Genomic DNA, 57,671 nt, shown 5'->3' on the forward strand with positions numbered 1-57,671 from the left:
TGCGGGCGTTCGGGCTGGCCGACCGGCAGCTGCGGCAGGTGACCGAACGGTCGGTTTCGGCGATTTCGCTCACCCTGCGCGGGATCGGACTGATCACGCGTTTCTTCGCGCGGCTGAACCTCGCCGAGTTCGTCGGGCTGGCCGCGATGCTCGCGATGGGTTTCCTGCTCGTGGAGAACGGCAGCGTGTCGGTGGGCACCGCAACGGCGGCGGCGCTGTACTTCCACAGCCTGTTCACCCCGATCAACAGCGCACTCGCGCTGATCGACGACGCGCAGCAGGCGGCGGCGAGCCTCGCGAGACTGGTCGGGGTGGCCGAACTGCGCCCGCCCGACGAGGGCACCGCGGTTCCGCTGGACGGTTCGATCAAGGTCGCCGGGGTGCATCACGCCTACGTCGCCGGCACCCCGGTGCTGCGGGACGTGGAACTCAGCGTGCAGCCGGGCGAGCGGGTCGCGCTGGTCGGCGCGAGCGGGGCCGGGAAGACCACGCTGGCCAGGCTGATCGCCGGGGTGCACCGGCCGTCGATGGGCGCGATCCTGGTCGGCGGGATGCCGCTGGCGGAGCTGGACCGGCGTTCGGTCGCGCTGGTCAGCCAGGAGGTGCACGTGTTCGCCGGGCGGCTGTCCGACGATCTGCGGCTGGCTCGCCCAGAGGCCACCGACGACGAGCTGCGGGAAGCACTGGCCACGGTGAACGCCTTGACGTGGGCGGAGAAACTGCCGTCCGGCCTGTCCACTGTGGTCGGTGATGGCGGGCACCGGCTGACCGCCGCGCAGTCCCAGCAGCTCGCGCTGGCGCGGCTGGTGCTGGCCGATCCGCCGGTCGCGATCCTGGACGAGGCGACCGCCGAGGCCGGCAGCGCGGGGGCGAAGGCACTGGAGGCCGCCGCCGATGCGGCGCTGGCCGGGCGGACGGCGCTGATCATCGCGCACCGGCTGACCCAGGCCGCGCAGGCCGATCGCGTCGTGGTGCTGGAGGACGGCCGGATCGTCGAGTCCGGCACGCATGCCGAACTTGCTACGAACGGCGGCCGTTACGCGCAGTTGTGGTCCGCGTGGGCGCAGTCACGTGACGAAACGTGACTTGACCAGAAATGTTGGATAGGCAAACCTAACATCAGCGGTCCGGCATACGGCCCGGGTCGAGAGGTCAACGGGCGAACCCCTTGCCGGTCAAGGATTTTTCGCGAGTTCGAAAAGGAAGTGGTCATGAGTCGGAGCAAGTTGGGGCGCGGGATGCTCGTGGCGGTCGCCGCGGGTGCGCTCGCACTCGGTCTGGTGGCGTGCGGGGACGTGCAGGACTCGTCCTCGGGATCCGCCGCGTCGGCGACGCCTGCCGCGGACGCGAACGCGTTCCCGGTGTCCATCACGCACAAGTTCGGCACCACCAAGATCGACAAGGCCCCGTCGCGGGTGGTCGTCATCGGCTCCGCCAGTGACGACCTCGACGCCGCGCTCGCACTCGGCGTCACTCCCGTCGCCTACTTCGACAAGAGCGGCCTCGGCGCGCTGCCCACCTACCTGGACGGCAAGGTCGACACCACCAAGACCAAGTACGTCGACGCGACCAACGGGGTGAACGCCGAGGAGGTCGGCGCGCTGGCCCCGGACCTGATCCTCGCCACCTCCGACTACGGCCTCGACCAGGAGTACGCCAACCTGTCGAAGATCGCGCCGACCATCGGCTACAACGACACCTGGGGCGCCGAGACCTGGCAGGAACACGTCCAGGTCGCGGCGAAGGCACTGGGCAAGACCGCCGAGGCGCAGCGGATCATCGACACCACACAGGCCACGATCGACAAGACGAAGGCCGACTACCCGAAGGCCGCGGGCAAGACCTTCACCGCCTCGGTGGGCAACTCGCCTGGCAAGGTCTTCACCCTGGTGTCGCAGCAGGATTTCGCTGTGCAGCTGATCCAGTCACTGGGCCTGAAGCTGAGCCCGGAAGTGGCCGGCCTCGGCCAGAACGACTCGGGCAGCCCGACCGGTTCGCTGAGCCCGGAGCAGTACGACAAGCTGTCCGCCGACCTGGTGGTCATCGCTTTCACCTCGACCGACCTGCAGCAGGCGTTCGAGAGCAATCAGCTGGTGGCGAAGGTGAAGTCGGGCAACTACCTGGTGGTCGACATGCAGACCATCTCGGCGCTGCGCTACCCGACGGTCTACAGCATCCCGTTCGTGATGGACAAGCTGAAGCCGGCGCTGGCCAAGCTTTCCTGACCTGACAACGAAAAGCAGGCCCCGCCGCCGCTGCGGAGGGGCCTGCTTTTCGTTGCTCAGGACAGTTCGGCCTCCACGTCGGACTCCGACAGCGCGTCGATCTCCAGGTAGATCTCGGCGACCTGCGCGAGCCTGCCCGGTTCGGCCTCGTCGGCCAGCAGGCGTTCGGCCATCGCACCGACCGTGAGCGTGGCGAAGAGCGTGCGCACCGAGACCTCCGTGGTGTCCAGTGCTTCGCGCAGCCGCCCGACGATCATCGTGGCCAGCACGGAATCCCCGCCGAGCGCGAAGAACGGATCGGTCCGGCTGATCCGTTCGACCCCGAGCACCTCCGCCCAGACCTTCGCCAGCACGTTTTCCAGGTGGCCGACCGGCGCGACGTAGGTGTCGGCCTCCGCCGCCCAGCCCGCGGCGACCGTGCGGCGGTCCACCTTTCCGTTGGCTGTCAACGGCATCTCGTCGAGGACCAGTACCCGCGCCGGGACCATATGCGGCGGCAGCATGGTACGCACGAACTCGCGGACCTCGTCCCCGGTCACCGCACCGGCCACCGCGGCGACGAGCTGATTCCCGGCGACACCGGCGATTCCGCGCCGCACCGCGGGGTGCCCGGCCAGCGCGGCTTCGACTTCGCCCAGCTCGATCCGGACCCCGCGCACCTTGACCTGGTGGTCGCGGCGGCCGAGGAACTCCAATGTGCCGTCCGGCCAGTACCGCGCCAGGTCACCGGTCCGGTACCAGCGGCGGCCTTCGTGGGTGACGAACCGGTCGGCGGTGCGTTCGGGGTCGGCTCGATAGCCGTGGGCGACGCCGTCGCCGCCGATCCACAGCTCGCCGCCGACCCAGTCCGGACAGTCGCGGCCACGCGCGTCCACGACCCGGCAGGCCACGTTGCGCAGCGGCGTCCCGTACGGCACGGAACGCCAGGTCGACGGGACGCCGTGCACTTCGCACACCGTCGAATGGATAGCGGTTTCCGTGGTGCCGCCAAGGCCGGCGAAGCGGCAGCGCGGGGCGTGCGCGGCAACGCGGCCCGGCAGGTCGGTGCCTACCCAGTCGCCGCCGAGTAACACCGTGCGCAGGCTCGTGAGTTCACCGGGGCCGGCCGAGACGAGCAGCATGTCCAGCAGCGCCGGAACGCAGTTGATCAGGGTCACGCCGCGGGCCGCGACGAGTTCGGCCCACGCCCGCGCGTCGCGCCGGTCGCCCTCCTCGACGAGTACCACCGCACCGCCCGCGCCCAGGAGGCCGAACATGTCGTAGACGGACAGGTCGAAGTCCAAAGCGGACACTGCCAGGCAACGGTCGGATGGGCCGACGCCGAAGCGTTCGTTGAGGTCGTCAATGGTGTTCATGGCCGCGCGGTGCGGCACCTCGACGCCCTTCGGTTCACCCGTGGAACCCGATGTGAACAGCACGTATGCAACGGCTTCTTCGTCGACGGGCACCGGCTCGGCCAGTGGTTCGGCGTCCGCTTTCGCCTCCGTCAGCACGGTTTTCAGGTCCGCGATGCGCTTGATCCGCTCGGCGCGGGCGGGCGGCTGGTCGACGCCGATCGGCACATACGCGGCGCCGGCGGCGAGCACGCCGAGCACGGCCGCGATCTGGTCCGGGCCCTTCGGCAGGCTCACGCCGACCGTGTCACCGAGGCCGATCTCCTTGGCGCGCAACGAAGCCGCGATCCGCAGCGCACGGTCGGCGAGTTCGCCGTAGGTGGTCTCGCCGCCGGCCCACTGCAGCGCGGGCGCGTCCGGGGTCTCCTTGGCGTGCGCGAAGAACCCGTCGTGCAAGCGCTTTCCGCTTCGCGGCCCGGCGGTGTCATTGACGCGGGCGCGGACCGCGGCCTGCGCGGCGGGCAGCGCACCGCCGACCGGCTGGTCCCAAGCGTCGTCGTCCTGCCCGAGGCGGGTGATCAGGCCATGGAAGGCGGCGAACATCTCGTCGATCATCCCGGCTGGGAAAGCGCTTTCTCGCACGTCCCAGTTGATCAGCAGACCCTCGTTGACCTCGGTGACCTGCGCGTCCAGCAGCACCTGCGGGCCCTGGGAGATGATCCACACCGCCTCGCCGAACACTCGGCGGACGTCGGCGCCGAACAGCTCGCCGAGGTTGAGCGCGCTGGTGAACACGATCGGCGCGAGCACCTGTTCGCCCTGGTGCCGGGACAGGTCCCGCAGCACCTCGACGCCGGAGTAGGCGGCGTGCGCGGCGTCGGCGTGCATCCTGTCCTGTAAGGCTTTCGCATGGTCCACAAAGGACGCCTCGACGGAGAGGTCCACATCCAGCAACACCGAGCCGGTGAAATCGCCGACCAGCTTTTCGACGTCCGGATGGTCGCTCCGCCGGTCGAACATCGGCAGGTTGAGCAGGAACCGCGGGGACGCGCTCCAGGAGGCGAGCGATTCGGCGAACGCGGCCGCGACGACCATCGCCGGGGTCAGCCCGTGCTCGTGCGCGCGCGACGCCAGCCGCTTGCGGTCCTCGGGCACGAGCCAGTGGTGCCGCCTCGTGACGCGAGTGGCGTCGCCGCGCTCGGCCTCCGGCACCAGCGGCAAGTCCGGCGCGGCGGGCAGCTCGGGAATGCGGTGCTGCCACCAATCCCGGGCGCTCGCCAGCTCGGCTTCGCGGCTCGCCTCGCGTTCGGCGAGGTAGCGCGGGTAGCTGTAGCCGATGGGCTCGGACTTGGGGTTTTCGTAGAACCGCGCCAGGTCGGCGAGCAGCACGCGGTAGCTCAGCGCGTCGGCCGCGAGCATGTCGACGTCCACGTGCAGCCTGGTCCTGCCGCCGGGCAGCCGGCTGAGCTGGATCGAGAACACCTCGCCCTCGGCGACATCCAGGCGCGCGTGCGAGGAGGTGTCGCGGATGCGTTCCAGCTCCTGCTCGTCGGTGATGTCATGCACGACCAGCGGCGGCTGGCGGCGCTCGGGCAGGATCTGCTGACGACCGTCGTCGGTGAACTTCGCGCGCAGCATCCCGTGCCTGGCGACCAGTGCGCGCACGGCTTTTTCCAGCCGTTCCGGGTCCACGTCGCGGCCGTCGAACTCGACGTAGAGGTGCGCGGCGACGGCGCCGAGCGTGGTCTCCTCGTCCCGGCCGATCCAGTACGCGTGCTGCATGAGCGCCAGCGGGAACGGTTCGGTTTCGTCGATCTCGACGCTCACCACCGGATCCGGCGCAACGCCGGCCGCTTCGGCCAGCACCTCGCGCCAGCCCGCGAGTGTCGGACTCTTCGCCAGCTGCGCGAAGCTCACCTTGATCCCCCGCCGACGCCATTTGTTGGCCACCTGCATCAGCTGGATCGAGTCCAAGCCCCATTCGATGAGACTGTCCCCTTCGGACAGTTCGGCGGCCTCCGGGCCGAGCAGGCCGGTGACCTCCCGCAGGAGTTCCCCCGCCGTCGGCTGCTCACTCACCACGTGTCTGACTCCTCTTCGAATTCGGCGATGTCCTCGGCACTGACGTCCACAAGGGACAGATCCAGCGCCGGGGATGCCTTGCCAAGGACGGTCTTGAACTGTGTGATCAACCCGCTCACGTCGACCGCGCTGGTCAGTGCGATGCGGAGTTCGGCGCCAACCGCGGCGACGGTGACCTCCAGCGCCCAGTCCGGGGCGCGGCCGTCGCGGGGTGGCACGCGGAGCATCGGCGCCTCGGGTGCGATCGACCACGGGCCTCCGTCGCCCGCCTCGACCCGGCCGAGGTAGTTGACCACGATCGTCGGTTCGGGCAGACCGAGATCGAGCAGGCCGTAGCCGAGCCCGTGGTCCGGCAGGTCGCGGATCTTCCCGCCACGACGCAGGGGGAAGACCGTGGTGAACCAGCCGACGGTCGCGGACAGGTCCACGCCGGGCGCGATCTGTTCCTCACGGCCGTGGCCCTCGACCGCGAACACCGGGTTCTCGGCACCCCGCCAGGCGGCCAGCGCTTCCCCGAAGGCGTCCAGCAGTGCTTGCTGCACTTCACCTTCCGGCAGTGGGACGGTGAACTCGGTGACCGTAACCGAATGGTCGGTCAGTGGCAGCACGCGGTCGGCGCCGTCCAGGATGCCCCGCCACAGGTCACCTTCACCGCTGCGGTCCTGTTGTCCGAGCAGCTCGGCCCAGCGCCGGAAGGACGTGCCGGTGCGGGCGAGTTCGTTGCCCTGCCAGGCCTCGGCGAGGTCGTTCTGGAGGATCCGCCACGAGACCCCGTCCACGACGAGGTGGTCGGCGACCAGCAGCACCCGGTCGGCGAAGCGGACCGCCTGCACCATCCGCTCGTCGGTGATGCGGTCGCGGGCGGCCATCAGCTCGTCGTCGAGGGAACGCGTGGCCCTGGTCAGGATTTCCTTGGCAGGGAACGATTTCTCGGGCACGAACAGTTCGGTGCCGGTCCAGCGGGCGCGGAGCAGGTCGTGCCTGTCGAGCACCGCTTGCAGGGTGCGTGCCAGCTCGTCGTCGGTCAGCCCGTCCGGCGCGACGAGGAGCATCGCCTGGAAGAGGCCCCGGTAGCGGAAGATCGGGGTCGGCGCCACGCTGCCGGTGGGCACGTCGTCGAACACCGTGAACTCGCCCGCGGCGGCCAGTCCCGCCGGGGTGCGATGCTCGAAGATCTGCCGCGGGGTCAGCGTGATCCCGGCCTTCCGGGCGCGGCTGACCAGCTGGACGGAGACGATGCTGTCGCCGCCGAGTTCGAAGAAGCTGTCGTGCACGCCCACCTCGGGCAGCCCGAGCGTCTCCGCGAACAGCTTGCACAGCAGGGATTCGCGCTCGTCTCGCGGCTTGGCCTCGCCGGTGAGCGCGGTGAAGTCGGGGTCGGGAAGCGCTTTCCGGTCCAGCTTCCCGCTCGGCGTCAACGGCAGCTCGGCCAGCGGGACCACGGCCGCGGGCACCATGTGTTCAGGTAGCGACGTGACCAAACTTCGCTTGACCAGATTTGAATCTGCGTCACCGGTCATATATGCGACCAGCCGCTCATCACGCGCGACGACCACAGCCTGGCGGACGCCCGGCACCCGGCCGATCGCGGTCTCGATCTCGCCGAGTTCGATCCGGAACCCGCGGATCTTGACCTGATCGTCGGCTCGGCCCTGGAACTCCAGCGCGCCGTGGTGCCAGCGGACCACATCACCGGTGCGGTACAGCCGCTCGCCCGGCACGAACGGGCTCGCGACGAATCGCGAAGCGGTGAGCCCCGGCCGGTTCGCGTACCCGCGGGCGAGCTGCACACCCCCGAGGTACAGCTCGCCCGCCACACCCGGCGCGACTGGGCGCAGGAACCGATCGAGGACGTGCACCTGTGTGTTCCAGACCGGCACGCCGATGGGTACCGTGCCGGTGCCCATGGTGGCCGGCCAGGAGGTGACGTCGACGGCAGCCTCGGTCGGCCCGTACAGGTTCTGCATCCCCGGGCGGGCGAGCTCCGCGGGCAGCGCCTCGCCGCTGCAGATGACCCGCCGGGGCAGCGGGCGGTCGCCGTAGGCACGCAGCATCGACGGTACGAAGTGGACAGTCGTGATGTCCCGCATGAGCCCGGCAAGGTAGTCCGGATCCTTGTGCCCACCCGGTTTGGCCAGCACGAGAGTGGCCCCGGTGATCAGCGGCCAGAAGAACTCCCACACCGACACGTCGAAACTCGACGGCGTCTTCTGCAGAACGCGATCCTCGGCGGTCAGCCCGTATGCGGCCTGCATCCACAGCAGCCGGTTCACGATCGCCCGGTGTGAGACCACCACGCCCTTCGGGCGGCCCGTCGAACCCGAGGTGTAGATGACGTAGGCCGGGTTGTCCGGATGGGGCTGCGCCGGGCGCGCGGATCCCTCGAGGACAGCGGGAAGCACGACGGTCGGCCTGGCGTCTTCGATCATGAAATCGAGCCGTTCCGCCGGGTACGACGGGTCGAGCGGCAGGTAGGCGCCGCCCGCCTTGAGCACGGCCAGCAGCGCGACGATCAGCTCCAGCGAACGGTCCTGGCGGATTCCGACGACCCGCTCCGGGCCGACACCCGCGGCCGCGAGTTGCCCGGCCAGCGCCTTGGCGCGGGCGTCCAGCTCCGCGTACGTCAGCGCCGTGCCCTCGAAAACCACCGCTGTGGCGTCCGGCGTCCTGGCCACCTGCGCCTCGAACAGCTCGGGCAACGTGGTGTCGGGGATCGGCTCGTAGCGCACCGGCGACTGTCGTTCGGCTTCGGTGACCACCGTGGTCTTCGACAGCGGTCGGTCCGGGTCCGCGAGCAGGTCCCCGACATACCGCGTGAAGCGCCGCACAAGGTCGTCCACTGTGGACCGGTCGAACAGGTCCTTGCTGTACACCAGCCAGCCGTCGATCCCGTCCGGCTGCTCGAAGAGATGGAACGAGAGATCTGTGCGCGCGGCGTAGAACTCGACATGCTCCTCGCGCAGCGACGCCGCGCCGAACGGCACCGGGTCCCCGACGCCCTGCTGGTAGGCGAGCATCACCTGGAACAGCGGATGCCTGCCGAGCGAGCGGGCCGGGTTGAGCGCCTCCACCAGGCGTTCGAAGGGAAGATCCTGGTGCGCGAACGCGTCCAGGTCCGTCGCGCGTGCCCGCTCGACGAGCTGCCGGAACGTCGGGTTCCCGGCGAGATCGGTGCGCAGCACCAGGGTGTTGACGAAACAGCCGACGAGCCCGTCGAGCGCCGTGTCGGTGCGGCCGGCGATCGGGCTGCCCAGCGGGATGTCCTCCCCCGCACCCAACTGATTCAGGAACGCGGCGACCGCGGCCTGCGCGGTCATGAACGCGGTCGCTCCGTTCTGCCGCGCAAACGCTTTCAGCTGCGGAAGCCGGAAGCGCACGGCGTCGCCTTCGAAGGTCGGCGTCGCCGGTCGCCGGCGGTCGGTGGGCAGGGCGAGTTCGTCGGGCAGCTCGGCGAGCTGTCCGCGCCAGTACGCGAGCTGGGTGGCCGACAGGCTGTCCGGGTCGCCGTGGTTCCCGAGCAGATCGCGTTGCCAGAGCGCGTAGTCGGCGTACTGCACGGGCAGCGGGGCCCACTCGGGGCGGCGGCCGTGCAGGCGCGCGGTGTAGGCGGTGGTCAGGTCGGCCAGCAGCCGCTCGGCTGACCAGCCGTCGCCGGCGATGTGGTGCGTGAGCAGGGAAAGCACCTGGCCGTCGAGCAGCCGGGCCTCGAACGGCGGCTCGCTGTCGAGTTCGAAGGAGCGCCGAGCGGCCTGTTCGAGCGTGCCACCGGTGTGCAGGGCCGGGGTCCATTCGAGCACCTGCTGATACGGCTTGCCCTCGAACTCGGGGTAGCTGGTGCGCAGGACCTCATGCCGTCCGACCACATCGGCCAGTGCCGAGCGCAGCGCGTCGACGTCGAGGTCACCGTCCAGCCGGACGGCAAGTGGCACGTTGTACGTCGGGCTGGGGCCTTCGAGTCGGTAGAGAAACCAAAGGCGTTGCTGTGCATAGGAAAGCGGCACGCGACGCGGGCGCGGCATCGGGGTGAGCGCCGGGCGTTTCCGGTCGCCCACCTCAAGCGCGTCGGCCAGCCTGGCGACGGTGGGCGCGTCGAACACCGTGCCGATCGACACCTCCACGCCCAGCTCCGCGCGGATCCGGCCGACGAGCCGCGTGGCCAGCAGCGAATGCCCGCCGAGCGCGAAGAAGTCGTCGTCCACTCCGACCTGGTCGAGCCCGAGCAGATCCGCGAACAGGCGGGCCAGTGCGCGCCCGCGTTCGGTGCTCGGCGCCGTGGCGGTCGTGACCACCTCGGGCTCCGGCAGTGCCTTGCGGTCGAGTTTCCCGCTCGGCGTAAGGGGAATCTCGTCGAGCACCGTGATCACGCTCGGCACCAGGTGCTCGGGCAGTGAAGTGACCAGCTTTCTCTTGACCAGATTTGAATCTGCGTCACCGGTCACGTAAGCGACCAGCCGGTCATCGCGGACGAGGGCAGCCGCATTGCCGATTTCGGGAAGCGCTCGCAGGGCGGCTTCGACTTCGCCCAGCTCGATCCGGAAACCCCGGAGCTTGACCTGATCGTCCGAGCGGCCTTCGTACCGCAGAGCGCCGTCGTGCCAGCGCACGAGGTCGCCGGTGCGGTACAGCCGCTCACCCGGCGCGAACGGGCTCGCCACGAATCGGGAAGCGGTGAGCCCGGCACGGTTGAGGTACCCCCGCGCCAGCTGCACGCCACCGAGATACAGCTCCCCGACGACACCCGGCGGGACCGGTTGCAGGAAGCGATCCAGCACGTGGACCCGCGTGTTCCACACCGGCCGGCCGATCGCCACCGAGTCCTCGACCCGGTGGTACGTCACGTCCACCGCGGCTTCGGTCGGTCCATACAGGTTGTGCATCCCCGGCTTCGCGAGATCCTCCGGCAACGCCTCGCCACTGCAGATCACGCGCTTCGGCAGCGGTCGATCACCATAGGCGCGGAGCATCGACGGGACAAAGTGGACAGTCGTGATGTCCTGGATGACTTCGGCAAGGTAATCGGGATCCTTGTGCCCACCCGGTTTGGCCAGCACGAGAGTGGCCCCGGTGATCAGCGGCCAGAAGAACTCCCACACCGACACGTCGAAACTCGACGGCGTCTTCTGCAGGACACGGTCCTCGGCGGTGAGCCCGTACTCGTCCTGCATCCACAGCAGCCGGTTCACGATCGCCCGGTGTGAGACCACCACGCCCTTCGGGCGGCCCGTCGAACCCGAGGTGTAGATGACGTAGGCCGGATTGTCCGGCGAAGGCGGGGTGACCGGCGCCTTCTCCTCGAACGCGCGAGGCAAAACCACGACGGGCGAAGCGTCCTCGATCATGAAGTCCAGCCGCTCGGCCGGATACGAAGGATCAAGCGGCAGATACGCGCCACCCGCCCGCTGCACCGCCAGCAGAGACACGATCAAGTCCAGCGATCGGTCTTGCCGGATACCGACGATGCTCTCCGGGCCGACACCCGCGGCGGCCAACTGCTCCGCGAGCATCTGCACCCGCGAATCCAGTTCCGCGTAGGTCAACGAAGAGCCTTCGAACTCGACGGCCACCGCCTCCGGCGTCCGCGCCACCTGGGCCGCGAACAACTCCGGCAATGTCGTATCCGGCAGTTCGACAACGGTCCCGGCGGGAAGTGGCGAGTCGTGGAACGACAGTCGCGCGACGGCCGTGTCCGGCGCCGTCAGTCCCGCGTCGAGCAGGGATTCCAGGTGCAGCAGGAATCTCTCCACGGTCGCCGCGGTGAAGAGTTCCGTCGAATAGGTGGCCTCGACCCGCATCCGCCCGCCGGTGAGGAACGCCTCCAGCGCGAGGTCGAACTGGGTGGTGTCGTTGTGCACCGTCTCCCAGCTCGCGTCCACGCCGGGCAGGTCGAGCCCCTGCAAACCCTGCGTCAGGAACAGCAGCATCACGTCGAACAGGACCGACCGGCCGGCGGTGCGCGGCGGGCGCAGCCGCTCCACCAGCAGGTCGAACGGGAGATCCTGGTGCGCGTAACCGTCCGTGCACACCTGCTGGACGCGGCGGACCAGCTCGGCGAACGAGGGCTCGCCGGACAGATCCGCCCGCAGCACGAGGGTGTTGCCGAAGTTGCCGATCAGCCGTTCGACCTCACCGGCGTCGCGGTTCATCGAAGCCGAGCCGACCGGCACGTCGGTCACGCCGGTGTACCGGTGCAGCAACGCCGCGTACCCGGCGAACACGACCATGAACGGCGTGACCCCGGCGGCCTGCGCGTACCCCGTGATCCGCGCGGTCAGCTCCGAGCCGAGTGTCCTAACGCGACGGTTGCCACGGCTGCTCCGGCCGGCGCCGCGTGGGAAGTCGGTGGGCAGCGGCAGGTTCTCCGGCATCGGGTTCAGCGCCTCACGCCAGTAACCGAGGTCCTTTGCCAGTCGCTCATCGGTGAGCGTTTTCCGTTGCCACAGCGCGAAGTCCGCGTACTGCACCGGCAGCGGCTCCAGACCCGAAGGCGCGCCGGTGGTGTCCTCGCGATACAACGCCGACAGGTCACGGGAGAGCGCGTTGAAGGTGAAGCCATCCCACGCGATGTGGTGCACCGTGAGCACCAGCACCCAGTGATCGTCGGTGCGGCGGAGCAGCTTGAGCCGCATCGAATGCTCGTGCGCGAGGTCGAAAGCATGGCTCGACTCTTGCCGGGAAAGCGCTTTCACAGTCCGTTCCCGCTCGGCCTCCGGCAGCCCTCGCAGGTCGGTTTCGGCCATCTTGACCACGGCGTGCTCGTCCACGAGCTGGCGCGGTTGTCCATCCTCGCCCGGCACGTACCTGGTGCGCAGGATCTCGTGCCGCCCAACGAGCCGCTGGAAGGAACGGTGCAGCGCGGCCGCGTCCAGCTTGCCGGTCAGGGTGATCGCGAGGCACACGTTGTACGCGGGGCTGTCCGGTTCGAGCTGTTGCAGGAACCACATCCGCGACTGCGCGAAGGACAACGGCAGATCGTCTTCGCGGTCCCGCTTGGGGATCTGGTCGGTGTTGCTCAGCCCGGCCTGCGCGAGCCGGCGGCGCAGCAGTTCCCGCTTGCGGGCGGCCAGGTCACTCACCGGCGATCTCCTTCAACGCGCCGAACCATTCGCGGGACAGCTCCTCGATCCGCTCCTCGGTGAAGATCGCCGACGGCCACTGCCAGTCGGCCTCCAGCGAGGAACCGTGCACCAGCACATTGACCACCAGGCAGTACGGCGCGGGCATGTCGTCATCCACGCCACCACCCATCGCGCCGACCTCCGGCGCGCCGGACCACGGCTCGCCCCCGGTCTCGCCGACGGTCAGCCTGCCGAGGTAGTTGAACTCGATCTGCGGTTCGGGCAGTTTTGCCAGCTCCGGCGCTGTTTCCGGGTCGAGATAGCGAAGCAGGCCATGGCCGATACCCCTGTCCGGCAGCGCCAGCTGCTCCGCGACCCGCGCAAGTCCTTTGTGGACATCCCCGGCACCGGGATCGATGCGAACCGGGTACACGCTGGTGAACCAGCCGACGGTCCCGGACAAGTCGGCGCCCGGGACGATCTGCTCCTCACGGCCGTGGCCCTCCAGCGCGAGCAGGAGTGACGTGTCGTCGTCGCCGCGCCAGCGCGAAACCGCCTTCGCCAGCGCCGTGAGCAGCACATCGTTGATCGTCACGCCGTGTTTCTCGGGCACCGTCGTGAGCAGCGCGGCGGTCACATCCGCGTCGAGCATCGTGCGGCTCTGGCGCATCGTCGCGCGCGTGTCCACCGCCGGGTCGAGCCGCCGAGAGCCCAGCACCGGGTCGGGCCCGGACAGGATGTCGCGCCACAGGTCCCGCTCACCGGCCTTGGCGCGGGCGACCTCGGGAAGCGCTTTCGCCCATTCCCGGAACGAGGTCCCGACCGGCGGCAGCTCGCGGCCGCGCCACAGATCGGCGAGCTCAGGCACCAGCACCCCCCAAGACGCGCCGTCGACGACCAGGTGGTGCAACAGGATCAGCAGCCGGTTCGTGCGCTCGAACCAGACGAACCGCGCCATCTCGCCGCGCGCCGGATCCAGCTCGCGGAGGTTGTCCTCCATGACGTCCATCAGCTCGCCGTCCGCGCGCCGGACGACACTGGAAGCGCTTACCGACCCACGCGGCCGGACCGTGAACGCACCGTCGAAAGTGGACCGGAGCACGTCGTGCCGGTCCAGCAGGGTCTGCACGAGCCGGTGCAGCCCTGCGAGATCCAGTTCCGGTGGGGTGCACAACAACCGCGCCTGACTGAGCCGGTTGTAGGGCTTGTTGTGGGTGAGCCAGGTCAGCATCGGAGTGAGCGGCACGTCGCCGACGCCCGCGTCCGGGTCGGCCGCGCGCGCCTTGCCTCCGACGAGCGCGAGTTCGGCGACCGTGCGGCGCTCGAACACGTCGCGCGGACTGAAGCCGAACCCGAGCGCCCTGGCCTTGCTGACCAAGCGCATGGACACGATGCTGTCGCCGCCGAGCGCGAAGAAACTGTCGTCGACGCCGACCTGCCGTACCCCGAGCACCTCGGCGAACAGCTCGGCCAGGCGCGCCTCTTCCTCGGTGCGCGGAAGTGTCGACGAACCCGTGTAGTGCGGTGCCGGCAGCGCCTTGACGTCGAGTTTGTCGTTGCGGGTCAAGGGAAACGCATCCACCGCGACGAGGGCCGCCGGGACCATGTACTCCGGAAGACTCGCGGCGACACGCTCGCGCAGGCCTGTCACGTCGCCGTCGCGGAGCACGACGTAGGCGATTAGCCGACGCACGCCAGGGGTGTCCTCGCGCGGGATGACCACCGCACGCTCCACCCGGTCTTCCCGCAGAAGCACGGCCTCGATCTCACCGGGTTCGATGCGGAACCCGCGGATCTTCACCTGGTCGTCGACCCGGCCGAGACATTCCAGCATCCCGTCGCTGTTCCAGCGGGCGATGTCGCCGGTGCGGTACATCCGGCCGCTGTGGAACGGATCCGCGACGAACCGCTCCGCCGTCGTGCCCGGCCGGCCGAGGTAGCCTCGCGCGAGTCCCGCGCCCGCGAGGTACAGCTCGCCCTCGACGCCGATCGGGCAGGGCCGCAGCCTCCGGTCGAGCACATAGGCACGGGCATTGGCGACCGGCGAGCCGATCGACGGAGTCTCGCTGATGGCGAGATCACCGGCCGCGGAGTCCACAGTGCACTCGGTCGGGCCGTAAAGATTATAGACGGCAAGGTCTTTCTCGGCTCGCAGCAAGCGCCACAGCTCACCGGGGACAGCCTCCCCGCCTACCCCGAGCACTTTCAGTTCGCCGCGCCATGGCTGTGTCGCGACGGCCGCGAGCAGCGACGGGGACAGCTCGACGAACTCGATCCGGTGACCGGCGAGAAAATCCCGCAGCAGATCGGGGTCCCGTCGGACGTCCGGGGGCACGAGGTGCAGTTCGTGGCCCGCGAACATCCACAGCATCGGCTGCCAGGACGCGTCGAAGGCCATCGGCCACGCGTGCGCGACCCGGACCGGCCTGCCCGTCCTGGCCCGCGCGGGATCGAACAGCTGTGCGCGGTGACTGGCCAGGAGGTTCGTGATCGACGCGTGGCTGATCACCACGGCCTTCGGGGTGCCGGTGGAGCCCGAGGTGTAGATGACGTAGGCGGGATTTCCCGGCAGCGCCAAGGGGGCCAGGTTCCCGTCCGAATGGTCGGTCACCGGCAGGGCGTCGAGCACGACCACGGGCCGGGCGTCGGCGAGCATCTGCTCGATCCGCTCGGCGGGCCACTCCGAGTCGAGTGGCAGGTAGGCGGCGGCGGCCTTGAAGGTGGCCAACAGGGCGATGATCATGTCCGGGCCCGCCGGGAGCTTCAGCGCGACCACGCGTTCCGGTCCGGCGCCCCGGTCGACGAGCGCGCGGGCGACCTGGTTCGCGCGGGCGTTCAGCTCCCCGAAGGTCAGCCGCTGTTCGCCCGAGACAACAGCGGTCGCGTCGGGCGTGGCGCGGACCTGCGCCTCGAACAGCTCGGACATGGTGCGCGCAGGCACATCCAGACGGGGGCCGGTACCGAACTCCCGTAGCCGTTGGTGCTCCTCCGGCGAGAGCGGATCGAACTCGCGGCCCTCCGCGAACGCCTCGACCGCACGGCGGAAGTGCCCGGTGAGCGCTTCGATCCACTCGCGCGAGAACGCGTCCGGCCGGTACTCGAAGGTGACCGACAGGTCTGCCTCCGCCGCGACGGCGAGCGTAAGCGGATAGTGCGTCGCGTCGTCGACCTCGACCTGGCTGATCCGGATCCCGGCGGCGGTCTCCCCACGCCCGACCGATTCGCCGTCGATCGGGTAGTTCTCGAAGACGATCAAGGTGTCGAACAGATCGCCCGCGCCCGCGGCGCGCTGGATCTCGGTGAGCCCGAGGTACTGGTGCTCGATGAGCCCGGACTGGGCGGACTGCACTTCGCGCACCGTTTCCAGCAGCTGCTCGCGCACCAGGACCCGCACCGGCACGGTATTGATGAACAGGCCGATCATCGAGTCCACCTCGGACAGATCCGCGGGCCTGCCGGACACGGTCGCGCCGAACACCACGTCCTCGCGCCCGGTGAGCCGCCCGAGCACCGTGCCCCACAGGCCCTGGACCACGGAGTTCACGGTCAGTCCGTGCTCGCGGGCCCTGGCGTAGAGCCGTTCCGCCGGCAGGTCGATCCGGATCTTGCCCGGCCTGGTCGGCACGCGAGAGGCGGCGGGCGCGAGCAGCGTCGGCTCGGCGCCGTCCAGCTCGTCCAGCCACGCCGCCGCCGACGCCTGCCTGTCTCGCCCGGCGAGCCAGGTCAGGTAGTCGCGGTACGGGCGCGGTTTCGGCGGGGTGTTGCCGCCGTAGATCTCCAGCAACTCGCTGACCAGCAACGGAAGCGACCAGCCGTCGAGGAGGATGTGATGGTTGGTGAGCACCAGCCGGTAGCCGGTCTCGGCTACCCGCACCAGGCTCATCCGCAGTAGCGGCGGCTCGCCGAGGTCGAACCGGGTCGCGCGGTCCCTCGCCAGCACCGCGTCGAGGTCGCCTTCGCTTACCGCCCAAGGCAGTTCGACCTCGTCGAGCACGACCTGTACCGGCTCGTCCAGGTCCTCGTGCACGAAGCAGGAGCGCAGGTTCGCGTGCCTGGCCAGCACCGTCCGTGCCGCGTCGTGCAGCCGGTCCGCGTCGATCTCGCCTTCCAGGCCGAGCACGAACTGCACCGTGTAGACGTCCTCGGCGTCCTGGTCGAACTGCGCGTGGAAGAGCATTCCGTGCTGCAGCGGGGAAAGCGGCAGGATGTCCTCGATCACTTCTGCCCCCACTTCGCGGCGATCTTGTCCAGCTGTCCCTGGCTGAGCGAGACCAGCGGCACGTCCGACGGCGTGAGCCCGGCGTCTTCACCGGTCGCCAGCGCGGTCAGCGTCCGCAGCCAGGCCTGGGCGATCCGGTCGACGTCCGCCTTGGTGTGCCGGCCGGTCCAGGACCAGGTGGCCTTCAGCACCGGGCCTGCCGGGGTGTCCTCGGTGACCGCGTTGATCTCCAGCGGGTGATGCTGCAGCGCGGGTTCCGGCAGCTGCTCCGGTCCGGGCATCCAGTAGCCGTCGGCGAGGTCGAACCGGCCGAGGTAGTTGAACGCGATTTCCGGTGTCCGGTCGCAGCGCTGCCCGGTCCGCAACTGTTCCTTGACCTGCTGCAGTGCCTTGACCGGCTCGTCGGCGGTGTCCAGCTCGATCGGGTCGACGGTGGTGAACCAACCGACCGTTCGGGAAAGATCTGCGCCCGGCATCCGGTCCTCGTCGCGGCCGTGGCCCTCCAGGGCGACCACGGCCCGTCCTCCGACAGCGACTCCGAGCGCCGCGAGCAGCACCTCGTGTACCCGCGCCCGGACTCCGCCGAGCACGCCTTCGGTTTCCTTCGTGCCCAGTTCGACTTCGAGCCGGCCGGCCTTGCGCGCTCCCGGTGCCGGTTCCTCCGGTAGCGGTGCGCCGGCGGTCGCCTCGGCCCAGCGGCGGAACGAGGTCGGCACCGGTGTGAGCGCCACCGGTTTCGAGGCCGCGCGGGCCGTCCACGCCTCCGCGAGGTCTTCGGCGAGCACGCGCCAGGAGACACCATCGACGACGAGGTGGTGCAGGACCAGCAACAGCCGTCCGTCAAAGCAGACCGCGCGGATCATCGGCCCGGCGGCGGGGTCCAATGCGGCGACCGCTTCGGCGTACTTCTCCGGCGTGTAGGGCCCGGCGACGTGTTCGAGAATGTCTGCCGCACGCACCGAACCGGGCGGCGGCACGTGCAGCTCTCCGTCGCCGAGCCGGGCGCGAAGCAGGTCGTGATGATCGAGAACATCCTGCAGCACCACGGAAAACGCATCGGGCGCGAACGGCGGCGGAACCCGCAACAGTGCCGACTGGTGCATCTTCTCGTCACCGGTACCGGCCCACCACCGCATGATCGGGGTGAACGGCACGACGCCGGTTCCGTCGTCGTGCCGGACCACGGACGCTGCTTCGACAACCCGGGCCAGGGCAGCGGCAGTCTGCTGGTCGAACACCTGTCGCGGCGAGATCTCCAGCCCCGCGGCGCGCGCCTTGCTCACGAACCGGATGGACAGGATGCTGTCGCCGCCGAGAGCGAAGAAATTGTCCTCGGCCCCGACCTCCGGCAGTTTCAGCAGTTCGGCCATCAGTCCACAAAGGATTTCCTCGGTCTCGCCGACCGGGCGACGGCTGACCGAGGGCTCCGGCGCGGGTGCAGGCAGTGCACGCCGGTCGACCTTGCCGGAAGGCAGCAGCGGGAACTCGTCAAGGAAGACGAACCGTTGTGGCACCATGTGTTCCGGCAGCCGTTCGGCCAGCCATTCGCCGACCCCCGTCAGCTCGGGCGCAAGGCAGTAGCCGACGAGCCCTGGCCGGTCGTCCCGCACCAGCACCACCGCGCGGCGGATCCCGTCGTGCTGTTGGAGTACCGCCTCGATCTCCTCCAGCTCGACCCGCATCCCGCGGATCTTGATCTGGTTGTCGGCGCGGCCGAGGAACTCCAGGGTGCCGTCCGGACACCAGCGCGTGAGATCCCCGGTCCGGTACAGCCTTTCGCCCGGTGTGAACGGGTTCGCCACGAAATGCGCGGCGGTGCGCTTCGGGTCGTTGATGTACCCGCGCCCGAGGTAGACCCCGCCGGCGTACAGCTCGCCCGGCACGCCGACCGGCACCGGCAGCAGGTTGCGGTCGAGCACGTAGAGCTGCGTGTTGCCGTTCGGTTTGCCGATGGACACCGCGCTGCGCACGTCCTTCGGGTCGTACACGACGTGGCTGACGCCGATCGTCGCCTCCGCCGGACCGTAGCCGTGGTACAGCACCGCGCCGCTGCTTTCCCGGAACCGCAGGAAAAGCTCCGGGGTCAGCACTTCGCCGCCGCACCAGACGTGCTTGAGCGAACGCGCTCGCGCCGGAAAGTCTTCGATCTGCACCAGCAGGTCGAGGATCGACGACGGCAGGTACGTGAACGTGACGTCGTGCCGCTCGATCAGCCGGAGCAGGTAGTCGATGTCGCGCTCGCCGCCGGGCTCGGCGACGACGAGTTTTCCGCCGGTGGTCAGCGGCAGGAAGATCTCGTTGATCGAGATGTCGAAGCCGAGCGGCGCCTTGAACAGCGACGCGTCACCGGGGCCGAAGCCCAGCATCTCCTGTTGCCACAGCAGTCGGTGGGTGATTGCACGGTGCCGGATCATCGCGCCCTTGGGCGTGCCGGTCGAGCCGGAGGTGTAGATGACGTACGCCAGCCCCTCGGGCTGCCGCGGCACCACGGGATTGTCCGTTGTGGACTCTTTCAGCTCGACATGCACGACAGGCACGCCGAGTTCCTGCACTGGCTCGTCGTGATCCGGGCCGCTGAGAATCGCGGTCAGCCGAGCGTTCGCACAGACCTCGGCGATCCGCTTCGCCGGCCACGAAGGTTCGAGCGGGACGAAAGCGCCGCCCGCCTTCTCCACCGCGATCAGCCCGACCACCAGTTCCACCGAACGTTCCCAGTGCATACCGACGGTCTTCTCCGGCCCCACTCCCAGCTCGGCGAGGCGTCCGGCGAGGTGGTTCGCCAGGCCGTTCAGCGCGGCGTAGGTCAACCGCTGCTCATGGAACTCGACGGCGATCGCGTCCGGGGTGCGCTCGACCTGCGCCTCCACCATCGCGGCGAGCGTGGTCTCCGGCCTGGTCTCCGCGGTGTCGTTGAACGCGTGCAGCTGCGCGCGTTCGGCATCGTCCAGCACCTCGAACAGACCGATCGGTCGGTCAGGTTGGGCCAGCAGCCCGGTGAGCAGGCGGCCGAGACGACGGCCGAGGCGTTCGACGGTGGCTTCGTCGAACAGGTCGGCCGCGTAGGAGATCGCGCAGTCGCCGGGCCCGAAGTGGAACGCCAGGTCGAACTTCGCCCCGGTCGGGCCGGTTTCGATCGGGGTGGTGCGGATCCCGGGTAGGTCGAGTCCGGCCGCGGTCGGTTCGACCTGCGAGACCATCACCTGGAACAGCGGATGCCGTCCGGCGGAGCGGGCCGGGTTCACCGCCTCGACCACTCGCTCGAACGGCAGGTCCTGGTTCGAGTAGGCGTCGAGGTTCGCCGCGCGGACCCGGCGAAGCAGCTCGCGGAACGTGGGGTTCCCGGACAGATCGGTGCGCAGCACCAGCGAGTTGACGAAGTAGCCGACGAGATCGTCGAGGGCCTCGTCGGCCCGCCCGGCGGTGGGTGCGCCGAGCGGGATGTCCTCGCCCGCGCCGAGCCGGTGGAGCAGCACCGCGACCGCGGCCTGGCCGATCATCAATTCCGTCACGCCGAGTTTCCGCGCCAGTCGCCGGGTCTCGGGCAGTTCCACGCGGACGCTCCCGCCGCGCCGGCTGGGGGTGCGAGGGCGTAACCGATCGGTCGGTAGGGAAACTTCCTCGGGCAGCCCGGCCAGTCGTTCGGTCCAGAACGCCCGCTGTTCCTCGGCGACGGCATCGAGGATTTCGTTGTGCCACAAGGTGTAGTCGGCGTACTGCACCGGAAGCGGTGGCCACTGCGGCGCCTTGCCTTGCGTACGTGCGGTGTAGGCGGTGCCGAGGTCGCGCAGCAGCGGGCGGGCCGACCACTCGTCGGCCGCGATGTGGTGCACGACGAGGCACAACTCGTACTCGTCCTCGCCGGTCTTCCGCAGCTGGTAGCGGAGCGGGGCTTCCTCGTCGAGCCGGAACGCGTGCTCGGCGTCGCCGGCGTGGACTTTCCCCGGCGGCAGAAGGTGTTGGTACGGCTCGGTTTCGGGGAAGGTGGTGCGCAGGGTCTCGTGCCGCGTCGCCACGTCCTCGAATGCCGCGTCCAGCGCTGCCACGTCGAGCGGGCCGGACAGGCGGGCGGCGAAAGCGATGTTGTAGGCCGGGTTGGGGCCTTCGAGCCGGTATAGGAACCACAGGCTGCGCTGGCCTGCGGAAAGCGGGATCTCAGCAGGCCGTTCGCGCCGGGTCAGCGCCGGCCGCCGCGCCGGTCCGTCGAGAAGCCGGGCGAGCCGGGCCACTGTCGGTTCGTCGAATACCGCGCGAAGTTGCAGGTCGACGCCGAAGGTGCGGCGGATCCGGCTGATCAGCCTGGTCGCGAGCAGAGAGTGGCCGCCGAGCGCGAAGAAGTCATCGTGCGGCCCAACAGCATCGAGGCCGAGCACGTCGGCGAACAGTTCACAGAGGAGCTGTTCGCGCGGGTCGCGCGGGTCGCGCGCCTCGGCCGGGTCAGTGGTGACCTCCGGCTCGGGCAGGGCCTTGCGGTCGAGTTTTCCGCTCGGGGTAAGGGGAAACGCGTCGAGCACCGTGATCACGTTCGGCACGAGATGCTCGGGTAGTGAAGTGGCCAGCTTTCTCTTGACCACATTTGAATCTGCGTCACCGGTCACGTAAGCGACCAGCCGGTCGCCGCGGGCGAGGGCAGCGGCATTGTCCACCTCGGGAAGCGCGTGCAGCGCGGCTTCGACTTCGCCCAGCTCGACCCGGAAGCCACGGATCTTCACCTGATCATCCGCACGGCCCTCGAAGCGCAAGGTTTCGTCTTGCCAGCGCACCAAGTCACCGGTGCGATACAGCCGCTGCCCGGGGGTGAACGGACTCGCGACGAACCTCGACGCCGTCAACCCCGCGCGATTGAGGTACCCACGCGCCAGCTGCACACCGCCGAGATACAGCTCCCCGACCACACCCGGCGCGACCGGCCGCAGAAACCGATCCAGCACGTGGACCTGCGTGTTCCACACCGGCGTGCCGATCGCCACCGAATCCTCGACCCGGTGATACGTCACATCGACGGCGGCCTCTGTCGGGCCATAAAGGTTGTGCATCCCCGGCTTCGCAAGGTCTTCAGGCAACGCCTCGCCGCTGCAGAACACACGCGGCGGAAGCGGCCTGTCGCCGTAAGCCCGGAGCATCGACGGAACAAAGTGGACAGTCGTGATCGACGGCAGCACCGAGGCGAGATACTCCGGATCGCGATGCCCACCCGGCTTCGCCACCACCAGCGTCGCCCCGGTGATCAACGGCCAGAAGAACTCCCACACCGACACGTCGAAACTCGACGGCGTCTTCTGCAGCACCCGATCCGCAGCCGTCAGCCCGTACTCGTCCTGCATCCACAACAACCGGTTCACGATCGCGCGATGCGAAACCACCACACCCTTCGGACGCCCGGTCGAACCCGACGTGTAAATCACGTACGCCGGATTGTCCGGCGAAGGTGGCGTGACGGCAGAACGCTCCCCGACCGCCGTAGGCAACACCACGACGGGCGAAGCGTCCTCGATCATGAAATCCAGCCGCTCCACCGGATACGAAGGATCAAGCGGCAGGTACGCCCCGCCCGCCCGCACCACGGCCAACAGCGAAACGATCAAATCCAGCGACCGATCCTGCCGAACACCGACAATGCGCTCCGGTCCGGCCCCGGCAGCCGCCAGCTGCTCCGCGAGCACCTGAACCCGGGCATCCAGCTCGGCGTAGGTCAAGGTCGTGCCCTCGAACTCCACCGCCACCGCATCCGGGGTCCGCGAAACCTGCGCCGCGAACAACTCCGGCAAAGTCGACTCCGGCAGCTCCACGACACGACCGGCCGGAAGCGATTCCACTTCGGCACGCAGCCGCGTGATCGAGGTCTCCGGCGCCACGGCGAACCGCTCCAGCATCGCCCGCAACCGCTTGAAAACCACTGTGACATCGGGAAACTGCACGGCATCGTGGTCGATCCGCAACGTCAGCTCGTCGCCCGGCACGACCAGCAGCGCGAGCGGATAATGCGTCGAGTCCCGCACGGAAACCTCGGCCAGCAACGGAATTTCGGCGTCCATCGGGTAGCTCTCGAAGACCACGAGCGTGTCGAAGAGGTTTCCGCCGATTTCGGCCAGCCCGAGATGCTGGTGCTCCAGCAGCCGCGCCTGCTCCGCCTGCACGCGCGTGAAAAGTTCGGCCAGGGACTCGCGCGGCGACAACCGCACCCGCACCGGCACGGTGTTGATGAACATCCCGACCATCGACTCGATGCCGGGCACCTCGGCACTACGCCCGGAAACCGTCGCGCCGAACACGAGATCGTCGCGGCCGGTCAGCTCGGCCAGCAGCAGCGTCCAGACACCTTGCACGACCGCGTTCAGCGTCAGCCCGTGCGCCCGCGCCTGCCGGGTGAGCCGCTCGGTGTCCTCCCGCGAGAACACTGTTTCCGCGCGGACGGGGAACCCTTCGGCTGGCTCGCCGACGAGCGTGGGCCCGTCGAGTTCCGCCAGCGCGTCGGACCACGCGGACCGTGCCGCTTGCTTGTCCTGTTTGGACAGCCAGGTCAGGTACTCCCGATACGGCGTCACCGGCGGCAGCTGCGCACCCTCGTACAGCGCGAGCAGCTCACGCACCAGGATCGGCGCGGACCAGCCGTCCCACAACAGGTGATGCGCGGTCAGCACGAGCGTTCGCTTGCCCACCAAGGTGAATCGCACCAACGGCGGCTTCGCCGGATCGAACGGCTCGGCCCGCTCGGCGTCGAGATCGAGCGAATCGACAACGCGCCACGACACCGGCACCGACCGGCGGACCACCTGCACGAACTGCCCCGACGCCTGGGTCCGGAAGGCGACCCGCAGGTTCGCGTGCCGCCGCAGCAACTCCTCGGCGGCACGGTGCATCCGCTCCGGTTCGACGTCCTCGGTCAGCCGCAGGACGGTCTGCACGGTGTAGACGTCAGCCCGGTCGTCGAGCAGGGCGTGGAAAACCATGCCCTGCTGCAACGGGGTGAGCGGGAGGACGTCCTCGACGCTCGAAGCCACGTTCAGGACTCCATGTCGGCAACGAGACTGCGGGGCCGCATGTCGGTCCAGTTCGTCTCGATGTACTCCAGGCAGGCTTCGCGACTGTCCTCCCCGAACACGATTTGCCAGCCCGCCGGCACGTCGGCGAAGGTGGGCCAAAGGGAGTACTGACCCTCTTCGTTGAGCAGGGCGTAAAAACGGCCGCTGTCGTCGTCGAAGGGATTGCTCACGGTAGCCTCCGTTCGTTACTAAACTGAGGCTAACCTTAGTTAGGCGATACTAAGCCTGTCTACCCGCAAAAAAGGTGACGATCGCCGTGTTGACCTCTTCCGGCCGCTCCAGATACCCGTAATGGCCACAGTCCGCGAGTTCCAGATACCGTGCGGCGGGGATCGCGTCGGCCACCTCGCGCGCCAGGTACGGCGGCAGCCGCAGATCGTCGGCGAAACCGATCACCAGGCATTCGGCCTTGATCCCGCGGTATTCCGTGAGCCGGCTTTCCTTCATTTCCAAGCGAAGTTGCGCGCGCAGCCCGGGCGTCCAGATGGTCGGCGACAGCTCGAACACGTCGAGCCAGTCGCGGATTTTCGCGTCGTCGTTCAACGTGCGCGGGGAAAGATTCTGCTGCGCCCGCAGGACGGCTTCGTAGCGCGGCGGCAACTCGACGTCGCCGTCGCGCAGTTCGCGTTCGGCCGCGCTCATCGCCGACCGCATGGCGTCCGGCCTGCCGCGGGTGGCCATCAACACGGCCTGCGTCACCAGCTCCGGCCTCGCCAGCGCGAGTTCCGCGACCACCTGCGCGCCCATCGACGTGCCCACCAGCCGGCACGGCCCCAGCCCGAGCGCTTCGATCAGGCCGGCCGTGTCGGCGACCAGATCCTCGATGCCGAATTCCTTGTCCTGCGGGGAAAGTCCGCGGTTGTCGAACGTGACCGCGCGGTACCCGGCGTCGACGAGCGCGGGCACCTGGTGCAACTGCCAGACCCGCCCGCTCGCCGCCGTACCCATGACGAGCACGACCGGTTCGCCGGAACCCGTGGCGTCGTACGCGATTTTCACGTCGTTGACGTCAACGAACGACATGGCTCCCCTCGCAGGCTCGCCCGGCGCAGCCGGGGCATGGTGACCGCGACCAGGCAGACCCCGGCCACACAGATCAGGCCACCGCCGATGACCGCGCCGGACGCGCCGACCAGCCGGGCCGCCAGCCCGGCTTCGGCGTTCCCGACGGCGGTGCCGCTCGTGGCCTGCGCCAGCCACAGGCTGGAAACGCGGCCCTGCAACTGATCCGGCGTGTAGTGCTGCAACAGCGCGCGGCGCAGGATTTCCGAAGACGTGTCGCCGAGACCCGCGATGGCCAGGCACAACAGCCCGAGCCACAGGTGCCCAGCCAGGCCGAACCCGGTGATCGCCAGCCCCCACACCAGCACCGACGCGATCAACGCGCGCCCACTGTGCTTGACGCGTCCGGTCCAGCCGCTGGCCAGCGCGCCGACGAACGCGCCGACCGCGGGCGCGGTGTAGAGCAGTCCGACCGTGGCCGGGCCGCCGTGGAAAACCTGCTCGGCAAGCTGGGGAAACAATGCGTACGGCATCGCGAACACCATCGCCCACACGTCGATCAGCAACAGACCCGCGACAACCTGGTTGTGCCGCACGAACTTGAAGCCTTCGGCGAGCGCGCGCAACGGGTGCTGCGGCTCCACGTCCGACTGCATCGACGGCAGGAACGACATCAGCACGACACCGACGAGGTAGCCGCAGGCGTCGATCGCGAAGCACGCGGCCACGCCGGGCCCGGCCGCGATCAGCCCCGCGATGGACGGGCCGACCATCGCGCCGAACTGGCTGGTCACGGTGATCAGCGCACCGGCGGCGGTCAGCTGCGCCGGTTCGATCAGCGACGGAATCGCGGCCATCAGCGCGGAACCGCCGAGCCCGTTGATGCCACCGGCGAGGATCGCGGCGACGTAGATCACCACGAGCATCGGATGTGGCATGGCAGCGTTGACCGCCAGCCCGGCCAGCACCACCGCGACGATCACGCGGGTGCTGAGGATGATCCGGCGCCGGTCGACCCGGTCGGCCAGTACGCCACCGGCGAGCAACCCGGCCAGCAATGCCATCCCGAACACCAGGCTGACGAGCCCGACCTGGACCGAGGACCCGGTTACCTGGTAAACGTGCAGGTTGATCGCGACATTCGTCAGTGCCGTCGTAAGCACGGTGAGCGTTTGCGCCGCGAAGACGAGCCGGTAGTTACGGCTCGTGCGAAGCGGCGTGACGTCTATGACGAATTCTCCGAGCCGCACGCACACACCTTCCCTCCGCAACCTCGGCTAGCCTAACCTAAGTTTTCGAATTTCCGAACCGGGGAGTTGCGAATGCTGGACGGGTGTGTGCCGTGGCCGGAGGAGCTGGCCGAGCGGTACCGGGCCGAGGGCTACTGGCGCGACCAGCCGTTGGACCGATTATTGCTCGACGCCGACCCGGCCCGGGTCGCGCTGGTCGGCGCGGACGGGAAACGCTGGACCTACGGCGAACTCGACGCGTGGGCGGGCCGGATCGCGGCCGGGCTTTCGCCGCTGATCGCGCCGCGCGAACGCGTCGTAGTGCAGCTGCCCAACATTCCCGAGTTCGTCCCGCTCCTGTTCGCTTTGCTGCGGATCGGCGCGCTGCCAGTGCTGGCGCTGCCCGCGCACCGCGAAAGCGAGATCGTGCCGCTGTGTGAGCTCAGCGGCGCGGTGGCGTACGTCATCGCCGACGACGACAGCTTCGACTACCGCGAGCTGGCGAAAACCGTCGAGAAGGCCGTGCCCTCGCTGCGGCACGTGCTCGTGGTCAACGACGAACTGCCCAGCGCCGACCCGGCGCCGCTGCCCGAGCCCGATCCGGCGGACGTGGCGCTTTTCCTGCTGTCAGGCGGAACCACGGGCACGCCGAAGCTGATTCCCCGCACGCACAACGACTACCTGTACAACGCGCGCGCCAGCGCCGAAGTGTCCGGATTCACCGCCGACACCGTGTACCTCGTCGCGTTGCCCGCGGCGCACAACTTCGCGCTCGCCTCCCCAGGTCTGCTCGGTGCCTTCGCCGCGGGCGGCACGGTGGTACTCGCCCCGGATCCCAGTCCTGACACTGCTTTCCCGCTCATCGAACGCGAGCGCGTGACCGTCACCGCCGTGGTGCCGCCGGTCGCGTTGCTGTGGCTGGACGCCGCCGAGTTCGCCGATGACGACCTCGGCAGCCTGGAACTGCTCCAAGTGGGCGGCGCGAAACTCAGCGCGGAGCCGGCCGGGCGCGTACGCGAGACGCTGGGCTGCGGGCTGCAGCAGGTGTTCGGGATGGCCGAGGGGCTGTTGAACTTCACCCGCCTCGACGATCCGGACGAATTGATCGTCACCACCCAGGGCCGTCCATTGTGTGCGGCCGACGAAGTGCGCGTGCTGGAGAACGGCGAACTGCTCACCCGCGGCCCGTACACCCTGCGCGGCTACTACAACGCACCCGAGCACAACGCACGCTCGTTCACCGAAGACGGCTTCTACCAAAGCGGTGACGTGGTGCGCCGGCTGCCGTCCGGGCACCTGATCGTCGAAGGCCGGGTCAAGGACCAGATCAACCGCGGTGGCGAGAAAATCCCCGCCGAGGAGCTGGAGAACCACCTGCTCGCGCACCCCGCCGTACACGACGCGGCGGTGGTCGGGATGGCCGACGAGGTGATGGGCGAGCGCACCTGTGCGTTCGTCATCGCCCGCGGCACCGCGCCGACTCTGCGGGAGATCAAGGCGTTCCTGACCGAACGCGGGGTCGCCGCGTTCAAGCTGCCGGACCGGCTGGTGGTGCTGGCGGAGTTCCCGCTGACCACGGTCGGCAAGGTGAGCAAGGTGGAACTCGCCCGGCGCCTGGCTGGCGAGGCGGAGTGAGCACGACCGTCGTCAACCGGACGAGTTCGCGCGCGACCGGGCTCGTCCTCGCACTGGGCCTGCTGATCGTGATCGCGCTGGTCAGCATCGCCGTCGGGGCACGATCGATCCCACTGTCCACTGTGGTCCAGCTGCTGTTCGGCCGGGACGGGTCCGATGCGGCCTACGTGGTGTGGGATCTGCGGATCCCGCGCACGCTGATCGGCATCGCCGTCGGCGCTTCGCTCGGCGTGGCCGGCGCGGTCATGCAGGCGCTGACCCGGAACCCGTTGGCGGATCCCGGTTTGCTGGGTGTCAACGCGGGCGCCTCGGCCGCCGCCGCGTTTTCGGTGAGCGTGCTGGGCCTGACCGACCTGCGTGCGTTCGTGTGGTTCGCGTTCGGCGGGGCGGCGCTGGCAGGCACGGTGCTGTACGTGATCGCCGGCCGGGGAAGCGCTTCCCCGGTCCGGCTCGCGCTGGCGGGCACGGCGGTGACAGCGGCACTGACCGGGGTCACCCAGGCGGTAACCCTGCTGGACCGCCAGACACTGGACCAGATGCGGTTCTGGACTGTCGGTTCGTTGCAGCGCGCGGATGGCGCGACGCTCATGCGGGTGCTGCCCTTCCTGGGCGTCGGCCTGGTGCTGGCGTTGCTGCTCGCGCGGCCGCTCAACGCGCTCGCGCTCGGTGACGACGCCGGGAAATCCCTTGGCGCGCATCTGGGTCGCACCAGGCTGTTGTCGCTGGTGGCAGTCACGCTGTTGGCCGGCGCGGCGACCGCGGCGGTGGGTCCCCTGATGTTCGTCGGGCTCGCGGTGCCGCATATGGTGCGCGCGGTGACCGGGCCGGACCAGCGCTGGGTCCTGCCGTACTCGGCGGTCACGGCACCGATCCTGTTGCTGACCGCGGACATCGTGGGCCGGGTGATCGCGCCAGAGGAGATCGACGTGGGGGTGGTGACCGCGGTGCTCGGCGCACCCGTGTTCATCTGGCTGGTGCGCCGGAACAAGGCGGCGAGGGCATGAGCGAGCTTGCGAGCGAATCATCAAACGCCATGCCGGCCAACAACACCGCCGCGGCTTGCCGCGCCCTTGAAGGTTGGGCCGCATGAGCGAGCTTGCGAGCGAATCACCAAACGCCATGCCGGCCAACGTGGTGACACTGCCGCGGCTTGCCGCGTCCGGCGAGGAGGCCGCATGAAGGCGCGGTCCTTCGGGGTGTGCGTGGCGCTGCTGGCCGCGATCCTCGTGGTCGGCGTGATCGCGCTGGGCACGGGCTCGATTTCGGTGGCACCGCTGGACGTCGTGCGCACGCTGCTCGGCAACGGCAGCAGGCTGACCGATTTCGCCGTGCTGGACCTGCGGCTCCCGCGGGTGCTGCTCGGTGTGCTGGTGGGCGCGGCGCTCGGCATGAGCGGGGCGATTTTCCAGAGCCTGTCCCGGAATCCGCTGGGCAGCCCGGACATTATCGGGTTCAACTACGGCGCCACTACCGGCGGGCTGCTGGTGATCCTGGTGTTCGGCGGGAACGTGCTCGCCATCTCGTTCGGCGCGCTCGCCGGCGGGCTGGTCACCGCGATCGCGGTGTACGCGCTGGCGTGGCAGCGGGGCGTCCGTGGCACGCGGCTGGTGCTGGTGGGCATCGGGATCAGCGCGATCCTGCAGGCGGTGAACTTCTACCTCATCGTCAACGCGCAGATCGCCGACGTTTCGCGGGCGACGGTGTGGCTGACCGGCAGTCTGAACAACCTCGGCTGGGAACACGTGTGGCCGATGGTGATCGCGATGGTGGTCGTCGTGCCCGCCGTGCTGGCCGGGGTGCGCTGGCTGGACATCCTGGAAATGGGCGACGACGCGGCCGCCGCGCTCGGCGTGCGGGTGGAGCCGAGCAGGCTGTACCTGATCGTCGTGGGCACGCTCGCTTGTGCGATCGCGACCGCGACCGCCGGGCCCATCGCCTTCGTCGCGCTGACCGCTCCCCAGCTGGCGAAACGCCTCACCCGGGCGCCGGGCGCGGGCGTGCTGCCGGCGGCGTGGATGGGCGGTTTCCTTGTACTGGCAGCGGATTACGTGGCACAGCGGGTGGCGGGCTCGGCGACGCTGCCGGTCGGTGTCGCGACCGCGGCGATCGGCGGGGTCTATCTGGCCTGGCTCCTGCGGCGTTCGCCGATGGGAGCCAGGGCCAGGTAGCGCTCAGGCCGGCACCACGAACGGCGCCACGCTGGTCAGCTTCTCGCAGGTCTCCTCGAACTCGCGCTCCGGCGTGGAATCCGCGACGATGCCCGCGCCCGCACGCAGCCACGCGACGCCCGCCTCCTGGTACACCGCGCGCAACACGAGAGCGGCGTCGAGCGAACCGTCGTGCGAAGCGGCCACCACGGCACCGGAGTAAAGGCCCCTTGCTTCGTCCATCCGCGCGATGGCATCGAGCGACTCACGCTTCGGGATGCCGGACGCCGTGACCGCCGGGAACACCGCCTCCAGCGCGTCCCACGCCGTGCGGCCGTCCGCCAGCGAGCCGTTCACCAGCGAGGCGAGGTGCTGCACGCTGCCCCGTTCCTTGACCCCCATGAAATCGCCTACCCGCACGGATTCCGGCCGGCACACCCGCCGCAACTCCTCCTGCGCGGTGCGCACCGACACCGCGTGCTCGAAGATCTCCTTCGGATTCGACTCGAGTTCCGTCCGCGCCGCAGCGTCCTTTTCCGGACCACGGCCGAACGCGCGTGTCCCGGCGAGCGGCTGGGTGGTGACCTCGCCGTGCGCGTCCACGGTGATGACCACCTCCGGGCTGAACCCGGCGGCCGCCGCCCCACCGAGGTTGAGCAGGAACGACCGCGCCGGGGTGTTGTTCCGCCGCCCCAGTTCGTACGTCGCGACCAGGTCCGGCCGGAACGGGAGCACGACCGAGCGCGAGAGGATCACCTTCTGGTACTGGCCCTGGCGAATCTCCTTGACCGCCTGCGCGACCCGCTCGCGGTAGTTCGCTCCGTCCGCGCGCACGTCGATCGGGCTCGGCTGTCCGGCGGGCGACGGGACCGCCGCGTCCAGCACCGCCCGCACCCTGGCCTCGTCCTCGCCGCGGATTTCCACGTGCCCAGCGGAAATCCGGACTTCCGTGCGCGGCACCAGCAGGCGCACCAGGTCACCGGCCGGAGCACCCGCGCCGCGCAGGCTCAGGCCGGGCAGCATCGCGGAAAATCCAAAGTGGACACGGCCGTATGCGGTCCATTCCGGCACCGGCAGCCTGTCCAGCGCGGCGCGGACCGCCTCCCCTGGCGAGCCGGACCACTCGACGTCGGAATCCACCACCCCGCGCGTGCGGACGTGCGTGGCGTCCAGTGTGACCGTCGCGAGCGCGCCACCGGCAAACGTCCAGGTACCGCTGTTTTCGTATACCACGTAGTCGTCGAACCCGGCCCGCGCGAGCGCGGTGACCAGGGTCAGCGGATAGGTCATGCCCACTCCTTGACGGCATAGTCGCCCGCCAGAACGGGCCCGGACGAGGTGAGCCGCCGGAGCACCGAGTCGAGGATCTCGCCGACCCGGACGGCGGTGTTGGACAGCAGCGAGGACGTGATCCCGTGCGTGTGCTCGGTGCCGCCCTGCAGGTAGACCCCGGTCTCGGCGAGCCGGTAGTCCCGTTCGACGCGCAGCCTGCCGTGTTCGTCGCGGCGGCAGCGCTCGCCGAGCTCGCCCAGCAACGGGGTCGGGTCGGCGGGGCGGTATCCGGTGGCGTAGACGACGAGATCGGCGTCCAGCACGGTTTTCTCCCCAGTGGTCAGGGATTCCACGGTCATCCGGATGCCGTCTTGCTCGGTGACGTCGACCGGGCGCGAGGTGTTGAAGATCCGCAGCCGCTGCCTGCCCTGCACCTTCTCGCGGTACACGCGGCGGTAGAGGTCGTCGATGAGTTCCAGGTCGACGGCCGAGTAGTTGGTGTTGCCGTGGTAGTCCAGCAGGCGTTTCTTGACGTCCCCCGGTGCGGAGTAGTACGCGTCCACGCCCTCGGGGTCGAAGATCCGGTTGGCGAAGGAGCTGTCGTCGGACGGGCTGTAGCCGTACCGCGCGAACACCGCGCAAACTTCGGCGTCCGGGAAGCGTTCGTGCAGGAAGGCCGTTGTCTCGGCGGCACTCTGGCCCGCACCGACGACCACGCAACGTGCGGGATCTTCGATTTCGGAGATGCGGTGCAGGAGTTCCTGGTTGTGCCAGATCCGCTCGCCCGTCGTGATCCCGTCCGGCAGGTTCGGCCGCAAACCGGTGCTCAGCACGAGATTCCGCGCGCGGTAGGTCGAACCGTCGGCGGTGCGGACCTCGTAGCACCCGTCGTGTTCGCGCACCGAGACGACGTCCTGGCCGTAGGACACCTGGTCGTCCACCCGCGCGGCACACCACTCCAGGTAGTCGTGGAACTCGACGCGCAGCGGGAACAACGTCTTGTGGTTGATGAAATCGGTGAGCCTGCCCTGGGCGTGCAGATAGCAGAGGAAGCTGAACGCGCTGCTCGGATTCCGCATCGTGACCAGGTCCTTCAGGAAGGAAACCTGCATCGTCGCGTCGTCGATCAACATCCCCCGATGCCAGCCGAACTGTGGCTGGCGTTCGAGGAAGTGCGCCGTGATCGGCTCGGCGGCGGTAGCGTTGTGCTCCGTGATCGCGATCGCCAGCGCGAGGTTGGAGGGCCCGAAACCCACCCCGACCAGGTCGAACTCCGGTGGAACTGGCATGCCCATCCAATCTGTCGATGTACAACAGAGGCAACCCTAACCTAAGTTAGGGGAGGCTTTGCTACTACATTCGGGCGTGATGTTGCTCTATCAGCGGAGGAGAACCGATGCGGGTTGCGATGTTCGGGTACCAGACGTGGGGGCATCGCACGCTTCGTGCGCTGCTGGACTCGGCACACGAGGTGGCCCTGGTCGTCACTCATCCCAAGAGCGAGCACGCGTACGAGAAGATCTGGTCCGATTCGGTTGCCGACCTGGCCGCCGAGCACGGTGTGCCGGTGGAAATCCGGAACCGGCCGGACGATCTGGTCACCAGGCTCAAGGAAGCCGAGCCCGACATCATCGTCGCGAACAACTGGCGCACCTGGCTGCCACCGGAGATCTTCGACCTGCCCCCGCACGGCACCCTGAACGTGCACGACTCGCTTTTGCCCGCCTACGCCGGGTTCTCGCCGCTGATCTGGGCGCTGATCAACGGCGAGCCGGAGGTCGGGGTCACCGCCCACATGATGGACGGTGAACTGGACGCCGGCGCCATCGTCCTGCAACGCTCGGTGCCCGTCGGGCCGCGCGACACCACGACGGACCTGTTCCACAAGACCGTCGACCTGATCGCCCCGGTCGTCACGGAGGCGCTCGGACTGATCGAGTCCGGCCGCACGGACTGGACCCCGCAGGACCGGTCCAAGGCGAGCTTCTTCCACAAACGGTCCATTGAGGACAGTCGGATCGACTGGACCTGGCCTGCCGCCGACATCGAGCGCCTGGTCCGCGCGCAGTCCGATCCGTACCCGAATGCCTTTGCCTTCCACAAGGGACAGCGGCTGCGCATCACGCGCGCGTCCGTGTCGGTCGGGCGGTATGGCGGGACGCCTGGGCGGATCTTCATCCCGGAAGGCGAGGGCGTGGTGATCGTGGCCGGCGCGGATGCGCGATCCGGCCGGAACCCGGGCCTGGTCGTGGAGCGCGTGCGGACCGAGGATGGGACGGATCTTGCTGCGACGGAGTATTTCCGGACTATGGGCGGGTATTTGACTTCCCGGCCTTGAGGCGGTTCAGGGCAAGCCGCCCCCCGACTTGGGGGATCATCACCCAACTCTCCCTCCCAGCCGCGCTGGAACCGGCAGCCGAACTACGGGCCCCTGATCTTCCTGGAGCCAGCCCCTCCGGCGAGGAGAATCTTTCAATCTTTGAACTTGCGAGATTCACCTTGCGCCCCAACGGCAACGGCCGCGCGCAGAGCGCGCTCTGTGCACCCCACCCCCACCCCAATCGGCGCAGTGTTCAGCGGTCGCTGTGGGCGCTGGGGATCGGTTCGGCGGTGGGCGGGGTGTCGATTTTGGTTGCGTTGCCGGGTGGCGGTTGGCGGTGTTGTGAGAAGAACCCGTGTCCCTGCCAGGGATCGAACCTGGATCTCCGGCTCCGGAGGCCGGTGTCGTGTCCGTTGGACCACAGAGACTGGAGCCGACCCCCGAAAATAGCGCGCAACTGGGGGCCGGGGTGCACCCCGGCGAGGATTCGAACCTCGGACCTCCGCGTTCGTAGCGCGGCGCTCTGTCCTACTGAGCTATCGGGGCAAACCAGAAGACGCTGAGAACTCAGCGAAAGTCGCGGCGGGCACGCTGCCACCGCGCCACGGCTACGTGCCGTCGCGTCCGGTGGAGACCTCGCATCGCGTTCATACCAACAGTGTGGCCAACCAGCAGGCTCCGCGTCAACGAATTAACTTTTCTTGGCCCGGCTGGGCGCGACGCGCGGTGGTTCGTTCGGCATCTTCGGGTACACCGGTGGCCACGGTGCGTCCATCAACCCGCTTTCCATGTCCCGCCGCGACATCTCCAGCAACGGCTCGATGGACTGCGGCCGCGCACCGGCCCACGGATCGCCGGACTCGGCAACCCGCGCGGGCACCGTCGCGATGGTGAGTTCCTCCGGCACGACGGTGGCCAGCTCCTCCCAGCGAATCGGCGTGGAGACCTGCGCGCCTACCCGCGGCCGGACGCACCAGGCGCCGAAAACCGTTTTGTGTGGCGCATTCTGGTTGAAGTCCACGAAGACGCGCGCACCTCGCTCTTCCTTCCACCACTGCGCGGTGAGCAGCGAAGTGTGCCGCCGTTCCAGCTCCCTGGCCAGCGCAACGGCAGCCGCCCGAACCTGGTAGCCATCCCAATTCGGTTGCAGCGGCGCATAAATGTGCAAGCCACGCGAACCCGTGGTCTTCAGCAGCGCCTCGATCCCCAGCTCCGCCAGCAGATCCCGGGTCAAGGCCGCCGCCTCGCGGACCTGATCGAACGTCACCCCTGGCGAAGGATCGAGATCCACGCGCAGCTCGTCGGTGATCTCCTGGGTCGCCGCATGCACCGGCCACACGTGGAAACCGATACACCCCAGATTGACCGCCCAGATGATATGCGCCAGATCCGCCGCCACCAGCGCGTCACTCGTGGTGCCGTTCGGCGTGGACACGACCGTTGTGCTCAGCCACGGCGGGGCCGATTTCGGCACCCGTTTCTGGAACCACGACTTGCCACTCGCCCCATCGGGATACCGTTCCAGCAACAATGGCCGTCCGCCCAAAGTGGACAGTAGCGGCCCGGCGACGGCCTGGTAATACCGCACGAGATCGAGCTTCGTCTCGCCTCGCTGGGAGAAGTACACCTTCTCCGGATGGGAGACCGGCACGCCCTCGATCTCGGTCACTGCGCCACCTCGGTGAACAACGACGCCAGTTCCGCGGGCGCGATCTCCTCCAGCTGCCCGTAGGTGCACGAATCCGGCTGCCTGTCCGGCCGGAATCGCACCAGCCGCGTGCCGTGCCGAAAACGCCCGCCCTGCACGTGTTCGTAGCGCACCTCGGCTACCAGCTCCGGCCGCACCGCCTCCCACGACAGGTCCTTGCCCGCGCTCCACCGGCTCTGTCCCCCCGGCAACCTGCCACTGAACTCGGCCTGCGCCTCCGCCCATCGACGCCAGGGATGATCGTCCAACGCGTTTTCCCGTAATGGCGCCAGTTCTTCGACAAGCTCCCGACGACGTGCCGCGGTGAAGCTGCTTGCGACGCCGACGTGGTGCAGCGTTCCCTTCTCGTCGAAAAGCCCGAGCAGCAAGGAACCGACACCGTTACCGTCCTTGTGCCACCGGAATCCGGCGACCACGCAATCCGCCGTGCGCTCGTGCTTGACCTTCCACATCACGCGGCGGTCCTGTTCGTAGGGCTGGTCCGCCGGTTTCGCCATCACCCCGTCGAACCCGGCGCCCTCGAACCGGCCGAACCAGTCCTGCGCGACGTCCGGATCCTCGGTCATCGGCGTGAGGTGCACCCGCGCCAACTCCCCGCCGACAATGCCTTCCAGGCGCCGACGGCGTTCCGCGAACGGCCGGCCGGTCAGATCTTCGTCGTCCAGCGCGAGCAGGTCGAAGACCACGAAACTGGCCGGCGTCTCGGCGGCGAGTTTGCGCACCCGGGACGCGGCCGGATGCAGCCGCAGTTGCAGGCTGTCGAAATCGAGCCCGTTCTCGGTCACGATGACGATCTCCCCGTCGACCACGCAACGCGCCGGTAATGCGGCTTGGAGCAACTCGACGAGTTCCGGGAAATAACGGGTGAGCGGACGGTCGTTGCGGGAACCGAGTTCGACCTCGTCGCCGTCGCGGAAAACCACGCACCGGAAACCGTCCCATTTCGGTTCGTAACGCAGGCCCGGCGCGCGCGGCACCTCGTGCACTGCTTTGGCGAGCATCGGTTTCACCGGCGGCATCACGGGGAGGTCCACGAAACGATGCTAAGCCGCGCCGTCCCCCGGCGCGAGAAAAAACAATGTCCACCCGACTGAGTGAAACCTACGTGTGGGAATTCGGGCGCGGGGTAACCGGGCGCCACGTGCCCGGCTGGGAAGGGAGCAACGCAGTGTCAACATCACATTTGGCCGCTGTCGACTTTGGACAAGGCATCTCCAGCGCGTGGAGTTCGATCGCCAACTTCGTGCCGAAGCTCGTCGCGTTCCTCGTGATCATGGTGATCGGCTGGTTCATCGCGAAGGCGTTGGGCAAGCTGGTCGCCAAGGTTCTGGAGAAGGTGGGCTTCAACCGCGTCGTCGAACGCGGCGGCATCAAACAGATGCTCGCCAAGAGCAAGTACGACGCCTCGGACATCATCAGCAAGATCGTCTACTACGCGGTGCTGCTGATCGCCCTGCAGCTGGCGTTCGGCGTGTTCGGGCCGAACCCGGTGAGCGCACTGCTGACCGCGATCGTGGCCTGGCTGCCCAAGGCCATCGTCGCGATCATCATCGTGGTGGTCGCCGGCGCCATCGCCAAGGCCGTGAAGGACATGGTCGGCGGCGCGCTGGGCGGGCTGTCCTACGGCAAGGTGCTGGCCACGGTCGCCGCGGTCTTCATCTGGGGCCTCGGCATCATCGCCGCGCTGAACCAGATGGGCATCGCCACCACCGTCACGATGCCGGTGCTGGTCACGGTGCTCGCCACGATCGGCGGCATCCTCATCGTCGGGCTCGGCGGCGGTCTGATCAGGCCGATGCAGCAGCGCTGGGAAAGCTGGCTCGGGCGTGCGGAGAACGAACTGCCCGCGGCCAAGGCGCAGACCGAGGCCTACCAGCGTGGGCGTGAGGACGCGGCCCGCACCAGCGAGCCGGAGACCGAACAGCTGCGGATGCCGCACTCCTCAGCGGGTGCGGCACGGCCCGCTTCCGGTAGCCCGGGCATGGGCGCGACGCGCCCCGAGGGCCCGGGCCCGATGCCCCCGACGGGCGGCCAGGGATAACCAGGACCAGCCAGGAGGCACACGGACGGTCGGCCTACGGGCCGACCGTCCTTTTTATGCGCTGACCAGCCCGTCCCGGTAACCGGGTTCGTCGAAGCGCTGCGCCAGCGAGCACACCGCGAGCAGCCGGGCGGTGAACCAGTCGGCGTTCGTCCAGCCCCAGAGGTCGGCCGGGGCGTGGAAACCCCAGCCCTGTTCCTTCGCCTGGTCGATCAGGCCACGCGCGTACCCGGCGAGCAGGATCGCGCCGGCCACCGCCGCCGAGCCCTCGACGCCGACGGTCACGATGTCGCGGACCGCGGCGGAGTGCTGGTCGATCGCCGCGGTCAGCCCGGGGACCGCCGCGGCCGCCGCCAGTCCCGCGCCGAGCTGTGCGTGCAAGCCGGCCAGGGTCTTGCGGGCAGCGGACTCCATCCAGAGGGCCGGCAAGCTCACCATGGATTTCACGGTAACTCGTCTCGCCCTGCCGACGGCACGGATGTGACGTACTATGCCGAACTTTTCGCGCATCAGCGCTGGTCAGCGCCCGTACGTGCACGCACGCTCACCCGCTGTTCCGCGGCGTAGCGCACAGATTGGCTCCCCGTGTGCCCGGGTAGCCATCTTCCCGGTGATCGGAGACCGGAGGTGATTTTCCCCTTGCGAACTGTCGCGTTAGGACAAACCGGATGGGTGGCATCGATGCTCACGCCACTGATCAACATAGTCGCGATCGTGGTGGTGGCGGTGCTGTTGCGGTGGCTGGTGCACCGGCTGATCACGCGGATGACGACGGGGATCAGCTCGGGCCGGATGCCCGCGATCCTGCGCCCCAGCCGCGCCGGGGTGTCCAGCAGCTCGGAAAGACGAGCCCAGCGAGCACGCACCGTGGGCTCGCTGTTGCGTTCGGTGGCGTCGTTCCTGATCTACGGCATCGCGTTCATCCTGGTGCTGAGCAAACTGGGCATCAACATCGCGCCGATCCTCGCCTCGGCCGGGGTGGTGGGGGTCGCCGTCGGGTTCGGGGCGCAGAACCTGGTGAAGGACTTCCTGTCCGGGATCTTCATGATGCTCGAGGACCAGTACGGCGTCGGTGACGTGGTCGACCTCGGCGACGCGACCGGGACCGTCGAGATGGTGGGCCTGCGGATCACCACGGTGCGCGACGTGAGCGGCACCGTCTGGTACGTCCGCAACGGCACGATCAGCGCGGTGGGCAACTCGACCCAGCGGTTCGGGGTCGCGGTGGTGGACATCCCGGTCGGCTACGGCGCGGATGTCGACCGGGCGATCGAGATCGCGGGGCAGGCCGCGCGCGAAACCGTCGAGCGCTCGCCGGTGGCCGACGACGTACTCGGCGACGTGGAGATCCTCGGGGCGCAGGATCTGACGCAGGCGGCGATCACCATCCGGCTCACCGTGACCACGAAGCCGGGCAGGCAGTGGGCCGTCCGCCGCGCGCTGACCGCCGACGTGAAGATGGCGCTGGACACGGCGGGTATCGCCGCACCGCTGACCGCGATCTCGCCGAACTGATCGCGATGACTTTTCCTCCGGGATCCGGTCTGTTCCTTCATGACTCGGATCACACAAGTACGCACCATCGGCGTTCCGGTAGCGGATCAGGACCGGGCGCTGGATTTCTACGTCGGCAGGCTGGGCTTCGAAAAGCGGCTGGACGTCTCCTACGGGGACCGCTGGGTGGAGGTGGCGCCGCCCGGCTCGGAGACCACGATCGCGCTGGTGCGCAGCGAGACGCCCGGCGTGGACACCGGCATCCGGCTGACCACGGCGGACGCCGGAGGCGACCACGCCGAGCTACGCGGGCACGGTGTGGATGTGGACGCGGAAGTCCTGCACTGGCAGGGCGTTCCGCCGATGTTCGGGTTGCGGGACCCGGATGGGAACAGGCTGGTCCTGATCGAGCTCACGAACCGGACATGACGGCTTCGGCGTCCGCCGGCTGCTCGCTCACCTCCGCCTGGTAATCCTCCACCGCAATCCGCGCAGCCTGTAGTACCGCCTCGAAAACCGGGGTCGGTTCCTCCACAGCAGCCCCCTCACGAACTCCCATATGTGAATTGTTCACCGCAATGCGGCGAACCGCACGCCGGGGACATTTATTCTTCCGAGCCGGCGCCCGACCCCGGGGCACACCGAACGCACTGTGTCGAGAAATGCGGCCAGTACGGGTGAACGGTCGTCGGCCCGGAAGGAGAGCACGAGATCGGGCAGCCAGGTGCGGGGGCTCACATCACAAACCCAGGTGTCGGGGCGCGCAGCTGCACGTAGACAGGCCGGGCCGAGTCCGACGCCGATGCCACAGGCAGCAAGGCCGATGATCGTGTGCACGTCCCGCGCCTCGGTGGCGGCTTCGAGCACCTGCCCGTCGAACACCTCTCGCAGCCCGGCGAGAACGGTGGGCTCTTCACCCACCGGAGCGATGATCAGCTGCTGCTCGCGGAGCTGTTCGATCCGTACCCGTGCCTGCCCCGCATAGGGATGCGCCGCTGCGACCACCGCGACCAGCCGGTCCCGGCCAACGGTGATCGACACCAGTCCTTCGGCGCCCGCGCCGCGCGGCGCTCCCCTGCCGACGGCCACGTCCAGTTCGCCGCCGATCAACGCCGCCGCGCTCTGTGTGGTGGACATCTCCTGCACGCCGAGCCGCACCTCGGGATGCTCGGCACCGAACCGCCCGAGCACCGCAGGCAGCAGCTCCAACAGCGCCGAACCGATGAAACCCAGGCGCAGCCTGCCTGTTTCGCCTCGCGCGGCCCGGCCGGCGTCGACCGCGGCCGCCGACATTTCGCACAGCGCCTTCTGTGCTCGGACGAGGAACGCCTCGCCCGCCGCGGTGGGGAACACGCCGTTGGCGGTGCGGTCGAACAGTTTCGCGCCGATCTCCCGTTCCAGCGCCGCGATCTGCTTCGACAACGGCGGCTGCGCGATCCCGACCGACGCGGCCGCACGGCCGAAGTGCTGGTGCTCGGCCAACGCGAGCGCGTACCGTAGATGCCTTGCGTCCATACCCACAGGATATCGAGCCACGGCCAGTCAGATATCACAGTGGATAACGCGCGCCCGGAAGGCGAGCTTGGTGGCATGACCGAACTGCACGTCGAGGAATGGGGCACCGGCGACCGGACAGCGGTGCTGCTGCACGGCCTGTCCGGCGGGGCCCGCTCGTGGATCCGGCTCGCTCCCGAGCTGGCCCGGCGCGGCTACCGGGTGCTCGCACCGGACCTCACCGGGCACGGGCACAGCCCGCGCGGCGGCTACAGCCGGGAGCGCTGGGCCGATGACCTGCTGGAAAACCTGCCCGCCGAGCCGGAACTGGCGATCGGCCACTCGCTCGGCGGAGTGCTGCTGGCGATGATCGCCGATCGCCTGCGGCCGGCCCGCGCCGTCTACGAAGATCCGGCCTGGTATCCGTGGGATGGCGTCGGTTATGGGGAAGCGCAGCCGGGTATCCGCGCGATGAAAGCGCTTACCGAGACGGACCTGCGCGCGGCGAATCCAAAATGGACCGGCGAGGAGGTGAGCGCCCGGGTCGCCGAGCTGCGGGACTGGGATCCGGAGACCACCCGCATGGCCTACCTCGAAACCGCTTACGTGCCGGTGTTCCCGGTCGTCCCGTCGCTGCTCGTGCTGGCAGACCCGAGCCCGGTGCTCGCCCCGGCCATCGCGGACCACTTCGCCGCCGTCGGGTTCGAGCGCCGCGTCGTCCCTGGCGCCGGCCACTTCGTGCACTTCGACGAGTTCACAGGTTTCGTCGCCGCCCTCGACGGCTGGGCATGACCGAGGGCAGACCGGTGCTTCCTGTCGTGCTGATCGCGACGTTCATGCAGTTGCTCGACGTCACGATCGCGCAGGTGGCGATCCCGTCGATCCAGCGCGATCTGCACGCCGGGGCCGGCACCCTGCAACTCGTCCTCGCCGGTTACACGCTTGCCTACGCGTGCCTGCTGATCACCGCGGCCAGGCTGGGCGATCGCTTCGGCTACCGACGGCTGTTCGTGATCGGCATGGTGGTGTTCACACTCGCGTCCGCGGGCTGCGCCGCCGCGCCGACAGCGTCGGTGCTCGTGCTCGCGCGGGTGCTGCAGGGGGTGGGCAGCGGGCTGATGGCGCCGCAGGTGTTCTCGATCATCCAGACTGCGTTGCCCGCGGTGCAGCGACCACGGGCGTTGAGTTTCCTCGGCGCCACAATGGGAATCGCGTCCCTGACCGGCCCACTACTCGGTGCCGCGCTGCTCGGCGTCGGCGGCTGGCGGTTGTTGTTCCTGGTCAATGTGCCGATCTGTCTACTCGCGCTCACGGGCTCTGTCGTGCTGCCGGACACGCGAGCGCCGAGCGCGGCGAAAGTGGACGCGCTCGGCGCGTTCCTCGCCGCGGCCGGGCTCGGCCTGCTGGTCTTCCCGCTGTCCGTCGGCCGGGAGCTGCACTGGCCACTGTGGACGGTGGCGTGCTTGGTTTCGGCACTTGTGCTGCTGTTCCTGTTCGCCCGCAGTCAGGTTCGTGGCCGCGAGCCGCTCCTGCACCCGAGCGTGCTGCGCGATCGCATCGCCCGGTCCGGGATCGCGCTCGTGTTCGTGTTCAACGCGGGCGTCCCGTCGTTCACCTACCTGCTTTTCCTTTACCTGCAAGCCAATCTCGGCTACTCGGCGCTCCATGCCGCGCTCGCGGTCGCGCCGTTCGCCGCGGCCGCGATCTTCGGGAGCCGCGCCGCGCCGCCACTGGCCCGCCGGTTCGGCTTCCGGCTGCTGACCGCGGCGGCGGCGCTGCTGGCGCTGGTCACGGCCGCTCTGGCGTGGCGGGACAGTGTGGTCCTGCCGTTGCTGGCCGTCGGCGGGATGGCGTTCGGCCTGTTCACCGCATCGGTGTTTTCCCTTGTGCTGGCTGATGTTTCACCCGCGGCGACGGGTTCGGCGTCGGGCCTGCTGCCCACCGCCCAGCAGCTCGGCGGCTCGATCGGGCTGACGCTCGCCGGTCTCGTGTTCGCGGGCGGGCGGTTCGGCTACGCGATGGGGTACGAGACCGTGATCTTCCTGGTCACAGCCGCACTGACGCTCGTTGGCTCTCGGTCGGCGGCGTATCGCCGATGAGTTTCCGGGCCCGCGTGGGTCTCAACCGGTGACACGACCCGGGAGGACTCATGGCAAGGCTGATCCTGCACATCTGGATGTCGCTCGACGGTTTCATCGCCGGCCCGAAGGATGACGCGGACAATCCGCTGGGCATCAACGGGCTCCGGCTGCACAAGGGTTTCTCACCGCAGGACTGGCCGACCACCGGGCCCGACGGGACGGTTTTCGACGAAGTACTCGCCACGGGTGCCGTTGTCACAGGCAGGCGCACCGCTGAGCTGGCGGGCTTCTGGGACGGCGACCATCACGACGGCGTCCCGGTCTTCGTCCCGGCGCACGAACGGCCCGCGGAAGATCCGCCAGGGCAGGTCCGGTACGTCACCGACGGCATCGAATCCTGTATCGCACAAGCAAAAGCCGCCGCCGGTGCACGCGATGTCCTCCTACACGGCGCATACACCGCGCGGGAATGCCTGCGGGCCGGCGTGCTCGACCTGCTGGACATCCATCTCGTGCCGGTGCTGCTGGGCGGGGGCCGGCTGCTGTTCGAGAATCTGGGCACCGAGCACGTCGAACTCGACCTCGTGCGCACGCTTGAAGGCACGGACGCACTCCATCTGCGCTACCAGGTGCGGCGCCCGTGAACACCCCCATCCGGCTGTGCCTGACCATGCCGCTCGACCGACCGGCACGATCATCAGCGGCACCACGCCGCCCCGTCATGGTCCACGGTGCCGGCGCGGCCTCACGCCGTCGGCCGGTAGAAGCCGAGGAAGCGCATGCCGATGTTGCCCGTTCGGAACGGCACGATCTTCACGGCGGTGGCACCGGTCTCGATCATCCGCCCATTGCCGAGGTACATCGCGACGTGGCCGTTCCAGACGACCAGATCACCGGCCATCAGGCTGGTCTGCGCGATTCTGGCGCCGACGGCCTGCGTACGCGACGACCGGCCGAGAGCGACACCGGCTTGCCGGTATGCGTACTGAACAAGGGCAGAACAGTCGAGCAGCTTGCCGGGACGGGCGGCACCGTACGCGTAGGGCACTCCGAGTTGGCTCAGTGCGGCGGCTACGGCGGTGGCGGCTGTCGGATTCGGCGCAGTGACGGCTTTGCCGTTCGGCAGAGCCACGGTCACACGGGAGCCGGTGATGTCGGACGACAAAGTCGCGGTGTGCGGGGCGATCTGGCTGTGCGTCTTCGGTGCCGGGGCGGTGCCGGTCAGGCCGAGCTGGGCCGCACACTTCGGCCATGCCCGCCAGCCCTGTGCGGCGACGATCTTCTCGCCGACGGAGAGCTGCTGGTCCTTGGTGGCCTGGTAGGGCTGAGGGGCGAACCGACGGCCGCCGAACAGTGTCCAGGTGGCGGTTTTGATGGCCAAACCACCGGACACGCTGGTGCCACGATGACTGGTCCAGTTCCCGTTGCTGGAGCACTGGGCCAGGTTGGTCCACACGTCGCCGGACGGCGCAGGGGCCGCAGTGGCGGGCTTTGTCGCCGGAGCCGTCTTGGCCACCGGGGCGACCGGCGCGCGCGGGGCCGCGGCGGCCTGGCCGGAGAGGCCGAGCTTCTTCGAGCATGCGGGCCAGGCGCGCCAGCCCTGATCGGACGCCACGCGCGCCGCCACGGAGATCTGCTGATCCTTGGTGGCGAGATGCGCCTGCGCGGCGTACTGAAGCCCACCGTAGGCGGCCCAAGTGGAGGCGGTGAACTGCAACCCACCGGAGAATCCGTTGCCGGTGTCGGCAGCCCAGTTGCCGGAGCTCTCACACTGGGCCAACCGGTCCCATACGTCCGAAGACGGGGTGGCCGCGGCAGGGGTCGTGGAAGCGGACAGCAGCGCGACGACGGACAGCAGCCCGATGACGGACAGCAACTGCTTCTTCAGTGATCGAGTTCGCACGAGATGCTCCATGGTGACCCGGTGGGCAGACGAGTGCCGCACCGTGAAGGGAAATGAGAACAGGACGAAGCAACCAGCTCGTCGCGACTCAAACAGCGACTCACACATTTCGGCGGCGTGCCCACACCGAACTCAGGCCAGTGAAACCGACTGCGGGAGTGCGAGTACTCAGCACAGCCCGAGCCACTGCGTCACTGGACGAAGCGAAGCTACAAGGTCAAGAACACCCGGTCAATAGCGGAGCCTGCGCCTTTGCCGGGCCCGCGGCCCGGATGCTATACATGGTCCGCTGCCTTCGTAGCCGTGCTCGCTGACCACTCGCGACCGGTTGTGCAGGGCCTGTCCCGCTGCGGTCGCCTCGCTCCGGACAGTTCGACGTCGTTGTGTCGCACGACGTTGGTGCTTCTCGCGCGAAACCTTTGCGCACCCAAGTCAACCTTCCGCCGGCCGCTGCGGTATCCCGCCGGCCGGGCAGTCGACACAGGAGCATGCACATGCGCCGTGCACTTATCACCCCGATCGTCGTGACCGCGATCGTCGTCGCGCTGGTCGCGTCGGCGCTGACCACGTCCGGTTCGCCAGGCAACAAGATCACCGCCACCCAGATCCAGCCGGCGGCTCCCGCGACACCGTCCACCGCCCCACAACCGGCACCGAGCACCGAAGCGCCGAGCACTCAGGCCCAGGCGCCGGCACCGACGGCGGTTTCGCGCACACCACGACACAAGGTGCGGCCGACGGGAAGCCCAGCGCGGCAACGGAAGATCCCGGTTACGGCTCGGCACAAGACGCAGACGACGACGCAGGCGAAGACGTCACGCATACCGCGCCACATGACGCCGCCGACGCCGCAGCATCATGAGCGCGCCCAGCCGCAGAACAAAGCGGCGCGGCACCACGCGTCGACTCCGCCTCGGCACAAGGTGCGGCCGGCGGCGAAATCCACGCCGCACGTGTCGAAGCGGCCAGGCGCCCATTGTCACCACCGCACTGCGACGAGCGGTCACGTCACGAGGAGCGGCCCGGCCCGGTGCCACCCGACGGGGCATCACATCGCACCAGCCGACCACATGAGCTGATCCTGTTGACCTTGCTGGGGTGCAGCGCTTACTCTGGTCGAGGAAACCAGTGTCCACTCCTGACTTTCCGATATCTGCCAAGTTGCACCGTGCCGGAGTCTGGCTCGTCGCGACAGGCCGCAGATGACGCTCCTCGCGTGGGGTATGACCGTGACGGGGCAAGTATTTCCCTGGTTCTCATTGTTTCGCGGTGACGCCGCGGGCCTCGGCTCGCGTCCGCCGCGGGGAAAGCGGAGACGCTCATCATGTCCGACGCCAGTATTCACGGTAGCGCTGCGCGCTCCCGGGACGACCGCACGGTCGTCGCGGGTGTGCTGCGACGCCTGCTGTGGATTCTGGTCGGTGGCGCGGCGGCCGCTTTGCTGTTGTGTATCGGGGTCGCGCTGCTCGGATCATCCCCGGCAGCCGCGGCGGCTCCGCCCGCGGGCGGTACGTCCTCGACCGACCAGGCCGCGGCGTTGCAGGACCTGGCCAAGCTCTCCCCCGAAGATCAGGCCTCGCTGCGGGAGCTTGCCAAGAACCCCACACAGGCGAAGGCGGTCACGGACTACGCGAAGGCCAATCCCGCGGCCGTGGACAAACGAATCACCGACAACGCGGCGGCGTTGCAGGACCTGGCCAAGCTCACTCCCGAAGATCAGCAGAAACTCAAAGATCTTCAGCAGCAGAACCCGCAGGGCGCACAGCAGCTCAAGGCCTACGCCGATACGCACAAGACCGAGGTCGACGCGCACGTCCAGCAGACACACCAGGACCAGGAAGCTCTGCAGTCGCTGGATCCCGAGCAGATCAACGAATTGAAGAAGCTGACTCCGGAGCAGGCGGCGGCGGTGAAGAAACTGCCGGGCGCGGCCGGGAACTGCTCGTCGTCGAGTGGGGCGACCGTGTGTTCCGCGCGGGTCGTCGGCAAGGACGGCACCGAGCAGTTGAAGACGTGCACGGAGGGCAAGAACTGCACAGCCCCGAAGGTGCAGGGAACGGACGGCTCCCGGGCCGGCTGTTCGATGTCCCCGAAGTCGACGACGTGCCAGGCGGCGCTGCCGGATGCCGCCGACCCGGCGAAGGGCACGGACTCCTGCACGTCGGCGGGGGTTGGGGAAGCCGGCTGTGCAGTGCAGCGTGCGACGGGCACCAAGGAGACCGGGCCCGTGACGATGGTCAAGTGCACCCAGCAGTGCGGCGCCGAAAACAGCCGCGGCGACCGCGCCACCACGGCTGAAGGCAAGGCGCAAATCGCCACCCCACAGGATAAAACGCGCCCCACGAAGGCGACCTGCACCGGAGTCGACTGCGAGCTCGAGTCCCACGACGGCGACCGCGTCACCGCACCCACCACGACCACCGGCACCGAAGGAATCAGCCTGCAGACCCGTGAAACGGGCGGGTCCGGCGGGCGCATCGAGTGCGCGGGAACCTGCAACGCGACGAGCCAGGAGGGCCGCAAACTCGAGGTGACCAAGGGCGCCGGCACGCTGACGATGCCCACCTCGCCGACCGACGCCGGCTCCGCCGAGTGCCAGGGCGGGCAGTGTCACAGCAGCGAACCCAGCACCGCGCCCGGCGTCGCACCGAACCAGGTGACCTGCAGAAGCGACCAAACCTGCCACACGAAGCAAACCTTCGGGAGCACCCAGCGCACCGGCGGCAAAGCACCCGCAGCCACTTGCGACACCGGTCAAGCCGGCCAATCGGGTTCCTGCCGGCTCAACGTGACCGACGCGAAGGTGCCCCCGGCCACCGCGCCGCAGAAAACGACCATCGCCACGGCGTCGTGCTCCGGACCGTGCCAGGCCGGCGGGACCGCGGACTCGACCACCGCACGGGCCGACTGCCACACCGATGCCGGTACCTGCGATACCGGCATCGGTGGCGCCGCAAGCGGGCAGCCGTCGAATGGCAAGCCCGGCGCGGACCAGGCGAACAGCGTGGCGCACTGCCAGGCGGCCGACTATGGCTGCGGCATCGTCGGCACCGTCAAGGTCGACCAGCCGCAATCGGGCGGCACCGCACAAACCGAGGTCGGCTGCGACACCGGCGCCACCCACTGCACAGGCAGCGGCACCGCCAACACCGGCGGGCAGATCACCGGCGCGGCGGTACGTACGACCACCGGGACCTCGAGCTGCCAGAGCACCGCTGGAGCCTGCACCGCCGAATCGACCAGCACCGCGACCGGCACGCGGTCTCAGACACCGAGCGCCGATAGCGGCAGCAGCACGGCGAGCGCGCAGACCGACTGCGCCGTCGCCGAGTGCCGGGGCGCGGCAACAAGCGCGACTTCCGGTGGCGGGTATGGCGATGTGCGGGGCGTACGGGAGAGCAGCGGTTCAGCGGACTGCACGGTTCAAGGCGGCGCCTGCGGCTCCACCTCGGGCACGGCCGTCAGCGAGCGCAAGCCGGTGACCGGTCCGGTCACCGCTTCGACGGGCAACGCCCGGATCAACTGCTCCGCCGGGACGCAAAAGTGCGGCGGCACGGCCAAAGCCGCGACCAGCGGACTGGACACCGCCGAGTCGCTGTACCGCCGGGAATCCACCAGCGACACCGGCTGCACCGTGCAGGGCGGTGCCTGCGGGGGCCAGGCCTACTCGGCGGCATCGTCGGCGCCGGACCAGATCCCGCTCGACCCGGCCACCGGGCGGCAGCCGACAACGGGCCCGAGCAGCATCGCGCAGGCGACCGGCCGGCTGGACTGCGCGCACGGCTGCACCGGCACCGCCACCAGCTCCGGGTCGGGCGTCGATTACGGGGTGCTCGGCGGCAAAGCCCAGGGCTCCTCCGGCAAGACCACCTGCGCCGGCACCGGCGCCGCGTGCGGCGGCACCACCTCGACCGTGGCCTCGGCATTCCCTGGCGCGACAACGCGTTTGGCCGCTGACGACCACGCGCTCCACAACACCGTCACCCCGGACGCTGTGCCCGCTGGGCCGTCGAGCGCATCCGTCGCGACCGCGTTGCTGAATTGCGCCAAGGGTTGCAACGGCACTGCCACCTCCTCGGCGACCGGCACCGACGGCGTCTCCGTCCGCGGGTCGGACGCCGAGGTGAGCTGCAATCTGACGGGCGGGGTTTGCCGCGCCGGAACCCGCTCGGCCGCCAGCGCAAGCCAAGACGTGGCGAAGTTGCTGCCCGAACCGGCCGGCGCCGCGGCCCCGGCCAAGCCTGCGACAGGCCCGTCGACCCTCTCGGACGCGGTCGCCGTCACCGACTGCGGCACCGACTGTGTGGGCGGCGTCCGCGCGGTCACGCGGGGCAGTGACGCACCCGTGGCGGGAGCGCCCGGCGCCGCCGGGTCGCGCGGGCCACCCACCACCAGCGAGTCCGGCACCACCTCCACTTGCGTCACCGGCGCCGACCGGTGTCAGGCCGTCGCGAACGCCGACTCCGCGACCGGCGCGGGTGTGAACTACCTCGTCGACCCGCGCGCTGGTCAAGCTCTCGCCGCGATCCGGGAGGTCCAGCCGAGCGCGCCACCGACCGGGGCGCACACCGCACAGTGGACCAAGAACGACAACCAGGATCCGCCACAGCCCGCGCAGTGGCGGGGTCCGTTGCCCGCCACGATCAGCCAATCCACCGGGTACGCCTTCTGCGGCGGGCCGGACTGCTCGGCAGGGCTAACCAGCAGGTCCACCACCGGCGGACCGAGCGACGCCGCGGGCAGCATCTCCCGCGCCAACAGCACCTGCGCGGGCGCCGCGGCCGGATGTATGGCCAGCGGCAACGGTCTGGCCACCACCACCGCCGACCCGACGAAAACCGGGCAGACGCAGGCCGGCGCCACCCTGGCCTGTCCCGAAGGCTGCACCGGGCAGATCCGGACCGACACCATCTCCGCCGCGAAGCCCCGCGGGGGCGCCGTGCTCGACGCGGTCCGCAACCTTGGCGCACTGCTGCGGGCCAACGGCAGCGCCACCGACCCCATCAGCGTCTCGGTCGCCCACAGTGAAAACGCTTGCCTCCCCGGCGCGGGCGCCTGCACCGCCACCGGATCCACCACCGGCAGCGCGACCGTCTCGGCGGCGAAGACCCAGCAAGACGGCAGGTTCGGCACGACCTCCGCCACCGCCGAAGGAATCTGCACCACTGGCAACGGTCTTTGCCCGACCAGTGCCACCAGCACCACTGTCGGCACCGACGACCCGGGCACGATCCTCGCCGACCTCCACACCCGCACGGCCGCGGCGCTGCCGGCCACCGCCCACGCCATCGGCGCGTCGGACTGCACCTCGACAGCGGCCTGCCAGGCCGGCAGCGAAGGCTTTGCCGGCGACCACGTCGCCGAGGCGACCGCGGGCTGCGCCACGCTCGGCTGTGCCGCGCGCACCGAAGGCCACGCCGTCTTCGGGGGCAACAGGGCCGACATGCAAACGCACTGCACCACCGAGTGCACCGTCACGGGACGGGTCGGCGCCGCCGACACCAGCGCCGAAGTATCGGCCGGCTGCACCGGCACTGACTGCGCCTACCGCTACGCCGCACAGAGCGCCGCCGCCAGTGCCGCCCGCGGGAACCAAGCCAACGCCCACGCGGGATGCGTGGCCGCGGGTGGCGTAGGCAGCGGCTGGTGCGTCACCAACGCCGTCGCCCAGACCGGCCCCGGCTACGCGGCGGCGGCCGCCGGCTGCCAGGGCAGCGCGGGCTCCGGATGTACATACGGATACCGGGCACACAGCGCCGCCACGGCGAGCGCGGCGGGCGCATCGGCCCGGGCCCAAGCCGCCGGCTCCGGTGGCGGCACGTTCGGCCAAGGCCAGGTACAGACGACGGCTGCCGCCACGGCCGAACCCGGCTCCGCGCAAGCCGCCGCATCCTGCACCGGTTCCCCCGGGACCCGTTGTGGCTACTCGTATTCCGCGTCGGCGACCGCGGGCGCCCGGGACCCGCAAACGGGTTCCTGGGCACAGGCTTCGGCGCGCGGCTCGGGCAGTGGTGGCCTGGGCGGCGGTGGAGTCGCGGTCGCCGCCCAGGCGTTCGCCCAGGGCGGGCATGCGCGCGCGGACGCGTCGTGCACGGGCGCGCCGAACTGCACGGCGAACTACACGGCGCACGGGGAGGCGTCTGCCCACAACACGGTCGCCCCGACCGACACGGAACCCGGCGGGCACTGGGACGCCCACGCCGAAGGCACCTGTTCGGGCACCGGCAACGGTGGCTGCGGGGTGGACGCCTCCGCCGAGACCGGTGCCGACGGCGGGGCGTACGCCACGTGCAGCGGCAACTGCGCCAACTACGTCTCCCCGCGCCCCTACAACAACTTCACCCAGACCGCCGAGCCGCTGGGCACCCGTGCGGCGCCGCAGCACGGCGGGGCCGCGCCGCCGCAGGGCACGACTGTCGAGGGCGCGCCCGACGGCACCCGCGGGATCAGCTACGCCCTCAACCCGGACGGCAGCTACACCGTCGTCATGAAGGACGCCCACGGCAACCCGGTCACTGCGACGTGCGCGGCTCCGTGCAAGGAAGGCACGGAATTCAACGGCCCGGGCGGACAGCACTTCGAGATGGACGATTCGGGACCGCACGCCACCGACCCGTCGGTCCCCGGGAAGCCCGCCGACACGGTCACCAGCGACGACAACGGCGGACTGCTCCGGAACGAGCGCGGCGAGGGACAGGGCTGGGTCGGCGGCTCCGGCGAAATCACCGATGGCGCAAGCGGTTCGCGCGTGACCTATCGCGGCGGTGGCACCGTCCGCAACGACGTGACCTTCGCCGGCCCGGCCGGGACTCCGTTCAAGACGACCTGCAACGGTGGCTGCGCCGGCGAGATCAGCAACATCGACATCGGCCACGGCCAGTGGACCGACCACATCGACTTCGCCGGCACCCCGAATCTCCTCACCGGCCGCGACGGGTTCGGCCACGCCGGCAAGTTCGACTTCACCGGCAAGGGCACTTTCACCTCTGACGAGGGCGATGTCATCACCGCGGGCGGGGACGGGTTGCTGGCTGGACAGGCGCGGACCTTCATCACCACCCGGGACGCCTTCGGCCTCCCCGGCAGTTACTCGATCCTCGACGGGCAGACCGGCTCCATCGCGCTGCCCGGGGGCTGGAAGATCGCGCAGACCGTCGCCAGCAGCCAGATCGTGGACCCGCCCCGGGTGACGATGAGCATCTACGGTGCGTCCACCACCCCGGACATGTCCCAAAAGCTCGGCGAGAACAACCGGATCGAGGTCACCACGCCCAACGGCGCGGGGCAGGGCGGCTCGATCGCCTGCACCGGTGGCTGCGACCTGATCCGGCCCGCCGGAATGGCGCAGACGCCGAACTGCACCGACTGCGAGATGTTCGAGCCGCTGGCCCCACTCGGACAAACCCCCGCCACGGCGGGCTGGATCACCAACCACGAGAACGTGACCCAGCGGTTCATCGACCCGTACGGCAACTGGAGCGAATGCTCGAGCGCCGATTGCCACATCGGCATGGTTTACGGACCCGGCGGTGGTGCCGTCTGCTACGGCAACGGGTGCGACAGCAGAAACGTTGGGGTCAACGGCAAGAGCGACCAGCTCACCGGCCAAGGTGCCCTGCTCTTCCCGACCGCCGACGGCCGGCACACCGGCCGGGCCTGCAACGCCGTCGAGGGCAGGTCGTGCACCAGCACCATCCCCAACGACCTCGGCTGGCGAAACCCCGACGCCTCCTGGATGTCCTTCATCGACCCCAGTTACACGCGGCCCGCTCTCGACACCGCGACCGACCGGCAACTGGCCGATCTCCTCGGCGTGCGGCGCGGCGATCCGTTGCCGCCGCTGTCGCCCGCCGCGGTTGCCGAACTGCGGCGGACCGACCCCAAACTGGCTGACCAGTACGAGGCGTCGCTGCCGAAGCTGACCCCTGGCCGGCTGGACTCGGCGGCCCTCACCTTCGTCGGGGCGGAAAGCACACTGCAGTCCGCGGCGGGCGACCTGCAGGCGATGACGCCGCAACTCCAGGGCGCGCTCGACGCGCAGCGGGCCGCCAACGCCGGCGGGCTGACCGATGCCGAGGTCAGGGCGCTGGACCCGCAGCTGGAAACCATCCGCAAGGCGAACGCGATGGGCCGGGACATCCACAACGCCCGCGCGATCGTCGACGGCGTCGACGGGCTGACCTACCAGCGCCCGCTGATCGGTGCCGACCAGCAGCAGATGGCGGGAACCGCGAACCTGCCCGGCGCGACCGCATATCTGGCCAAGGCGCTCGGCGTCGACGAACACGGCAACCCGCTGCCGGTGCCCCACGCGCAGCTGGGCGGCGATCGCGCCACCGAGTTGGCCGCACAGCAGACCGCGCAGGCGCAAGCGTCCCAGATCGCCGGCCTGGCTCTCATCCCACGGCAGAACGATCTCGGGCGGCGCCAGGATATCTACAACGCACAGGTCACCGCGTACAACAACAGCGAGACCCGCTCGCCGCTCGAACGGCAGCGGCTCGACGGCGTCTATGCCGGTCTGCTGGCGGACGAAAAAGCCGTCAACGGAGTGGTCGACCGCATCCAGGCGTTGTCCGGCGGGCCGTCGGCAGCGGTCGGCGATCTGCGCAACTTCGACGTCGCGTTCGCCGACGCCTCCGGCGACCACACGATGGCCGACCGGCTGCGGCAGTGGAACGGCCTGCAGACGGAATCCGCGACGCTGGCGGCGCAGATGGGCGGGTCCGGCGACCCGAACCAGACCGGGCTCGCGCCCACGTACCAGTCGTTCAGCGACGTCGCCGGGCTGAACTACAACACCATCGCCCGCGACCAGGGTTCCCGGGCCCCGGACAGCAAGCTCGGCACACTGTCGCTGCCCTCCACCGGCCGTCCGGACGTGTTGTTCGCGATGACGTCCGCGATCAACAAACCCACCTACGACACCGTTTCCTCGGACAGTCTGTTGGGCCGCTATCTGGACACCGGCGTCGAGGGCGACCCGTTCATCGGCAGCACCCCGGCCGACCGGCGAGCCGCGCTGGCATCGCAGGGCACGCCGCAGCAAATACTCAACGACCTGTCGGCACGAGCGACCGCGAACCTGCGCCCCGGCGACCTGTCACAGGCGGCGCGGAACCGCATCCACGAACTCGGCGGCGGCCCGGTCGATGTGCTGGAAACCGTTTACGAGGACCCGAAGTCGCACAAGCTCGGCTACCTGCCGCTGTATCGGGTGGGTACCGACGGCGGCTTCCAGTACGTCGACGACAAGGGCGCGCACTACAGCGGCCGGCAGGACTTCCGCGACAACAATGAGCTGTTCAGCGAGAAAACCCAGTGGCTCGCACCTACGGACCTGTCCCGCCCCATCGGCGATCTGAACCTGGCACAGACGACCGGCAGGCATGTTTCCGGCACGGAACGGGCCCTGGACCGCGCCGCGGGCGTGGCCACGGTTGTCGGTGGCGTGGCGCTGATGGTCGCCGGCACGGCGGGAACGGTCGCTTCCGGCGGTGCGCTCGCCCCCGCGATGCCCGCCGTGTACGCGGGCGGGATGGCGCTCACCACCGCGGGCATGGGCTACTTCACCTACCGAGCCACTGACAACATCATCGAGCGCCGCGCGCACGGACAGTCCAACAGCTTCGCCAACCCGGCCGCGCGGGCCGACTACATCATGCTGGGTTCCACAGCGGCGATGGCCGCGAGCGGCGGGCTGAGCAAGGTCGCCGGCGTGGCGGCGGCGCGAGGCGCGGCCAGTCTCGCCCCCGGCGAGGCGAGCTTGGGCAGCAAGCTGGCGACCTGGGGCGCCAAGGGTGCGAGCAATGCGGCGCTGACCGGGTTCGGCGAGCAGACCGGCGAGGCCGCGTACAACACGATCACCAACTGGCACGACATGACCGGCGGCGAGCAGAAGGACGCTGTGGTCCAGCTCGGTATGAACGCGGCGATGCTGGGCATGACGGGTGCGACGATGCACGCCCAGCCGGCGCAGTGGATGAAGGCGTCCAGCGGCCCCGGCATACGCGCGGCCCTCGCGGACTCGGGCCGCTTCGTCGGCTCGCGGCTGACCGGACGCGAGTACGTCCCGACCGAGAACGCCGCCTGGCTGCTCACATTGCCGCGCTCACGTGTGAACACCGTGACGGTGGCGGGTAAGGGCGAGCCCGGAACGATGCTGCTGCCGGTCTCCGACAGGATTGTGCGCGGTCCGGCGGAGTCGGTCGCGCCGGCACTCGAGCGTGGCACCCTGCCGGCGCTGACCGTCAACGGGGTCAAAACCGCGGCGCTGATCCGCGGCACCGAGCCGGGACAGGTCCTGCTGGTGCGCCCCGACGGGAGCGCGGTCCAGATCACGGGGCCCAACGTTCGGCCGCGCGAGGGTGTGCAGTTGTCGCGCGACCGCGGATCGGACACGCTGACGGTCTCCCAAAAACGCTTCACGGGTCCTGGCGTCCTCGAAAAGAAGACAGGCACCCCGGCAACGCCTCCCGCTGTGGAGCCGAACATGGCCGCGGTGGAGGTCGCCGGTGCGCCGGCTCGGGCAGAGTCGGCAGCCGCATCGCAAGGTGACACGACTCCGCGACCGCCAGGCCGGAATCCGGTGCGGGCGGCGGCCGGCCGCGCCATGTCGGCGGCGGCCGACTCCCTGCGAACGCGACCCCGGCTGGTGGTCGACAAGTCGAACTTGAAAACCAGCGGCGCGCAGGTGTCTTCGGTGACGTCCCGCACGCGTTTGCCGCGGCTCGCCAACGCCCTTGACAACGGCGCCGTCCGCATCGCCTCGGGTAAGGCCGGGGTGGCCGCGGCCGAGAAGGCCGCCGAGTCGCTCGGGGTCGAGCTCTATTCGCCAACCGCAGCAACGAAGGCCGCGATCGCCGCGGTGCGCGCCAAGGCAGAACCGGCGCGCACATTGGACATCGACGCCGCGAGCCCGGTGCGTACCGCGCGGGACGCCGCCGAGCGACTCAAGAACGGGGGCGCAGCCGATCCGGCCGCGATCGACAACGCGTTCGAGGCGTTCCGCTCGGCCACTGAAGGGGCGCAGACCGTTCGCGACGCCCGCAGCGCACCAACGCGCGGTACTGAGCGGCCCTCGCGGGTGGAACCCGCGTTGGCAGGTAAGGACAAGGGCGCCCCGCGCGCCGCGGTCGACGCCGAACCGGAAGGTTCCGGCCGGCACCAAACAGAAAACGGCTACGCCGAGAGCGCCAAGAGCGCGCGGGACGAACTGCTCACCGCGCTCAACGGCGCCGACCGCGATGTGGCCGAGGCCCTCGCCGACGTGTACGCACGGCCGCGCACCGAGAGCGCACCCGTCCCGACCGACAACCGGCCCGAGCTGCGGATCACGACCCAGCCGGACGGCAGTGTCCGCGGCACCTACGCGCCTCGGCGCGCCGAGGTGCCGCCTGCGCCGCGGTATCGCGGATGGGAAATGCCGCGCATCGAGCAGGGTCTGAACGGGCGTTACCGCGTCGTGGACGATGCCGCCCTGGCCACCAAACCCGCGGAAACCGCGCCGTACCAGGAACGCGCCGTCTGGGACGCGATGGAGGACACGGCTGCCGGCCTCCCCGGGGGCTACCGATCGGAGCCGGTGGACGTGGCGACGGGCGGTGGAGCCCCGTTCGCCGGGGTTCGCCGGGTAGTCGGTCCCGACGGCCGCACCAGCCGCTACGTGGTCTACGAAACCCGGGATGCCGGTACCCGCACGCTCGGCCGGGGGCCGAGTGGCCAGCGGTATCAGGCGGGCGATCTCCGGTATCTCAACCGCACGATCCGGCAGACCGCTGTTGCTTCCCGGACACCGGCCGAACGGGCCGGGGCCGAAGGACTCCGGCAGGCCTTGCGCGCCAACAGTGTCGACCACGTTGTCGTGCGGACAGGCGACGAGGCGGGTTACACGACTGAGCACGTGCCTGCCGCCGGCCGGTTGGATGCAGTCGGCGAGGACCGGGGCTGGACGCCCAGCGGCCATCCGGACGCGAAAATGCCTGACACGCCACGCCCGGCCCGGGAGCGCGCCGCCGGAGTCGTGCGGGCGGTCGCGACGAAGGGCGTACTGCCGTTGCTCGTGGCGAGTCATCTGCTCGGCGCTCCCGGCGATGCGGGCCTGGCCGCGAACCTGGCGCACTGGTCACCGGAGAGGACAGCCGCGGCAACGGCCCACATGGAGCCCGCTCCCCGGGCAGGGCCGGAGCCCGACATGTCCGCGGCGCCGCCGCAGCACGACGCCAGGCACGGCCAGGGCGCGCAGCCGGAGGGCGCGCTACCGGCCCGGCTGGAAGACGGCGAGCAGGGACCCGGCCCCTTCCGGCGATTCAGGTCGGGGTTGCGGTACTCCGCCCTGACGTCCGCCGGGCGCCTGATCGCCAGAGAGAACGACAAGGGCTTACGGCTTGCCTCGTCCGACTCGGCGTTGCGGATGCGGATGGCGGTGGCCTTGAACGAGGCCACGGGCAGCGATACGCGGACGGCCAGGAACGTTCGGTTCGACCAGCTGACACCGGCCCAGCTCCGCCGGCTCGCCGATATCGGCTCGGTTGAGCCAGCACAACAGCGGGCGGCGGTGGCCACGTTCGCGGGGGACAACGATCTCGGCTGGAATGCGCGCGCCCAGCGGCTGGTGCTGGCGGCGGTCCGGGAAGCGGCCGTCCCGCCGGAGCCACAACCGACCACGAACTGGCGGCGGACCGCGGCAGAAGCCTTGGGGACAAGCCTCGGTGGCACGGCTCTCGGTGGACTGCTCACCGTGGCCGACACACTACCGGGCCCGGTGCTGGGCGCCGTGGCCGCGACAGTCGCCGCCACCGTCCTCGGCACCGCCCAACTGCGGGCCGACCGCCGGGCAGCGGATGACCAAGGCGCGGCGGCCCCGCAGGCGCCGGGCGGCCACGACCCAACCGCAGCCAAGCGCGATGACACGAACGCACAGGGGCAGGCCGGAGCTACCACACCACAGACAGCGAAAACGCCAGGGCAGGCACAAAACGCGCTGCCACAGGCCGCGGAGCCTGCCCGGACGGCGCCGGTTCCGTGGGCCGGCCCCACGTTGCCCGGCCAGCGCGAACCTGGCATGTTGAGCGGCGCGGCGGCGGCAGCGGGCGCGCTCATCCTGGCGCCTGTCGCCGGTTTCGGGATGGGTCTGCTGGCCGCGGCAGGTCAGTACCGAGCGGCGATTCCGTTGGGGCTCCTCACCGCGGCTGGTGGGGCAAGTGCCGTGCGGGCGTACTTCTCTCGCGCGACGGGCCCATACGCCGTCACGAGCTGGGGCGCCCCACTGAGTGCCGCCCGGCCGGCGTTCCCCGACACGCCGGTCAAGCGGTCTGCCGACGCACCGGGAACCCCTGCGCCCCAAGGTGAACCAGAAGCGGGCGAAGGCAACCCGAGTTCCGGAACCTCG

At 69.5% G+C, this 57,671-nt stretch carries 29 protein-coding genes and 2 tRNA genes (2 of these 31 running past the window's edge); 14 read left to right on the top strand and 17 right to left on the bottom strand.

Annotated features, from left to right (window positions below):
- Together VHD82_RS34370 and VHD82_RS34375 are read left to right on the top strand one after the other, a co-directional pair.
- Positions 1–1,085, top strand: partial view of an ABC transporter ATP-binding protein gene (locus VHD82_RS34370; RefSeq protein ID WP_325713321.1) — the 3' portion only. The gene continues 637 nt to the left of window position 1, outside the view; only the last 1,085 of its 1,722 coding nucleotides appear in the window; the start codon falls outside the window, past its left edge; it ends in the stop codon at positions 1,083–1,085.
- A gap of 126 nt (positions 1,086–1,211) precedes the next feature.
- Complete coding sequence (locus VHD82_RS34375) at positions 1,212–2,225, top strand: ABC transporter substrate-binding protein (RefSeq protein WP_325713323.1); 1,014 nt, start codon at positions 1,212–1,214, stop codon at positions 2,223–2,225.
- Between the two features lie 56 nt (positions 2,226–2,281).
- Here VHD82_RS34375 and VHD82_RS34380 read toward each other — a convergent pair whose 3' ends face one another.
- Genes VHD82_RS34380 through entS form a run of 7 tightly spaced genes read right to left on the bottom strand, consistent with a single transcriptional unit; the run spans position 2,282 to position 26,207 of the window.
- The gene (locus tag VHD82_RS34380) at positions 2,282–5,641 is read right to left on the bottom strand and encodes an amino acid adenylation domain-containing protein (RefSeq protein ID WP_414637617.1); all 3,360 of its coding nucleotides are present in this window, start codon (positions 5,639–5,641) and stop codon (positions 2,282–2,284) included.
- A complete protein-coding gene (locus tag VHD82_RS34385; RefSeq protein WP_325713326.1) occupies positions 5,635–12,714 on the bottom strand; it encodes a non-ribosomal peptide synthetase in 7,080 nt (2,359 codons plus the stop codon). Before VHD82_RS34385 ends, VHD82_RS34380 begins: the two co-directional genes overlap by 7 nt.
- Positions 12,707–16,915: an amino acid adenylation domain-containing protein gene (locus VHD82_RS34390; RefSeq protein WP_325713327.1), complete on the bottom strand. Its 4,209-nt coding sequence runs from the start codon at positions 16,913–16,915 to the stop codon at positions 12,707–12,709. The genes VHD82_RS34385 and VHD82_RS34390 overlap by 8 nt, the downstream gene beginning before the upstream one ends.
- The gene (locus VHD82_RS34395; RefSeq protein WP_325713329.1) at positions 16,912–23,913 is read right to left on the bottom strand and encodes a non-ribosomal peptide synthetase; all 7,002 of its coding nucleotides are present in this window, start codon (positions 23,911–23,913) and stop codon (positions 16,912–16,914) included. The genes VHD82_RS34390 and VHD82_RS34395 overlap by 4 nt, the downstream gene beginning before the upstream one ends.
- A gap of 2 nt (positions 23,914–23,915) precedes the next feature.
- Positions 23,916–24,125: an MbtH family protein gene (locus VHD82_RS34400; RefSeq protein ID WP_325713331.1), complete on the bottom strand. Its 210-nt coding sequence runs from the start codon at positions 24,123–24,125 to the stop codon at positions 23,916–23,918.
- Positions 24,126–24,174: 49 nt separating this feature from the next.
- The gene (locus VHD82_RS34405) at positions 24,175–24,978 is read right to left on the bottom strand and encodes an alpha/beta hydrolase (RefSeq protein WP_325713333.1); all 804 of its coding nucleotides are present in this window, start codon (positions 24,976–24,978) and stop codon (positions 24,175–24,177) included.
- The gene (entS, locus tag VHD82_RS34410; RefSeq protein WP_325713335.1) at positions 24,951–26,207 is read right to left on the bottom strand and encodes an enterobactin transporter EntS; all 1,257 of its coding nucleotides are present in this window, start codon (positions 26,205–26,207) and stop codon (positions 24,951–24,953) included. Before entS ends, VHD82_RS34405 begins: the two co-directional genes overlap by 28 nt.
- 72 nt (positions 26,208–26,279) lie before the next feature.
- Here entS and VHD82_RS34415 point away from each other — a divergent pair, with 72 nt between their 5' ends.
- From VHD82_RS34415 to VHD82_RS34425, 3 genes are all read left to right on the top strand, one after another.
- On the top strand, positions 26,280–27,821 hold the full coding sequence (locus tag VHD82_RS34415) for a (2,3-dihydroxybenzoyl)adenylate synthase (RefSeq protein ID WP_325713337.1): 1,542 nt from the start codon (positions 26,280–26,282) through the stop codon (positions 27,819–27,821).
- Entirely contained in the window at positions 27,818–28,825 is a 1,008-nt protein-coding gene (locus tag VHD82_RS34420; protein WP_325713339.1) for a FecCD family ABC transporter permease, read from the top strand. Before VHD82_RS34415 ends, VHD82_RS34420 begins: the two co-directional genes overlap by 4 nt.
- Before the next feature lie 171 nt (positions 28,826–28,996).
- Positions 28,997–29,989 (top strand): FecCD family ABC transporter permease, encoded by a 993-nt coding sequence (locus tag VHD82_RS34425; protein ID WP_325713341.1) that lies wholly within the window; start codon positions 28,997–28,999, stop codon positions 29,987–29,989.
- A 3-nt stretch (positions 29,990–29,992) separates the two neighbouring features.
- Here VHD82_RS34425 and VHD82_RS34430 read toward each other — a convergent pair whose 3' ends face one another.
- Positions 29,993–31,258, bottom strand: coding sequence for a salicylate synthase (locus VHD82_RS34430; protein ID WP_325713343.1), 1,266 nt, complete (start codon positions 31,256–31,258; stop codon positions 29,993–29,995).
- On the bottom strand, positions 31,255–32,529 hold the full coding sequence (locus VHD82_RS34435; protein WP_325713344.1) for a lysine N(6)-hydroxylase/L-ornithine N(5)-oxygenase family protein: 1,275 nt from the start codon (positions 32,527–32,529) through the stop codon (positions 31,255–31,257). Before VHD82_RS34435 ends, VHD82_RS34430 begins: the two co-directional genes overlap by 4 nt.
- 107 nt (positions 32,530–32,636) lie before the next feature.
- Between VHD82_RS34435 and VHD82_RS34440 the strand changes: the two genes are divergently transcribed.
- Positions 32,637–33,578, top strand: a complete 942-nt coding sequence (locus tag VHD82_RS34440) for a methionyl-tRNA formyltransferase (RefSeq protein WP_325713346.1) — start codon at positions 32,637–32,639, stop codon at positions 33,576–33,578.
- A 338-nt stretch (positions 33,579–33,916) separates the two neighbouring features.
- Here the strand turns inward: VHD82_RS34440 and VHD82_RS34445 are convergent.
- From VHD82_RS34445 to VHD82_RS34460, 4 genes are all read right to left on the bottom strand, one after another.
- Positions 33,917–33,988 (bottom strand) — tRNA-Arg (locus VHD82_RS34445).
- 44 nt (positions 33,989–34,032) lie between these two features.
- Positions 34,033–34,106: transfer RNA gene (locus tag VHD82_RS34450), tRNA-Arg, on the bottom strand.
- 145 nt (positions 34,107–34,251) lie between these two features.
- A complete protein-coding gene (gene ligD / locus VHD82_RS34455; protein ID WP_325713348.1) occupies positions 34,252–35,229 on the bottom strand; it encodes a non-homologous end-joining DNA ligase in 978 nt (325 codons plus the stop codon).
- Positions 35,226–36,302 carry an ATP-dependent DNA ligase gene (locus tag VHD82_RS34460; protein WP_325713350.1) on the bottom strand — a complete coding sequence of 359 codons (1,077 nt, stop codon included), beginning with the start codon at positions 36,300–36,302 and terminating at the stop codon, positions 35,226–35,228. Before VHD82_RS34460 ends, ligD begins: the two co-directional genes overlap by 4 nt.
- A 134-nt stretch (positions 36,303–36,436) precedes the next feature.
- On the opposite strand from VHD82_RS34460, the gene VHD82_RS34465 reads away from it, so the two are divergent.
- Positions 36,437–37,309 (top strand): mechanosensitive ion channel family protein, encoded by an 873-nt coding sequence (locus tag VHD82_RS34465; protein WP_325713352.1) that lies wholly within the window; start codon positions 36,437–36,439, stop codon positions 37,307–37,309.
- Between the two features lie 54 nt (positions 37,310–37,363).
- Here VHD82_RS34465 and VHD82_RS34470 read toward each other — a convergent pair whose 3' ends face one another.
- The gene (locus VHD82_RS34470) at positions 37,364–37,747 is read right to left on the bottom strand and encodes a DUF6401 family natural product biosynthesis protein (protein ID WP_325713354.1); all 384 of its coding nucleotides are present in this window, start codon (positions 37,745–37,747) and stop codon (positions 37,364–37,366) included.
- Between the two features lie 243 nt (positions 37,748–37,990).
- On the opposite strand from VHD82_RS34470, the gene VHD82_RS34475 reads away from it, so the two are divergent.
- Together VHD82_RS34475 and VHD82_RS34480 are read left to right on the top strand one after the other, a co-directional pair.
- A complete protein-coding gene (locus tag VHD82_RS34475) occupies positions 37,991–38,824 on the top strand; it encodes a mechanosensitive ion channel family protein (RefSeq protein ID WP_325713356.1) in 834 nt (277 codons plus the stop codon).
- Positions 38,825–38,863: 39 nt separating this feature from the next.
- Complete coding sequence (locus VHD82_RS34480; protein WP_325713358.1) at positions 38,864–39,232, top strand: VOC family protein; 369 nt, start codon at positions 38,864–38,866, stop codon at positions 39,230–39,232.
- Here the strand turns inward: VHD82_RS34480 and VHD82_RS34485 are convergent.
- Both VHD82_RS34485 and VHD82_RS34490 read right to left on the bottom strand, forming a co-directional pair.
- The gene (locus VHD82_RS34485; RefSeq protein WP_325713360.1) at positions 39,216–39,338 is read right to left on the bottom strand and encodes a hypothetical protein; all 123 of its coding nucleotides are present in this window, start codon (positions 39,336–39,338) and stop codon (positions 39,216–39,218) included. The genes VHD82_RS34480 and VHD82_RS34485 overlap by 17 nt on opposite strands.
- Before the next feature lie 35 nt (positions 39,339–39,373).
- Complete coding sequence (locus VHD82_RS34490) at positions 39,374–40,318, bottom strand: LysR family transcriptional regulator (protein ID WP_325713362.1); 945 nt, start codon at positions 40,316–40,318, stop codon at positions 39,374–39,376.
- Between the two features lie 75 nt (positions 40,319–40,393).
- Between VHD82_RS34490 and VHD82_RS34495 the strand changes: the two genes are divergently transcribed.
- Genes VHD82_RS34495 through VHD82_RS34505 form a run of 3 tightly spaced genes read left to right on the top strand, consistent with a single transcriptional unit; the run spans position 40,394 to position 43,022 of the window.
- Positions 40,394–41,089 carry an alpha/beta fold hydrolase gene (locus VHD82_RS34495; RefSeq protein ID WP_325713364.1) on the top strand — a complete coding sequence of 232 codons (696 nt, stop codon included), beginning with the start codon at positions 40,394–40,396 and terminating at the stop codon, positions 41,087–41,089.
- The gene (locus tag VHD82_RS34500) at positions 41,086–42,396 is read left to right on the top strand and encodes an MFS transporter (protein WP_325713366.1); all 1,311 of its coding nucleotides are present in this window, start codon (positions 41,086–41,088) and stop codon (positions 42,394–42,396) included. The genes VHD82_RS34495 and VHD82_RS34500 overlap by 4 nt, the downstream gene beginning before the upstream one ends.
- 50 nt (positions 42,397–42,446) lie before the next feature.
- Positions 42,447–43,022 carry a dihydrofolate reductase family protein gene (locus tag VHD82_RS34505; protein WP_325713368.1) on the top strand — a complete coding sequence of 192 codons (576 nt, stop codon included), beginning with the start codon at positions 42,447–42,449 and terminating at the stop codon, positions 43,020–43,022.
- Positions 43,023–43,123: 101 nt separating this feature from the next.
- Here VHD82_RS34505 and VHD82_RS34510 read toward each other — a convergent pair whose 3' ends face one another.
- Positions 43,124–44,281: a transglycosylase family protein gene (locus VHD82_RS34510; RefSeq protein WP_325713370.1), complete on the bottom strand. Its 1,158-nt coding sequence runs from the start codon at positions 44,279–44,281 to the stop codon at positions 43,124–43,126.
- Positions 44,282–44,775: 494 nt separating this feature from the next.
- Between VHD82_RS34510 and VHD82_RS34515 the strand changes: the two genes are divergently transcribed.
- Together VHD82_RS34515 and VHD82_RS34520 are read left to right on the top strand one after the other, a co-directional pair.
- Complete coding sequence (locus tag VHD82_RS34515) at positions 44,776–45,360, top strand: hypothetical protein (protein ID WP_325713372.1); 585 nt, start codon at positions 44,776–44,778, stop codon at positions 45,358–45,360.
- Between the two features lie 245 nt (positions 45,361–45,605).
- Positions 45,606–57,671, top strand: the 5' portion of a protein-coding gene (locus VHD82_RS34520) for an MFS transporter (protein WP_325713373.1). 11,001 nt of this gene lie beyond the right edge of the window; only the first 12,066 of its 23,067 coding nucleotides appear in the window; it begins with the start codon at positions 45,606–45,608; the stop codon falls past the right edge of the window.

Origin of the sequence: Amycolatopsis sp., assembly GCF_035546795.1 — a bacterium.
In the GTDB taxonomy this organism is placed as follows: domain Bacteria; phylum Actinomycetota; class Actinomycetes; order Mycobacteriales; family Pseudonocardiaceae; genus Amycolatopsis_E.

Bases quoted from the DNA above. Each gene is read 5' to 3' on its own strand.
- VHD82_RS34425 (WP_325713341.1), top strand. From the start codon at position 28,997: ATGAAGGCGCGGTCCTTCGGGGTGTGCGTGGCGCTGCTGGCCGCGATC.
- VHD82_RS34435 (WP_325713344.1), bottom strand. From the start codon at position 32,529: ATGCCAGTTCCACCGGAGTTCGACCTGGTCGGGGTGGGTTTCGGGCCC.
- VHD82_RS34490 (WP_325713362.1), bottom strand. From the start codon at position 40,318: ATGGACGCAAGGCATCTACGGTACGCGCTCGCGTTGGCCGAGCACCAG.
- VHD82_RS34495 (WP_325713364.1), top strand. From the start codon at position 40,394: ATGACCGAACTGCACGTCGAGGAATGGGGCACCGGCGACCGGACAGCG.
- VHD82_RS34515 (WP_325713372.1), top strand. From the start codon at position 44,776: ATGCGCCGTGCACTTATCACCCCGATCGTCGTGACCGCGATCGTCGTC.
- VHD82_RS34470 (WP_325713354.1), bottom strand. From the start codon at position 37,747: ATGGTGAGCTTGCCGGCCCTCTGGATGGAGTCCGCTGCCCGCAAGACC.
- VHD82_RS34405 (WP_325713333.1), bottom strand. From the start codon at position 24,978: ATGTCGTTCGTTGACGTCAACGACGTGAAAATCGCGTACGACGCCACG.
- VHD82_RS34415 (WP_325713337.1), top strand. From the start codon at position 26,280: ATGCTGGACGGGTGTGTGCCGTGGCCGGAGGAGCTGGCCGAGCGGTAC.
- VHD82_RS34500 (WP_325713366.1), top strand. From the start codon at position 41,086: ATGACCGAGGGCAGACCGGTGCTTCCTGTCGTGCTGATCGCGACGTTC.
- VHD82_RS34480 (WP_325713358.1), top strand. From the start codon at position 38,864: ATGACTCGGATCACACAAGTACGCACCATCGGCGTTCCGGTAGCGGAT.
- VHD82_RS34505 (WP_325713368.1), top strand. From the start codon at position 42,447: ATGGCAAGGCTGATCCTGCACATCTGGATGTCGCTCGACGGTTTCATC.
- VHD82_RS34475 (WP_325713356.1), top strand. From the start codon at position 37,991: ATGCTCACGCCACTGATCAACATAGTCGCGATCGTGGTGGTGGCGGTG.
- VHD82_RS34430 (WP_325713343.1), bottom strand. From the start codon at position 31,258: ATGACCTATCCGCTGACCCTGGTCACCGCGCTCGCGCGGGCCGGGTTC.
- VHD82_RS34440 (WP_325713346.1), top strand. From the start codon at position 32,637: ATGCGGGTTGCGATGTTCGGGTACCAGACGTGGGGGCATCGCACGCTT.
- VHD82_RS34375 (WP_325713323.1), top strand. From the start codon at position 1,212: ATGAGTCGGAGCAAGTTGGGGCGCGGGATGCTCGTGGCGGTCGCCGCG.